The organism is Pseudovibrio sp. M1P-2-3, from assembly GCF_031501865.1.
Taxonomy (GTDB): Bacteria; Pseudomonadota; Alphaproteobacteria; order Rhizobiales; family Stappiaceae; genus Pseudovibrio; species Pseudovibrio corallicola.
In genome coordinates this window covers 539823-597116 of sequence record NZ_JARRCW010000001.1, presented here as the reverse complement: position 1 = coordinate 597116, position 57294 = coordinate 539823, and the positions used below count along the sequence as shown (strand labels likewise).

Sequence of the window (57294 nt, the reverse complement as noted above, 5' to 3'; positions counted from 1 at the left end):
TTTCATTGCAGCCACAAACAACGCTGCCATGCCATTATTGGCCCGTGCTGAAAGCGAATTATAAAGATCTTCCAAAGACTGGCCGGACCAGAACACGCCTTCAAAACGGTTCATTTGCCGCTTTGCACGCGAAAACAGCACGGCCCGATCAAATATGATCGCCCAACTCCAGACGGAAGCAAAGATGAGGCCAAGCATCACCAGCTTGACGACAATATCAGCTTCGAAAAACATGGAAAGATAGGAAAGACTTGCCTCAGGCCCTGCAAGAGCGACTTGAGAAACACTATCAGAGTTCATTGGGTATTGGACCTCTTGCCCGATTCTTCAACGCACAACACAAAACGGCACTGCCCCGCCGCTATTTGGCGCATAACTGGAAAACGATTTAAGCCTTCCTGCCCTGCGAATTTGTCAAAACTTCGACTGTGTGCACTTCACACACACTTATTGAAAAGACCGTGTTAAGGTTACTGAAGAATTAAAAGAGCTCCAACTCCAGATAAATTTATTGAAAAATGCCTATGAATTACGACTTGGAAAATTATGCAAAAACCTGTCCTTGCAGCCGTTTTGCCAGTCCTTCAGGTAAACGCCTTGGGCGACCATCTGGAGAAATAACTGCTATTGTCACACGGGCCCGAAACAACGTATCCCCAAACAGAGTAACACTTTGTGAAAGTACAAAGCGCGCACCTTTTTGAGTTTCAATAGTAGATATCACTTCCAAAAGGTCATCGATTCTGGCGGGTTTTAGAAAGTCGATCTCCATATGGCGTACAGCAAAGGCGAGAGGTTCGCCATGGACACCCTCGCCCAATTCGCGGTGATGAATCCCACAAAGTCTTAAAAAGTTTGTACGGGCCCGTTCAATAAACTTCAAATAGGCAGCGTGGTACACAACACCGGTAAAATCCGTATCTTCATAGTACACGCGCACCGGAAAGCTGTGTCCACCTTCAATAAGACGGCCGGAAATATCAGGCCAGGATTCTTGTCCTGATTGGTTAGTCATAGAGCTTTCTCTTTAATCATCATTGGGGAACAGGCCCATTTGAGGGGCCATGGAAGATGATGGTACAGCCAAGCCAAGATGTTGAAAGGCAACTGGCGTTAAAATACGCCCGCGAGGCGTACGCTGAAGATAACCGTTCTGGATCAAGTATGGTTCAACAATATCTTCAATGGCGTCACGAGGCTCTGAAAGTGCTGCAGCAATGGTTTCAATGCCCACCGGGCCACCACCGAAGTTCAAAGCTATCTGATTTAGATATCTCCGATCGAGACTATCGAAGCCTGCGGAATCCACCTCCAGCTGAACAAGTGAACGATCAGCCAAGGCTGCATCTATCTCTGCCATGCCAGCAACAATTGCAAAGTCCCGTACTCTTCGCAGTAGCCTTCCAGCAATTCGTGGTGTTCCCCGTGAGCGCTTAGCGACTTCCCGAGCCCCTTCATCACTCATACCAATGCCGAGCAAACGTGCTCCACGTTTGACAATCAACTCCAGCTCTTCAGGTGTATAAAACTCCAAACGAACCGGAATACCAAAACGATCCCGTAAAGGAGTTGTTAGCAGACCGAGGCGTGTGGTCGCGGCTACAAGCGTAAATTTAGCAAGATCAATCTTAACGGAGCGGGCCGCTGGCCCCTCCCCTATGATCAAGTCCAGCTGAAAATCTTCCATAGCCGGATACAAGACTTCTTCAACTGCTGGATTTAACCGGTGGATTTCGTCAATGAACAAAACATCCCGATCCTCGAGATTTGTCAGGAGCGCAGCCAAATCACCAGATTTCGCAATCACCGGACCTGAAGTTGCGCGGAAATTAACGCCCAGCTCCCGAGCCATAATCTGCGCAAGAGTTGTCTTACCCAAGCCCGGAGGGCCAACAAACAGGACATGGTCCAGAGCTTCGTTTCTCTGTTTTGCCGCTTCAATGAAAACCTTGAGGTTCTGTCGTGCCAGCTTCTGCCCTGTAAATTCATCAAGTGATTGAGGGCGCATCCCACTATCAATTTCATCACCACGAATTTCAGGGGTTACTAAGCGCTGCTCATTCTCTGTCATACTGCAAGTTCCTTAAGCCCCAAGCGAATGAGCGTTTCAGCTGAGGCATCCTCGCCCGCAGTTTTTAATGCAGCAGCCACAGCGGCACTTGCCTGCGCTTGTTGGTAGCCCAGATTAGACAGGGCAGAAACCGCATCTGAAATTGAATTAGAGGCTGTGTTCTCTTGCAGGCTTGATGAAATGGCAATTGTACCCCCATCCACTGACGCAAAGTTTGGCGCTTTATCCTTCAGCTCGCTCACAATGCGTTCAGCCACACGCTTACCCACACCGGGAGCACGTGTCACAGCTGTTTTATCTCCCAAGGCGATAGCATTGGCAACCTCTGATGCTTTCATAATTCCGAGAATGCCCAGCGCAACCTTGGCTCCAACACCTTGAACAGTCATCAAAAGACGAAACCATTCCCGCTCTGTATCGTCATGGAAACCATAGAGTTTGATCATATCTTCACGGACAAATGTATCGATGGAAAGTACAGCAGCCTCTCCTACCCTTGGCAGGCCCTGCAATGTACGGGACGGGCAGTGTACCTGATAGCAAACCCCCTGAACATCCAGCAGCACGAAGTCATCGCCAAAACTATCAACTATGCCTTTTAATTTCCCAATCATTTAGAACGCGCCTCCGCTACGGCAAGCCTATCGCCCGCACTTCCTCTGTGTTGAGCATGACATACAGCAATGGCCAGAGCATCCGCGGCATCATCACTATTGAAGGTTGCTTTCGGCATTAGAACTTTCACCATCATACGAATCTGCTCTTTATCCGCATGCCCAGAACCCACAACAGTTTTCTTCACCAAATTAGGCGCATACTCTGCAATTTTGAGGTTATGAAGTGCAGGAACAAGCAAAGCAATACCTCGAGCCTGCCCGAGTTTCAAAGTAGCGCTCGCGTCTTTGTTCACAAACGTGTTCTCAACCGCGGCTTCATGCGGAGCATTGCGTTCAATTACCTGATACAGGCCATCATAGAGCTGCTTCAAGCGTGAAGCCAGATCATAGTTGCTATTGGATGTTATTGTACCGCTGCCCACAAAGCCCAGTCGATTACCTTGTGCTTCAATAAGTCCCCAGCCAGTAAAACGTAAACCGGGGTCCACTCCCAAAATTCTAATTGGATGCCTCATGGAACAAAGGGGTAACAAAACTTTTCACTTTAGGCTACTGGCCCTGCCCCTCAATAACCTAAAAACAGCGTTTATTGACCGATATAAATATCCGTTTTATTTACCCAGCTCCGAAAGGCCTTCCCAACCCCTGTTCTATTTTCCGGATTTATTTGCTAATTCTGTTCGCAACTTGTAGATTCGAGCAATAATCTACCCTATATGAACGGATCATTTACAGAATATGCCAAGAGAGCCCCTCGATAAAATCGATTTGGAGATACTTAAAAACCTGCAGGAAGATGGCAGACTGACCAATGTAGAGTTGGCTAATAAGGTTGCCCTCTCTCCCTCCCCATGCCTACGACGAGTAAAAAACCTTGAAGAAACAGGAGTTATCAACGGCTATCAGGCATCGCTTGATCGAAAAGTTGTTGGGCTGGGAATGACGGTGTTTGTGGAGTTACGCGTAGCAAAACAAAGTAGAGACAAAGTGATCGCCATACAAACAAGACTCGTAGAACAAAGCGAAGTCGTTTCATGCCATTTGGTGTCTGGCCAGTCAGATATTCTGGCGGAAGTTGTTGTTCCTTCTTTGGAGGCCTATGACAGTTTCCTCCAAGATTTCTTGATGACACTTGAGGGCGTCGAAGATGTGCGTTCAAACTTTGCAATTCGAACCTTAAAGGCTAATGGCCCCCTCCCCCTGCAACACCTCGAAAAGTCCCGCTAAACAAAAAAGCGGCGATTGGATCAACCGCCGCTTGAATTTCTACTTTAACAGTACAGTTAGCCCAGCTTTGCCAAAGTCTCTTCATCAATATCAAAGTTAGAAAAAACGTTTTGCACGTCATCATCTTCATCGAAGAGATCCATCAACTTCATGATCGAACCAGCTTTATCTTCATTGACGGGAACAAGGTTCTGCGGCTTCCAGATAACCTTGACAGATTCAGCTTCTCCAAGTGTACCTTCCAACGCCTTTGAGACTTCAGACAAGTCTTCAAACGCACACAAGATAGTATGACCATCTTCATCGGAGACTACGTCCTCGGCACCCGCCTCAATGCCAGCTTCTAGAACAGCGTCAGCTTCACCAACTTCCTCCTTATAGACGATCTCACCCAGGCGATCGAACATAAATGAAACGGAACCTGTCTCCCCAAGAGAGCCGCCATACTTCGTGAAGTAAGAGCGAACTGCTGCGGCTGAACGGTTCTTGTTGTCGGTGAGCGCCTCAACAATAATTGCGGTTCCACCAGGGCCGTAACCTTCATAGCGAATCTCGCTATAGTTTGCCCCGTCACTTTGCTGGGATTTCGCAATAGCGCGCTGAATATTGTCCTTGGGCATTGACTGCCCTTTGGCATTTTGTACAGCCAAGCGTAAACGCGGGTTTTTATCCGGATCAGGATCGCCCATCTTGGCTGCTACGGTAATTTCTTTAGAAAGTTTGGAAAACATCTTTGACCGCACAGCGTCCTGCCGCCCTTTGCGGTGCATGATGTTTTTAAATTTTGAATGTCCAGCCATAGGTCTTTCCGGATCAATTGCTTCGTTAACTTTTAAAAAGCAGACGGCTTAATTAGAGGCATATAGCGGCAGATAGAGTGAGCTAGTAACAAGCTCGCCACAGGTCGCCCCTCAAAGCGGATAGCTTTATATATATCCGTAATGCTTATAGTAAGTGCTGCGCGTAAAATAAAGAGGGGCGCAACTTACTCTCCTAACTCACTTAGCTTACTGCCCCTTGGGCCAAAAGTGAGGAATAACCTGTGAAAGCCTGCCACCGATACGAACCGGAGAGACATGGGTTGCAAGACCTGTCCTATCATCTGTCTCTACAGCGACACCACAGATGGTTGCTTCCCCCGAAGCTGGCGTAAAACGCCCCCCAGGTATTTTCCGAAGAAAGCGGCTTACCGGCTCTTCCTTTTCCATTCCCAAGACTGAATCATAGTCCCCGCACATGCCCGCATCAGACATATAGGCTGTTCCACCCACAAGAATCTGGTGGTCTGCAGTAGGCGCATGGGTATGGGTTCCCACAACAAGCGACACCCTACCATCGCAAAAATGCCCCATGGCCTGCTTCTCGCTTGTAGCCTCTGCATGCATATCAATTATGATTGCGTCCGCTACATGCCCAAGAGGGCACTCCTCGAGTATTTTATCCACCGCTGCAAAAGGATCATCCAGCGCATCCATATAAACACGACCCATTACGTTCGCGACTAGAACATTTGCTCCGTTGCGCGCTCTGTAAAGGTTTGCTCCTTTTCCAGGAGACCCTGGGGGATAGTTTGCAGGTCGCAGCAGTTCCGGATGCCGCTCAATATAAACCAGTGTATCCCGTTGATCCCAGATATGGTTTCCAGTTGTCACCACATCCGCACCAGCATCCAGCACATCTTGAAGAATTTGCTCGGTAATCCCGAAACCTGCTGCGGAATTCTCGCCGTTCACAACAACAAAATCCAACTGGTTATCCTCAACCAATTGCGGCAGTTGTTCAATTACAGCAGTGCGCCCTGATCGTCCTACCAAGTCGCCAAGAAAAAGCAGCCTCATTCGGGTTTCCTTTATCAATCCCTTTTAAACGAAAGGAACCCGTCCTCAGTCAAGATACCATCAAGTTTCTGATCATGGGGTTCCACAGGCACCTCTTCTACTTGCTGGCACGAAAATGCAAGCCCAATTCGCAAGCAGACTTTTTCTTTTTCTATCGCTTGAATAGCACGATCATAAAAACCGCCACCATAACCCAAGCGGTTTCCGCCTTTATCAAAGGCTAACAGCGGCAGCAAGAGTAGGTCGGGCAAGGTAACCGGGGCATTTTCTGGGGGGCCATAACTTCCAAAGCCTGCAGGTTGAAGCTCCTCACTTCCATCATAGTGACGAAAGATCAATTTCTCACCATCAACAACCGGTAGGCACAGCTTTGCACCCGCAGTTTTCAGAGCTTCCATTAACGGCCTTGGGTCAATTTCACCATTAATCGGCCAATAACCCGCAACATTCATCCCCTTTGCTAAGGCTAGAGCATGTAAATGTGACACGAGTTTTCTGGAAGCAGTTGCTTTTTGCTCACTTAGCAAGAGAGTACGGCGCTGTTTTACAGTTTTGCGAAGTTTTTCTTTTTGTACAAAACGTACCGGAGGAGTTTCTATCACTTCAACCCTACCTAAGCTGCAACCCCTCAAAACAAACAGTTTTCACTCAGGTAAGGAGCGTGCCACTTCAGCCGTTAACGATTGTGCAATCCCGGAGAACCTACAATGTAGGTGGGTGCCGTGTGTTTAAGCCCACGAGCGAAAACAGGAACAGCTCCCGAAGGAATGCGTAAGGCCCCGGGGATAATGTTTCGCCTGACGAACTGCGCAGCGACGCCTCCCACCCTATACATAAAGACTTTCCAGAATGCCAGCCCTGACCATCAGGAAACTTCCACTTCTTCCTTTGGAACTCCGGCAAGGCTTTCCGCCAATTCTTCGATTTTCACTGCAACTTCGTTCAGCTTGCTGCTCATCAACTCTTCGCGACGTGCCGAGATTTCACCGTGAGCATTATTTTCCCGCTTCAATTGGGCAATTTCTGCATCCAGCTTCTCACTTTGGCGCTTGAGGTCTTCCTCGAACTGCACCTTAGTTTTAGCCAGATCCTCCTCCAGAACCTTCAATTTCCGCTCTTTTTCCGCCATCTGGTCCATAGCCATAATTCCGGCCATAACTGTCAGGCGCAAGTCTCCAATTTCACCAAAGCTTCCTCTTAGCATGTCAATGCTCTCATCAAAGCGCTTGGCTAATCCCAGCAACCTCTCTTCTTCCCCATCATCGCAGGCCATACGAAAACTACGGCCGTTAATTGTGACTGATATTTGTGCCATACGTCAGCGTCCCTGCTTATCAAGTACAGTTCGAATTGACTCCATGGCAGCAACGAGGCGCCTTGAAACTTCTTTATTGATGCTTTCCAACTTATCAGCACGAGCTTCCGCACTATCTAAAGTTGCTGCCAGACGCGAACGGTCTTCTCCCAAGCGCTGGATATCGGTCTCCAAAACATCAACCATTTTGTCAGTAGATAGCCGCTGATGGGCAACGGTTTCCAATTTTCCAACAGCCGCCGTCAAACGCCCAAGTGCATCATTGAGTTTTTGGCTGTTTTCCATACTTGCCTTGCCCTTGTTATCTACCAATTCATGTCAGCAGCATTTAACCTGTCGTATAAGATATTGCTATAACTGACTAAGCTTTACTGTACCTTCTCTAAGGCATGCTTTGCCACCGTTTCTATGAGAGAAACCAGCTTACCCCTTGTTATTCACATCATAATCATCTTCGCGAGCACCATTCATTCTCGCAATCAGGTTCATTTGCGCTACTCAAGCAGCCCCCTCAAACCCAATTACCAAAGGAAGGCCTGTTAAACTTTCACAACTTATCTTGAGTTTTTACCTATATATTTCTGAAATTTCACCGTTAAAACTATCATATTATCAGTTTGTGAGACCAAACGGATCAGTTTGATTGACTTAATATCACTACCTGTTATGTCTCCTTTCGTATGACTTTCAGCAGCCAAAACCTGCATTCTCCGCCTGGGGCAAAGGCGACAGGAATACAGCTGCTCTACGGTAGAAAAATAGTATGTCGGCTGCCCGGCCGAACGAGCAACGGGACGAAGATGACCGATCTCGAAAAACACAACCGGATGGCAAACGCGATCCGCTTTCTCTCAATCGACGCTATTGAAAAAGCGAAGTCTGGACATCCCGGTCTTCCGATGGGAACAGCGGATGTTGCCACAGTTCTTTTCTCTAAGTTTCTGAAGTTTGACCCTAAGGCGCCAAACTGGCCGGACCGGGACCGATTCGTTCTGTCGGCAGGGCACGGCTCCATGCTACTCTATTCTCTTCTACATCTTCTTGGCTACGAAGATTTTCCAATCGAGCAACTTAAGAATTTCCGTCAGCTGGGATATCGCACTTGTGGTCACCCCGAATTTGGCCACGGCGCTGGTATTGAAACAACGACAGGCCCTCTTGGACAAGGATTGGCCAACGCAGTAGGCATGGCGATTGCTGAAAAAATCCAGCAAAACCGCTTTGGTGCTGACCTAGTTGATCACCACACCTATGTTCTAGCTGGCGATGGCTGCCTTATGGAAGGGATTTCACAAGAAGCCCTTTCTCTGGCAGGACACCTGAAGCTGAACAAGCTCATCGTTATCTGGGATGACAATGACATCACCATCGATGGCAGTGTCTCTATGGCCGATAGTACAAATCAGGTCATGCGCTTTCAGGCATCAGGCTGGAACACCATTTCTATTGACGGTCATGATCCAGAAGCGATCACAGCAGCTTTGGAAACCGCTCAGAAAAGTGACCGCCCGACATTAATTGCTGCAAAAACACAGATTGGCTTCGGCTCGCCAACAAAAGCTGGAACCAATAAAGTACATGGCTCACCTTTGGGCGCTGATGAAGTCAAGGCCACTCGCGAAGCACTTAACTGGGCAAGTGAGCCCTTCGACGTGCCAAGTGATGTGATCGACGCATGGCGCATTGCAGGCCTACGTTCCGGGCAAGCGCGCCGTGAGTGGGAAGAGCGCTTTACAAACTCTGAAGCTGACTTGCGCGCAGAGTTTGACCGCCGTGAGCGTGGCGATCTGCCTGCCGATTTTACCAAGGCAATCGACACCTATAAGAAAGAGCTGGCCAAAACTCAGCCAACCATGGCTACCCGTAAGGCTTCCGAGGCTGTTCTGGGCGTCATCAATCAGGTTCTACCAGAGACTATTGGCGGCTCTGCCGACTTAACCGGATCCAACAACACCAAAACCGCTCAAACCGCATCCATCACACCCGACGACTTCTCCGGTCGGTATATGCACTGGGGTATTCGCGAGCATGGCATGGCAGCGGCTATGAACGGCATGGCGTTGCATGGCGGTCTTGTGCCTTATTCCGGCGGATTTTTGATCTTCTCCGACTATTGCCGCCCGTCCCTTCGTCTGGCCGCGCTCATGAAACAGCGCGTTATCCACGTCATGACCCACGATTCAATCGGTCTTGGTGAAGATGGTCCGACCCATCAGCCAGTTGAGCATTTTGCTGCTCTGCGCGCAATTCCGAACCTGCATTTCTTCCGTCCTGCTGACATCACCGAGACACTGGAATGTTGGCAGCTTTCTCTTGAAACCAAGGAAACTCCAAGCGTTTTGGCGCTCACACGTCAGAACCTTCCTTCTCAGCGCCCTGCTTATGAAGCAGAAAACCGCTGTGCAAAGGGGGCCTATGTGATTTCCGAGTGTGACGGCGATGCACAGGTCACGATCTTTGCAACCGGTTCTGAAGTTGAAATTGCAGTAGACGCGCAAAAGCAGCTGAAAGAAAATGGCATTGAGGCTCGGGTTGTTTCCGTTCCTTGCTTTGAACTGTTTGAAGAGCAATCAGACGCTTACAAGCAGTCCATTCTCGGCAATAGCCCTGTCAAAATTGCTATTGAAGCAGGTATCCGTCAGGGTTGGGACCGTTTCATTGGCAACGACGGAGCCTTTGTTGGCATGAGCGGTTTCGGAGCCTCTGGCCCCTACAAAGAACTCTATGAGCATTTCGGTATTACAGCAGCAGCTGTCGTTCAGGAAGCTCAAACTCGCCTAGGCACCGACGCCTAAGGTAAATACTGGGGTGCACGCCTCTTTTAAGCGCGCACCCTCCCTCGCTAAACGGCTGGCGAAGAGCCGGCAAGGCCTACAGCGCGCCACATTACAAGGCGCTGAAAGAAAGAGGTTTTCAAATGGCAGTAAAGGTAGCCATCAACGGCTTCGGTCGTATTGGACGTAACGTTCTTCGTGCAATTATTGAATCGGGCCGTACCGATATTGAAGTTGTAGCAATCAACGATTTAGGTCCTGTTGAAACAAATGCTCACCTGCTGCGCTTCGACTCTGTTCATGGCAAATTCCCAGCAGAGGTTAAAGTAGACGGCGATTCCATTGACGTTGGCCGCGGCCCTATTAAAGTAACCGCAATCCGTGACCCGAAAGATCTTCCTTGGGGTGAGTTGGGCATTGACGTTGCACTGGAATGTACTGGCATTTTCACCGCAAAAGAAAAAGCCTCCCTGCACCTTGAAGCAGGCGCAAAGCGCGTTCTGGTTTCTGCTCCAGCTGCTGGTGCTGACAAGACAATCGTTTACGGTGTCAACCACGACACTTTGACAAAAGACGATCTGGTTGTTTCCAACGCTTCTTGCACAACCAACTGCCTATCCCCTGTTGCAGCTGTTCTTGACAAGGCTGTTGGCATCGAAAAAGGCTTCATGACCACCATTCATTCCTACACAGGTGATCAGCCAACTCTCGACACCATGCACAAAGACCTGTACCGCGCCCGCGCGGCAGCTATGTCCATGATCCCAACATCCACAGGTGCAGCTAAGGCTGTTGGTCTTGTTCTTCCTGAACTGGCTGGCAAGCTGGACGGTGTTGCTATCCGCGTACCAACTCCAAACGTTTCTGTTGTGGACTTGGTATTCGAAGCCAAAAAAGACACCACAGTTGAACAAATCAACGCTGCTATCAAGGAAGCTGCTGAGGGCGAACTCAAGGGCGTTCTAGGCTACACAGAGCTGCCAAACGTTTCCTGCGATTTCAACCATGATCCGCATTCCTCCATCTTCCACATGGACCAGACCAAGGTCATGGAAGGCAAAATGGTTCGTATCCTCACATGGTACGACAACGAATGGGGCTTTTCCAACCGCATGGCAGACACCGCCGTTGCAATGGCAAAGCTAATCTGATCAGTCGGTTAAGTCCGAAAATTTGATAGAAAGGCTGGCTCCTTAAATAAGCCAGCCTTTCTTTTTCGCCTCTCTAGCATTCAAGCGAAAATGATTTGCGTTTTAGGCCTGTAAGGGTTCAAATTCATGACAGAACTATTAACCGTAATTTCTTTGACAATTGTTGTTGCAATAGTACCTGGACCTGACTTTGCTGTCGTCATCCGCAATGCCTTGATCGGTGGAAGACTTGCGGGAATCATGACTGCCCTAGGAATTGGCTTGGCTCTGGCTGTCCATGTCACATATGCTTTGGCGGGTATTGGGTTGCTTGTATCGCAATCTATTTTTCTATTTAATATCCTGAAGCTTGTTGGAGCCGCATATCTTGTATTTCTCGGCGTAACCATGTTCCGCGGAGCGTCAAACTCAGGGCCTGAAAGCTCTGAAGAGACCGTCATCTCGCCTTATAAAGCACTACGCTGGGGATTCCTAACCAACGTCACAAACCCCAAGGCCACAATGTTTGCATTGAGTGTCTTCCTGCAAGTGACTTCCCCAGAAACTACGCTTTTGACCAAGGTCGGTTATGGTGTAATCATGGCAAGCGGTGTTTTTGCATGGTTTGTCATAGTAACTTGCTTCTTCACGCTTCCATCTGTGCGCCAAGGATTTTTACGCATCAAACTTTGGCTCGAACGCTCTTTTGGCGTACTCCTCACTCTCTTTGGGATAGCAGTTGCCGTCACCACCAACTCATCCCGCCCTTGAATTACCAAAGGGACTTACAATGTCTTTTAAAACTCTCAGTGACGCCGAATTATCTGGCAAACGTGTCCTCGTTCGCGTTGATCTCAACGTTCCAATGAAGGATGGCAATGTAACTGACACCACCCGCATCGAACGCGTTCTGCCAACCATCCGCGAAATTTCCGAGGCAGGTGGCAAAGTTATCTTGCTTGCGCATTTTGGCCGTCCAAAGGGGCAGAAGGTTCCTGAAATGAGCCTTGCCCCAGTTGCACCGGCTGTTGAAAAGCTTTTGGGTAAGCCAGTTACCTTCGCTGCTGACTGCATCAACGAACCAGCGAAAACCGCTATCGACGCAATGACAGCCGGTGATGTTCTGCTTCTTGAAAACACACGCTACTATGCTGGTGAAGAAAAGAACGATCCAGAGTTTGCAAAAGCGCTGGCAGCAAACGGCGACATTTATGTAAACGATGCGTTTTCTGCTGCGCACCGCGCCCACGGCTCCACAGAGGGTATTGCAAAGCTTCTGCCTGCCTTTGCAGGTCGCACCATGCAAGCCGAGTTGGAAGCGCTTGGATCCGCCCTTTCCACACCAGAACGTCCAGTTCTGGCAGTTGTTGGGGGCGCGAAGGTTTCCTCCAAAATCGACTTGCTGGAGAATCTTGTCTCTAAAGTGGATATCTTGGTTATCGGCGGCGGCATGGCAAACACCTTCCTCGCCGCAAAAGGCGTAAATGTTGGTAAGTCCTTGTGCGAGCATGATCTTGCTGACACAGCAAAGCGCATCATGGTTGCTGCTGAAAAAGCAAAATGTGAAATCGTTTTGCCGACTGATGCCGTCGTAGCTTGGGAATTTGCAGCAGGTGCGAAAAATGAGACCGTTGGCCTAGACGCTATTCCGAGTGATGCAATGATGCTCGACGTTGGAGCAGCTTCCATTGACGTCGTCAAAGCAAAAATCGATACAGCGAAGACACTCGTTTGGAACGGTCCACTTGGTGCCTTTGAAATCGAGCCCTTCGATAAGGCAACAGTCGCGGCAGCACAGCACGCAGCCGCACGCACCAAGCAAGGCAAACTGAAAACCGTTGCAGGCGGCGGCGATACCGTTGCAGCACTCAACCACGCCAAAGCAAGTGAGGATTTCACTTATATTTCCACTGCAGGTGGTGCATTCCTTGAATGGCTGGAAGGGAAAGAATTGCCCGGCGTTGTTGCTCTGGAAGCATAACACTAGCATTTTTCTTTGATTATTCGTAAGAGAGGGGCCACTGGTCCCTCTTTTTGCCTTTATTACCGTGAATTAATCGCGAAGTATTGCGGGCCTCACTCAAACTCAATCGACTGGAGAAGAATTCGTGCATCCGCGCCTTTATTTGGTAACACCACCACACTTTGACCTTGACGTATTTGAAGGTCAACTGAAAGAAGCCATTGAAGGCGGCGACATTGCATGCCTGCTTATCTCGGCCCCAAAGGTCAACGAACCAGAACTGCAAACCATTGCAAAGCGCCTTGTCCCTATTGCTCAGGCTGCCGGTATCGCGGTCCTTATAGAAAACAACACCCAGATCGCTGGCCGCTCTGGCGCTGATGGTGTTCACATTACCGGTTCGGACAAAGAACTGGAAGAAGTTGTCCGTTCATTCCAGGAGAGCAAGATCATCGGCCATGCGGGTATTAAGACCAAGCATGAAGCCATGACGGTTGCCTCTATGGGAATTGACTATATTTTCTTTGGTCTGCTTGAATTAGAACAAAAAGAACAAGCAAATAGAAAATCTCTGGAATACGGTCGCTGGTGGGCTGAAGTGTTTGAAACGCCATGCGTCGTATTGTCTGGAACCACACTGGAATCAGTAGAAGCTGCCGCAGCAACTGGAGCAGAATTCGTAGCTGTCCGAGAAGCTATTTGGTCTTACCAAACAGGCCCAAAAGCTGCAATTACAGCAGCTAACGCAGTCTTGTCCCAATATGAACTTGCGGAAGCAGAGGAGTAACATTCCATGCTCACTCGATCTTTAACTCTTGGACGTCGTAGCATTGTATACGGGACTTTTGCATCTATTCTCTTGGCGCTCCCGTCTCATGCCGAGAGCCTCCAAAAGTTAAATACGAGTGAGTTGCTCGCTTCCATGCGTGGAATAGACCAGCTGCTGCCAGAAGACCAGAAAGGTCTCCTGGCTCCCGCCATAATTACGCGCCCCACTGAGCCGCAAGGCAAGATGACAACTCAAGACAGCAGCCCTACGCAGGGAGATTTGGCTTATGGCGCCTTCCAACGAGGCTGGTATTTAACAGCCTTGGACAGGGCAACCAAAGCCGTTGAAGCTGGACAAACCAAATCGGCTACATTGATAGGAGTCCTCTATGAGACAGGTCGGGGAGTTCCTCAGGATCTAAAAACAGCAGCCCACTGGTATGAACTGGCCACAAAAAACGACGACCCACAAGCAGCCTTGCGGCTAGGTTTGCTATATCTGAGCGGAAGTGGCGTCGCTCAGGATAAGAAAAAGGCTGCCGATTATCTAGGTGTTGCTGCAAAGGCTCAACTCAATGAAGCCCTATTCAACTTGGCCCTACTCTACCAAGAGGGTGAAGTTTTCCCGCAAAGTACGGCTAAAGCTAAAGAGCTGTATGAGCAGGCGAGCCTTTCAGATGATGTAGACGCTATGTATGCACTAGGTCTTCTTCTTCTGGATTCCGAGCAAGGCCAATATGACGAAATGCGTGGTGCCTACTGGCTTGGCAGAGCGGCCCGGCGGGGAAATATTGAAGCTCAGGTTCAATATGCTGTTTTGTTATTCCATGGCAAAGGCGTGGTGCCAAATCAGAATGAAGCGGCTGACTGGTTCGAACGTGCGGCAAACGCTGGCAATCCGATTGCAATGAACCGGCTTGCACGCATGTACGCATTTGGCGCAGGGCGTCCCAAAAATATTATAGAAGCCTCAGCATGGCAAAGCCTTGCAAGCCGAATGGGTATCTTTGATAGTGAACTTGATGAGCTCACAAAAAGAATATCACTCAATGAGCAAGAGAAAGTTAGTATGCGTGTACAGGAGCTGGAACCGCTTTTACGCTCACACTAATTTCAAGGTTCCCATTGAGTTCCTATTCAAAAGAATTGGTGGGATTAAGCACTACCCCACCAGACAATAATATTTTCTCTTGAAACCTGAGTGAAATTATGGTGCACAGACCGCAGGCTGGCGTTGCTGCTGATACTCTTGTATTCAAGCGCGACCTGCACACTTTTTTATTTAATCAGACAGATCGGTATCTTTTATGAAACTCAACGGCAACGAGATTAAGCCCGGCAACGTTCTGCAGCATCAGGACACTCTTTGGGCAGTGGTAAAAGTCCAGCATGTAAAGCCTGGCAAGGGCGGAGCCTTTGCACAGGTTGAAATGAAAAACCTGCTTGACGGTCGTAAGTTGAATGAGCGTTTCCGTGCAACAGAATCCGTAGAACGCGTTCGCCTCGAACAGAAGGACTATCAGTTCCTTTACGAAGAAGGCGACATGCTTGTTTTTATGGACACAGAAACATATGAGCAGCTTGAACTGCAAAAGGACTTTGTCGGAGACAGAACTGCCTTCCTTCAAGATGGAATGATGGTGACAGTTGAGCTGCATGAAGAAAAGCCAATCGGCATCACGCTCCCTCAATTTGTAACACTGGAAATTACAGAGGCAGACGCAGTCGTCAAAGGGCAAACTCAGTCTTCTTCATACAAGCCTGCGATGCTGGAAAACGGCGTTCGCTGTATGGTACCTCCTTTCATTTCCTCAGGCGAAAAAATCGTAGTAGACACAAGCTCAGTTGAGTACGTGCGCCGCGCCGACTAATAAACGTAACTCTTTTGCGTGAAGCTGGCTTTTTAATCGCTTCACGCAATCAACCACCGGAAAAAAAATATGGCACGTTCGGCCCTCCTCAACGTCATGGTTCAGGCAGCCACCAAAGCAGGCCGCTCCCTCGCTCGTGATTTTGGTGAAATAGAAAATCTACAGGTTTCCCGTAAGGGACCAGGTGACTTTGTTTCTCAGGCAGATCACAGAGCAGAAAAAATTATTCGCGAAGAACTCCAGAAAGCTCGACCATCCTATGGTCTCCTAATGGAAGAGTCCGGCGAAATTGAAAGTAAAGATGGCCAACACCGCTGGATTGTTGATCCACTTGATGGCACAACAAACTTTCTCCATGGTATTCCGATTTTTGCCGTATCCATCGCTCTTGAACGGGCAGGACAAATTATAGCTGCAGTCATTTATAATCCAGTTATGGACGAGCTTTATACAGCAGAACGTGGAAACGGTGCTTTCTGTAATGATCGCAGACTGCGCGTGGCTGCACGTAAAGATATGGCTGATTGTCTCATTGGCACTGGTATTCCGTTCATTGGTGTGGGAGACCATGCCCGCTCTTTGAAAGAAATTCGCTATGTGATGGGCGAAGTGGCCGGAATTCGCCGGTGCGGAGCCGCTGCCATTGATATGGCATGGGTTGCAAACGGGCGCCTCGATGCATTTTGGGAGAATGGCCTCAATGCATGGGATATTGCCGCAGGCATCCTAATGATTCGCGAAGCTGGTGGTTTTGTCTCCGATGCAGAAGGCAAAGATAACATGCTGAAGACCGGTTCAGTCATCACAGGTAACGAATTTACACATATACAACTGCGGGAACTACTCGCTAAAGCGCGATAATAGCCAGTAATTCATGTGGTAAATCATGTAGTAAGCCACTGCATATCCACTCATCGCACAAGATCTGCGATTTCCGGTTTCCCAAAAGCCGGAAATCGCGTTATCAAAAGGGATCTTTAACGGAATACTGCATTCGGGTTCATGACACGCGATTTCGATCCTTATAGTCTATCCAGTCCTCAAGTTTACTTGTGGCGGATGATCATTTTTCTGGTATTGGCTAGCTTTATCGCTTTTGTCCTTCTTCGCCAGATCTCTCTTGCCTTCATGGCCAACCCTGCACTTAACGGATTGATCTTCGGTGTTGCTATTCTCGGCATTATTCTGAGCTTCCGTCAGGTTCTGCGCATTATGCCAGAAGTCTCATGGGTCAACGGTTTTCGCATTGGCGACCCTCGCCTTGAAGTTAAGCGCCCACCTGTATTATTGGCCCCAATGGCTACCCTTCTAGGGAACAAAGCCGGAGATATGGCCATTTCTCCTGTGACAATGCGCTCCCTCCTCGATTCAATAGGCACCAGACTAGATGAATCCCGAGAGATTTCACGCTATCTCACGCGGCTCCTCGTCTTCCTTGGCTTGGTTGGAACATTTTGGGGCCTGATGCAGACAGTCGGTGCGGTTGCCCAGACGGTATCCACTTTGAATGTTAACGGTAGTGATGCAGCTGTTCTCTTCGAGGATTTGATCAGCGGGATTACCGCGCAGATGACCGGCTTGGGAATAGCTTTTTCATCTTCCCTCCTTGGACTGACAGGTTCACTGATCCTTGGCTTTCTTGATCTACAGGCCGGACAAGCCCAAAACCGATTCTACTTGGAACTCGAGGACTGGCTTTCAACCGTTACTGATATCGAGCCATTAAATGGTGAGGACAGCAATAGCGCTTCAAATCAGGAAAGCCTACATTTTTCGATCGAACAACTGCGCCAAACCATTGAAGCCAGCGGCAGCAATGAAAACGCCAACGTAGCTCTCACTCGTCTTGCTGAAGGTATTCAAGGTCTTGTTCAACATGTTCGATCTGAACAAAAGATGATGCGCGAGTGGGCAGAAGGTCAAAATATACAACAGCGTAGAATAGAAAGGCTTCTCAAAACACTTACAGAAGGCCTTGAGCGAGAAACGGAAAAGGACTAGGAAATGGCGGTTGCTCGTAGCAGGCGTGGGGAACGTGGTGCAGAAGACTACTGGCCGGGCTTTGTGGATGCCATGTCCGCTTTGCTTTTAGTATTCATTTTCTTACTCTCGATCTTCATGATCGCACAATTCTTCCTCAGTCAGCAGCTTTCAGGTCGAGACTCTGTCTTGAATCGCCTGAACCAGCAAATCGCTGAACTAACCGAGTTATTGGCTTTGGAAAAAGCCAATGTGGGTGATTTGGAAACTACTGTCTCCTCCTTGCAGTTCAGCTTGGAAACAATGACGAGTCAACGGAATGAGCTGCAAACCAGACTTCAAGCAAGTTCGGGAGAAATTGATGATGCGGACGGCAGGCTTGCGACCCTGCAAAGCCAACTAGAAGGTGAAAAGCAACTCAGCTCTAAAGCGCTTGCCCAAGTTGAACTCCTGAATCAGCAACTTTCCGCATTACGACGTCAAATTGCCGCTCTAGAAGACGCTCTGGACGCCTCAGAGCACCGGGATCAGGAAAGTCAGACAAAGATTGCCGATCTGGGTAAACGGCTCAATGTGGCGTTAGCACAGCGTGTGCAGGAGCTCTCCCGCTATCGATCGGACTTCTTTGGCCGCCTTAGAACAATACTTGCACAACGCTCAGACATACAAGTCGTTGGCGACCGTTTCGTTTTCCAATCAGAAGTTCTGTTTCCTTCCGGATCCGAGGACATCAATCCTCAAGGGCGCCAGCAGCTTGATATTCTAGCAAGCGCAATTAAGGAGTTGGAAAATCAGATTCCCTATGAAATTGAATGGGTCCTACGGGTAGATGGGCATACCGATGCACGCCCGCTTTCAGGCTCGGGCCGACTTCGGAATAACTGGGAGCTTTCAGCTGCGCGCGCAATCTCAGTTGTGAGGTATCTTATCGCACAAGGCGTTTCACCTGAGCACCTTGTTGCAGCTGGATTTGGAGAATATCAACCTCTTGAAAATGGTGATAGTGAATCGGTTTATGCCAAGAACCGGCGCATTGAACTAAAGCTCACGCAACGATAATCATCCCCTGTGACTGTATGGATAAAAAGAAACCCAGCACTAGTGCTGAGTTTCAGAGTTTTATACCTTGAAATGTTGTCTTCGAGCACCTTTACCCGAAAACCTTTATCAATGTCTCAAAGGTATGCTTCAGCTTAACTCTCGTCTTCGTCGGAGCTGGATGAAGAGAAATTTGCAAAGACGGCGTCAGCATCAATCTCTTCTTCCTGAGGCTTCTTCTGAGCCGGTTTCGCAAAGGCGGCAGCAAGAGCATCTTCACTGGTTGTCTCATCAACTGGTAGCAGAGTTTCAGGCTGCTCTTTCAGAACCTTCTGAGGTGCATTCTTCGCACCTTTTTCCACTTCGATATCCAGCTCAGTCTGCGAACACAGTCCCAACGTTACAGGATCTGCAGGGGTCAGGTTCGCAGAATTCCAATGCGTCCGGTCGCGAATAGCTTCAATTGTTGGCTTGGTCGTTCCAACCAATCGCATAATTTGTGCGTCCGCCAACTCTGGATGATGACGAACTAACCATAAAATTGCATTGGGGCGATCCTGCCTACGAGAAACAGGTGTATACCGCGGCCCTTTTCTTTTTGCCTCTGGAACACGCACTTTTGATTCATGAACATGCATTTGGTAGCGCGGATTATTCTGAGCTTTCTCAATTTCATCCCGGGTGAGCTGACCTGTCAGGACTGGATCCAATCCTTTAATCCCCTGAGCGGCTTCCCCATCAGCGATAGCCTTCACTTCAAGGGGATGAAGCTTACAAAATGCAGCAATCTGATCAAAGCTTAGCGCTGTATTATCTACCAACCAAACGGCGGTTGCTTTTGGCATGAGTGGCGCGTTGGCCATAGCGTATAACCCTCCTGTAAGCTTTCGCGACGATTTAACAGGCAAAAGCTAAAAGTATTGTGTGTTTTCGGGAAACTTGGCCCGCAATATACGCTTACCTGAACCGGAAAGCAATTGTCGATGATGAGAAGTTACGAAGAGGCACAGCTCATCATCCCTATGACTTTAGTGATTGGCTAGGCCACATTGAGCAAAATTTTACCAATATGGCTTGAGCTCTCCATCAATTCATGGGCTTTGTCTGCTTCTTCCAGTGGGAAGATTCGATCTACAACAATCTCAATTTGCTTATTCTCTAAAAGGGGCCATACCTTTTGATAGAGCTCCTGTGCTATCTTTCCTTTGAATTCAGTAGAACGTGGCCGTAACGTCGAACCTGTGTGCACTAGCCTTTTCATCATTAAACGTGCAAAATTCACATCCTTACTGATTCCATTCAACGTTGCGAGCTGGCAAATGCGACCATCCATCGCAGCAACTTTCCAGTTGCGCTCTACATAATCTCCACCAACCATATCCAGAATTACATCAATCCCCTGTTTATCAGTGATATTCAAAATTTCCGAAACAAAGTCTTTTTCTTTGTAGTTTATTGAATGGTGAGCACCAAATTTTCTGGCTGCTTCCACTTTCAGTTCCGATCCAGCAGTTGTAAAAACTGTCGCTCCGAAAGCTTTTGCCAACTGAATAGCTGTTGACCCTATTCCAGAAGTTCCCCCATGAACAAGGAAAGTTTCTCCCTGTTGAAGGCCAGCCCGATCAAAAACATTCGTCCAAACTGTAAAAAAGGTTTCCGGAATACCAGCGGCTTCTTCCATGGATAGACCTTTTGGAAGGGGAAGCGCACTTGAAGCGGGAACACTGCAATACTCCGCATATCCACCACCTGGAGCAAGAGCTGTGACGGCATCTCCAATCCTATGCCCTTCGACTCCCTCTCCAATTGCAGCAATGTGCCCACTGACTTCTAATCCCAACAGCTCCGAAGCCCCCTTCGGAGCGGGGTATAAACCCTTGCGCTGCATAATATCTGGCCGGTTCACACCTGCCACTTTTACTGCGATAAGGATTTCTCCAAAACCAGCTTTAGGTGTCGGGCGCTCGGCAAGCTTAAGTACATTCGGCGGGCCGGCTTCAGCTGCAATAATCGCTTTCATTGTTTGAGGTAATTTTGTCATGAGGCCTCCATCTGAACACATCGCCCACAACCTGAGGCGCATAAATCAGAATTACTAAACTATAAGCAAAGCCCAATCAAATATGGCTATCTCATCAAAAAGTTGGAATATGCCATATCAATACTTACTTAAGTACAAATTGCATAATATATTATCAGTAAAATGCTTACATATCAGGTCATAAAATTAGCATAAATTTGTTATATATTTACCATTACTTCACCATTGTATATTAAATATTTAATATCCAGTCATCTGGATCGAAGTATTATAAATACTTCCATTTAAGCCTCCCTGTTTAACTCAGGAGGATCTTATAAGGATCCTCCTTTTTCTTCCAGATTAGACCCTCTTACTCAAGACTATTGCCTCCTACTTTTCAGGAGTGTTTTTTTAGAGTGGCTATAGTAGATCGATGAACGTTAAGTATAACAGATGAAATTGCTCGGATTTATTCTCAATTTTTTCTAGAATTTTAATCAGCGTCTTAATTTAACTGATGCCTTTTTTGAAACTCACTGATAGTATTGAGAAGGTCAGCCCGTCATGAATGATAGCAAGAATAAACAAAGTGCCTTGCCCATCCCATTTACGAGTAGATTGTTTAAATCTCCAAGCTTTACCGGCCTCTATAAAGAAGGCATGAACCTCATAGAAGAGACAGCTTCCTATCTGGATGGTGAAGGGCGAGAAGCTGCACGAAAGCTACAGCCAGCGAACTCCCTCGTTTATGCATCGGAATCCATGCGTTTAACTACCCGTTTGATGCAACTTGCATCTTGGCTCCTTCTGCAAAGAGCCGCAAAGGAAGGAGAGATTACACCTGAACAAGCAACCAAGGAATGCAAGGGCATAAAAATTGACCGTTTCTTTTCTTTCGATCCAAATAATCTAAATGGGAAGCTTCCCGATCCAATGCTGGATTTAATTCAACGCTCCATACGATTACAAGAACGCATTCAGCATATGGATAAAATGATAGCTTTAGAGCTTCAAAGCGACCGAGTGAGTACTGCACAAAACCCTATTGCTGATCAGATATCAAAAATTCGAGAAGCTTTTCATGGGTAGAGGCTATTATGTACCGCTCCTAGATCCCCTTTAATTTGATAGAGGCTCTCTTAAAGAGATTCCTATAGAATCCTGAAGCAAACAAGGACTAGGTTCGTTTTCAGGACAATCACAAATGAACTCGCGAGAGACCCCAGAAAACTCCTGCACGTTTCAAAGAGATGGTTCTCCCATACTTATTGAATCCATCTCAGATGTTCTTGATATTATACAACGTCCCTATGAATATCTTTCGGAAGTTATCAGCCCTGACCCAATCGCCCCTCTCGGGTATACTGATGACCGCTTCCCTCGCCCTATTTCTTCAGGTCTTTGGTTCCTGGGCCGGGCTGACCAAAATTCAATCGCTTGCCCTCCTGTATTCGAAAGTAGAAACGAAGGGGGGCTAGATTATGTAAATGAAAGTAATCTGGTAAATAACTTCACGGGAAAACTAAAAGCCCACCAATTGTCACTGGACCTTCTTGAGGAAATGGCAACAGCGGGACTACCAACCAGACTTTTGAGGTGGAGCAGCAGTATTCTAGAAGCAGTTTCCAATGCTATCGAGGCCAATCAACTTATTCAAAAATTAGACGATAATGGCCTGTCACTAAACACTGGAGAGTTGCTGGAGGCGAACCCCGTTTTTTACATTTTAAACGCATACCGACTTAACCAACAAGCCTGCTCAACACTGAGTCACCCTGAACTTTTCTCTGAAGATGAATTGGAAGTTGTCCTTAGATGTTTTCAGGCTTCCAACCTTTACATAGAAGATGTACTGGCAAGTGCTTTACGCTCCCATACTATTTGCTTGGACCAAAAGTGTCTGCAAGTTATTGATATATTAGAGGGTGAAGATAAAGCTGCAGCAGCAGATTTTATTAGAAGCCTCTCCTCCCCCATTGCCGTACGCTCGAAAAACGGCTCTTTGTATACTCTGCACGGGGGAAAGGTTAAATACTATGATATTTCCAGGAATCCCGAATTACTAAACAAGAACTTTACACGCTCTAAAGACACCAGAACGTCAGGGGGGTGGACTTTTATTAATTCACCTACTGACCTACACCAACTCAACAATCAAATGCAGGCATCTCGTTTTAACCAGTTCATGAAGAAGTTTGTGATTTCAGCTAAAGCCATTCACAGAATCCGGACAGAGTTGGAAAGATTGGGTATTTCCCCCAAGCGGACAAGAATTGGACTGACTGCGCATCAGCCAGCCTATCACAAATGGGCACTTAGAGGGATAGAGCGCTATACGCTCTCATTTCCACACCTTGAAGGCGCATTGGGTGAACGTGAACCCCTGGGCGAATTATATGATGGAGCCGATTACGATGAAATTTCAGATATGGTCAACTCATTAGTTGATAACAAGAGACAATAAAAAAAGCCCCAGATAAACCGAGGCTTTTTGTTCGCAATAGTTTTGAGCTGAATTAACCGCCCAAAAAGCCTGCAAATTTGTTTTTGAACTTAGATACGCGGCCATCACGGTCCATAAGCTGACGATCACCACCAGTCCATGCTGGGTGAGAGCTTGGATCAATGTCCAGCTGCAAAGTTGCACCTTCAGCGCCGTATGTAGAGCGTGTTTTGTATTCAGAACCATCTGTCATCACAACTGTGATGGTGTGGTAGTCTGGATGAATATCCTGTTTCATAGCCAGTCCTTTCAGCGTCGGCCTCGCCACCTCTATATAGGTTGGGCTGGCTCAATCCGCAATTATCCTCTGAAACTGCCAGATTCACAGGCAGCTTAAAATCGTGATCGCGTCTATAACTCATCAAACCGCGTGTTACAAGAGGGCAAGTCCCCCCTGACCCAAGAGAATCTGCTTGAATTTTTAATCGATACGCTTCTACTTCCATTCCTATATCATAATTATAGAATTTTGAAATTAATTGGGATACCCATGTCCATACTTGCTACGCCGAAAATCAAAGATTCATTGCACCCCCTCATAGCGCTTTTTCCATACCTGAAACGCCACCAACGCAAAGTATATTGCGCTATAGCGGCTCTAATTGCAGCAGCCGTACTCACACTTTTGTTGCCGTTAGCCCTGCGCCAATTGATAGATGATGGCTTTTCGAATAGCAGCATATCTATCGTTGACAACGCTTTCCTCGGTTTATTTCTACTAGGCCTTGCCTTGGCCATAGCGAGTGCTCTGCGGTACTATTATGTCATGTGGATCGGAGAACGTGTCGTCGCTGACATCCGCTCTGATGTGTTTGCGCATCTAACGAGCTTAAGTCCCGCATTCTTCGATCGTGCCAAATCTGGTGAAATCATTTCACGGCTAGCTGCAGACACAACGCTCATAAAGGCCGCGTTTGGGGCCAGCGCCTCGATTGCACTTCGCCAAATCCTCCTACTTGGAGGTGGCGCTTTAATGATGGCAGTTACCAGTCCTACACTTTCGATATTTGTTCTGGTCGCTATTCCCCTTATCGTCCTGCCATTAATTGCTTTTGGCCGGTCCGTAAAAAAGCGAAGCCGTACTGCACAAGACTCTTTGGCTGAGACAATTGCTTATGCAACAGAAGCACTCGGATCAATTAGAACGCTTCAGTCCTTTCTAGCTGAAACGCACGTCTCACAGAGGTTTTCACAGGATACGGAAGTAGCTTTTACAGATTCAGTTCATGCGGTTAAGACACGCTCCCTATTAGTATTCACTATTATGTCTGTGACACTAGGAAGCATTACCTCCGTTATTTGGGTTGGAGCACTTTCCGTGATTGAAGGAACAATCACTGCCGGAGAATTGGCTCAGTTTATTGTCTATTCAATTCTTGCTGCCGGAGCATTAAGCCAGCTCGCACAAGTTTGGGGGGAACTTTCACAGGCAGCTGGGGCTGCCGAGCGGCTCGCGGAACTTTTGGCAACCTCAACAGAAGTTTCAGAGCCAATTGAGCCTCAAAAGCTCCTGTACCCTCCAAAGGGCTCAATCACTTTTGATAGAATCAAGTTCTCATATCCAACAACCCCCAAAGGGGTCATTGATGATCTCTCAGTCAATATTAAAAAGGGAGAGACAGTTGCCATTGTTGGGCCAAGCGGATCAGGAAAGTCAACTATATTTCAATTACTTATGAGATTTTACGACCCAACAAAGGGCAAAATCTTACTCGACGATATAGATTTGCAAAATCTCCCGACCAGAGAACTACGTCGACACATGGCACTTGTTCCCCAAGATACGGCCATATTTCATATGAGTGTTGCCGACAACATTTCATATGGCAGCCCCAACGCTTCCCTAAATGCAATTATGAGTGCTTCCAAACAGGCTTTAGCAGAAGAGTTTATTTTAAAGATGGATCATGGCTATGACACCATAATTGGAGAAAGAGGTGTTACATTATCTGGAGGTCAGAGGCAACGGATTGCAATTGCTCGAGCAATCCTAAAGGATGCTCCTATTTTGTTACTAGATGAAGCGACAAGTGCCCTTGATGCAGAGAGTGAGAAAACAGTTCAACAAGCCTTAGACCAGCTCATGCAGGGTAGGACAACGCTTGTGATTGCCCACCGCCTAGCAACTGTTCTTAATGCAGACAGGATTATTGTGTTGGAAAACGGTAGGATTATCGAAACCGGAAAACACCAAGAGTTAATTGCCAAAAATGGTTTGTATTCAAAGCTGGCAAAGCTCCAATTTACGTTGAATTAGTTGTAAATATATTTGTATGCAACTTTACCTATATAGGGCAGCTATTCTCCCTGATGTTGGTAGTTTGTAAAATTCAAAGGCAATCGGCCACCATCAGCGAAGATTACCTGCCCGGTAATATATCCGGCATCCTCTGATGCTAAAAAAGCAGCAACGCTTGCAATTTCTGAGGCTTTCCCCAGCCGCCCTAAAGGTGTTCTCAACATAACTTTTTCTAGAGTTTGTTGATCTTGTATAATATCTGTAAGCAGTTTTGTATCCACAGCACCAGGCCCGATCGCATTAACCCGGATACCATAAGGAGCTAAAGCCACTGCACAGACCCGTGTAAGCTGGTTTAGCCCCCCTTTAGAGACTGAATATGGAGCTTGATCAGCGACAGCCAGAATGGAATTTATGGAAGATATATTGATGATGCATGCACCATTGATTTGCGTCCCTTCAGACAGTCTTTCTACCATATGGCGCGCGACTGCTTGCGAGCACAAAAACGGGCCACGCAAGTTCACTTTTATTATCCGGTCAAAGTCATCAAGTTTAACATCGAGAAAGTCTGATGCTGAAGCTATGCCAGCATTATTTACCAAAATATCTATATGCCCAAAAGTATCGATTGTCGCAGATACCATATTTCGGACACCCAAGCGTTCACCAACGTTGCAGTGAATAAACTCGACATTTCCTTTTTGCTTCAAGCTTTCAGCAGCTTCCTCACCAGCTTTCTCATCAATGTCTGCAAGCATGACATTGCATCCAACGTCGACGAAACGCTTAGCAATGGCATAACCTATGCCATGGGCGGCCCCAGTGATAACGGCAACTTTATTCTCAAGCGTCATGATAAAACCACTCCACTTAGCGAAGGATCAAGTTCGGCCACCCAAAGAACAGTAACATCTACTTATTCCTTGTTGAGGCCTACCAGTCCTCGCTTTTTCAATTGCGCTTCTATTTCGCTTAATATGATAGGATCATCTATAGTTGCGGGAACCTTATACTCTGCTCCCTCTGCAATACTGCGCATGGTCCCGCGTAGTATTTTTCCACTTCTTGTTTTTGGTAAGCGCTCAACAGTTACAGCAATTTTGAATGCAGCAACCGCACCAATTTTTTGCCTCACAGAACTCACCAGTTCTTTCTCAATTTCTGAAGGATCCCGTTCGACCCCAGACTTAAGAACCACAAGACCGCACGGAATTTTCCCCTTAATCGTATCAGAAACCCCAATTACTGCGCACTCAGCAACATCCTTATGTCCTGCGAGAACCTCCTCCATTCCCCCTGTAGAGAGCCTATGTCCAGCAACATTAATTATGTCATCTGTACGAGACATTATGTAGAGATACCCATCTTCATCTTTCCTCCCGGCATCTGCTGTTTTGTAATACCCTGGAAATTCTGAGAGATAACTTTCTTCAAACCGTTGTTCCGCTTGCCATAGCGTTGGGAGGCAACCAGGAGGAAGGGGCAGTTTTATGAGTATATTCCCCAATACGCCAGCAGGTACTTCCTTTCCATGGTCATCCAGAATACGAACATCGTAACCAGGCAGCGGTAGGGTGGAAGCCCCAGCTTTCGCTGGTAGCATTCCCAACCCCAAGGGATTACCGGAGATGCACCACCCTGTTTCCGTTTGCCACCAATGATCAATAACCGGTACATTCAACAGCTGAGAGGCCCACTCTACTGTATCCGGATCAGCGTGCTCTCCCGCCAAAAAAAGAGATTTAAAACTATCCATTTTGTAGTTTTCGAGCAGCTTAGCCTTAGGGTCATCCCTCTTTATAACGCGAATTGCAGTGGGCGCGGTAAAGAGTGATTTTACAGAATATTCGCTAATAATGCGCCAAAAAGCACCTGCATCTGGAGTGCCTACTGGTTTACCTTCATAAAGAACGGTTGTAGCTCCTGCCAGTAACGGCGCGTACACAATATATGAATGTCCAACAACCCAACCCACATCTGAAGCTGCCCAGAAGACGTCTCCAACGCCAACATCGTAAAGATTTTTCATGGACCAAGTCAGTGCGACCATATGGCCACCATTGTCCCGCAATACTCCTTTGGGCTGCCCCGTCGTCCCAGATGTATAGAGAATATATAGTGGATCAGTCGCCAACACCGGCACACATTCGTGAGAAAGGTCATGCGACAAAGCATCAGCCATAAGCTGACCCAAGTCCAGATCTTGGCCTTCTTTAAGCACTGCCGGGCATTCTTCCCTTTGCAAAATGAAGCAAGTATCAGGTTTATGCTTCGAGAGTTCGATAGCCTCATCCAACAATGGCTTATAGGATATGATCTTTTGAGGCTCCAGACCACAGGAAGCTGCAACAACTAGTTTAGGTTGTGCATCCTCAATACGAGCGGCCAGCTCCCGCGCAGCAAAGCCGCCAAAGACCACGGAATGAATCGCACCCACCCTTGCACATGCGAGCATTGCTACAACCACTTCAGGGATCATTGGCATGTATATGAGCACCCGATCACCTTTACCTATCCCTTGACGTGCCATCAGAGCGGCCATAGCAGCAACCTTTTCTAGAAGCTCTGCGTAGGTGAATTTCTGTTTTTTACCAGCCAACGGACTATCGTAAATCAAAGCAATTTGCTCAGCCCTGCCACGTTCCACGTGACGATCCAAACAGTTATAGCAAGTATTCGTCTGACCTTCCGTGAACCAGCGTCCGTAAGGACCACTTTCAGGATCGAACACCTTGTCCCATGCCTTGATCCAATCAATACTATTAGCAGCATTGGCCCAAAACTGCTCAGGGTCCTTCTTCCATGCTTCATAGGTATCGAAATAACGACTTTTCATTGTAGCTCCTCCCAAAGACCACTCGTAACTTTATGAGTTACGTCTTGTTATCCAAGGTGAAGTGAATCTTGCCTGAAGGCAACAGAATGAATCTAATGAAATAGTCGACCAAATACAGCAGTGAAGAGAAGAATTTAGAAAAAGAATGGCATTCTCAAGCCACTGTTTCCGATAGTGTTTGACGAGAATGTTGTAGCAAATCCCTTGAGGTCAATCATAGATGACAGCTCAAGCTTGAAATGCAGTACAGTTAGAATGAGGCAGAACGCGACGAAAAATGTAGTAATCAAAAAAAGCAACCCACCAAAGCTACGTAAACTTTTCAGAGCTTCATGGCGCGAAAGATAAAACTCAACAAGCCCAGCCAAAAGAATCGGAATGACGAGCCAAACCCCATAGCGTTGAGCTCCTCCACTCACCCCTATAGCCTCCATCCCAACAAAAACTGCTACTGCAACAGAAACTACACTGAGGACTATATAAATCACACGATCAAGATCAAACCGGAGCCGAGGCATAGCAAAACCTAGCGATTACATGTTTCAATGAACTGAAACGTAGTCTCTGACAACCCTATGATCCATCAAGTGATCCGGGACACTCGCCTACTCTAGAATATCGGTGGCTTCACTACACTTGCGCACATTGTCGCTGTAGTCTTTTCATGAAACGATATAACTCTGATCAATGAAATTCAGTTAATTCTGCCAAAAACGGACTGAAAGTACTCTAAATACAATCAGTCCGCGGAATTTAAAGCGTCATACACCTGCATGGCGCATTGCTTTTATGAATGAGCTAATGTGGTTGCTGGATTTTAATTTGTGATATCTGTTCCTTTAACAGCAGCTTTCGTCGCTTTAACTCTGCAATCTCGAGAGAATCCACAGAAGGATGCAGCGCGGTTCCTTCAATTTCCTTTTCAAGAGATGCATGACGACGCTCAAGTTCGGACAAACGAGCCTGGATGGACATAGATGAAGATCCTCCTGTCTATTGCTGTTAATGTTTTGCATAGTGGCATTAAAATTATCATCTGTCGAACGACAAAAAAGTGCATTTGACTCTATAATAACAATGCTAGATTGTTTTAAATGAATGATGTTCCCTTTTCTCTCAGGGTTGGGCTATGTTGGTATTTGGCTTCAGTGCAGAGTGGGGTGGCTTAGTTTTTCTAGTTTCACAGCTACAAAATGACTCCCTAACATTTCTTGGGCTAAATTTTGTATTCTCCTATTGGTTTTTCGCCGGAACCCAACACCGGCTCACTGTTAAAACGAGTAAAATTTTGATGACACCCACCGAAAAAAACCAAGAAGAACTCAAGCAAACTTTAACACAACTGCGCCTTGAGCACCGAGACCTTGACGCCGCGATCAGTGCTCTGCTCCAAACTGGCATAAGCGATATGCTTCAGCTGCAAAGGTTGAAAAAAAAGAAGTTATTGCTTCGAGATAAAATAACAGTTCTTGAAGGTAAACTTGTTCCTGATATCATAGCTTAACCCCAACAAAACACTCTCCAATATGCCAATAAATTCCCCTTGCAACCAACACGTTAACGCATATAATTCCGGCCTTCGTTGCAACGCAAACGGTCGAGGACTATAAGCGTGAGTGAACCGAGCACTGCAAAAGTTGCCATCATAATGGGGAGCCAGTCCGATTGGCCAACCATGAAAAATACTGCCGATACACTGGATGCACTTGGCATTAAGTATGAAGCAAAGATTATTTCAGCTCATCGAACAGTAGATCGTCTTTATAACTTTGCCAAAAATGCCCGTGAAAATGGCTATCAGGTCATTATTGCTGGGGCAGGAGGAGCTGCCCACCTTCCAGGTATGACAGCGGCTATGACCCCCCTTCCAGTTTTCGGAGTGCCAATTCAGTCTAAAGCGCTCAGTGGAAAAGATAGTTTACTGTCTATAGTACAAATGCCTGCCGGAGTTCCTGTTGGCACGCTTGCTATTGGCCGGGCAGGAGCTGTAAACGCTGCTCTAATGGCCGCTTCTGTTTTGGCTTTGAATGATAATTTAATCGCCTTGAAGCTTGATGAGTGGAGACAAAAACAAACAGATGCAGTCGCTGAAATACCAGTTGATTATACGGATTAACACCCCCCTCCAGTAAAGGGCAACCAGAGTATGGCCACAACACTTCTTCCCGGATCGGTAATAGGCATCCTTGGCGGAGGGCAACTTGGCAGAATGCTCTCGCAATCCGCCGCTCGCCTAGGCTTTAAGTGTCACATTTACTGCCCCTCCCCCGATAGCCCAGCGTTTGAAACCAGCGCCCTACATACCAAAGCCGCCTATGATGACTGGGAAGCGCTTTCTCAATTTGCGAAGTCTGTTTCAGTTGTTACCTATGAGTTTGAGAATGTTCCTGGAGAAACCGCCGATTTTCTCAATAAAATTGTTCCAGTCAGACCTGGGCCAAAGGCACTGGCAGTATCTCAAGACCGGCTAACAGAAAAGAACTTCCTAAAAAATATTGCCGGTACTGACATTGCTGGCTTTGCTCAGATAGACAGCGAGGAGAATTTAGTCGCAGCACTGAATAACTTTGGTGGTAGTGGTGTTTTGAAAACACGCCGCTTCGGATATGATGGTAAAGGTCAGGTTATGCTCCACTCAGCTGATGCAGCCAAAGATGCTTTGGATCAAATTGGCAGGCAGCCAGCAATTTTTGAAGAGCTGGTCCCCTTTACTAAGGAGATTTCAATTATTGCTGCCCGCAATCCCTCTGGGGAAATTCAGTGTTATGACCCCGCAGAAAACCGTCACTTAAGCCACATCTTAAACACTTCAACCGTTCCTGCATCCATCTCATCAAAAACAGCGGAACGTGCAAAAGACATTGCAGAAAATATTCTGCATGCTCTCGACTATATAGGTGTGATCGGCGTTGAACTCTTTGTAGTCAATAAAAATGGCATTGAAACATTACTGGTGAACGAAATTGCACCTCGTGTTCACAATTCTGGACACTGGACCGAAAGTGCCTGCTTTATATCGCAGTTTGAACAGCATATCCGCGCCATTTGCGGCTGGTCACTTGGCAGCCCTACTCGCCATTCTGATGTCATCATGGAAAACCTCATTGGTGAGGATTTGGATAGATGGCAGGAAATCTTGAAAGAGAAAGACGTTCAACTCACACTGTATGGAAAAGCCGAAGCCCGAAAGGGCCGAAAAATGGGACATGTAAACAAACTGTCCCCGCTCACTTCTAATCATTAGAACTTTTAAAAGAGCGGAGGACTACAATTCTCCGCTCTTTCTTAGTTCTCTAGGGCCTAACCAAACCGAGCTCGTAGCGACGCTTGAAGCGGATCGCGAGTAACAGCGCGGAAGTAGCAAGGCCGAGAGCCAGCCCGACCCAGATACCTTCTGCCCCCCACCCTAATGGGAATGCCAGAACATAGGACATTGGAATACCAATTATCCAATACCCTATAAAAGCAATACCCATTGGCGTGCGGGTATCTGAAAGCCCCCGCAGAACTCCAGCAGCGACAACCTGAATCCCATCAACAACCTGAAAGAGAGCGGCAATAAAGAGCAACGGAACGCCCAAGCGCAAAACTGCTGCCGCATCGGTATTTGTTTCCCTTAAGAAAAGACCGATTAACTCAGCCGGATAACTCCAGAAGATGGCTCCGCTAAAGAGTGCTATAAACGCAGCTAAGGAGATCCCGCACCAACCTGCTCGCGTAATACCGGCTCCTGATTGTCGCCCCAAAGACGTTCCAACACGCACAACGGCAGCATTTGACAACCCAATTGGAATCATAAAAGCAGTGCCTGCTAGTTGAGCTGCAATACCATGAGCAGCTACATGTAACGTTCCGATCCATCCCATCATTATCGCTGCGGCACTAAACATCCCCGCCTCGGCAAGCAACATTAGAGAAATCGGCCACCCAAGGCGTAGAATATCAAAAAATGCGCGCCAATCAGCTCTCCAAAAACGGACAAACACTTCATAGGATCTCACCTTTTCATCTTTCTGGATATAAATGATAAGGATTAACGCGGCGCATAAGTTGCTGCCTACAGAAGCAAAACCTGCACCAACAATTCCTAACTCAGGGGCTCCCCAGTGCCCAAAAATTAACGCATAATCCAGAACTGCATTAATTCCTGCACAAAGTAGCGTTGCCCACAGCACAATCTGGGCCTTTTCCAAACTGGTCAGAAAACTTCTTAGTGCCATTACTACTAGCGAGGGATACAAAGACCACTTCAGAATTTGAATATACTCGTTTGCCAGAGAGGCGACCTTAGGGTCCTGACCTAATCTCAGCAAAATGTCTTCGGAGTACGCCAACAGGGCAACTGCCAACGTTGAATAAGCAATGGCCACCCACAGTCCCATCCTAGAAGCACGGCGAACTCCGCGAACATCTCCCTGCCCTTCCGACCTCGCAGCCAATGGCATAACAGCTTGAAGGAATCCCAACCCCGCAAGCCATGTTAAGAAAAACAACTGTGTCGCGAGAACAGAAGCAGCCAATGGCTCAGCACCCAGCCAACCAATCATTATAGTGTCTGTCAAATTAATAGACATCTGCGCCAGCTGGGCTCCGATTAGTGGAACCCCGAGAAGTAACGTGGCTTTGTACTCTTCAAGCCATAAGCGCGCATTACGCGTGTCATCGCCACGAGCTTTAACAAGCGACGTCATAATATGCTCCTGCTGAGGAATGATAATATGCCCTGCTTAGACAAAAGACATGTTTATCAATATTGCGATAGGTACAAAAAGTTCATTGGTTCTTAGGCAACTTGACCGACAGGTTCAGCCAACTCAAGAAGGTTAAACTTTGGAATAGCTTTTCCATCAAAAACCAGCATTTGTCCAGCAGGAACTTTCTGCCATTCATTTTCCATCGGATCAAGCGGTTCTGATACAACCGTTATACTTCTGTCACTTAAGCGGTAATACAGACTGGGTACAATATGATCACTGGAATAACGAAACACATGGAGCTTCGTCCCGTCGGTAAACGCAGCAGTTACCCGAAGCGCTTCCTGTATAGCGGTTGCTCTCATCATTTCGAGTATCTTTGACAGTACAAACTCAAAGGCTGCCTGAGGGTTGTCTTTCAGTCCATGACTTAAAAGAGCTAGAAAAAGAGCTTCACTATCTGTAGTTCCTTTTCTTTCCATATAATAATGGTCACTGATGAGCTTTTCGACTTGGCGTCTTATTTTCTGATAGCCGCCAATTTGCCCATTATGCATGAATAGGCAGTTATCGGCGGAAAATGGATGGCAATTTGCTCGAGAGGTTGCAGTCCCTGTCGAAGCCCGCACATGAGCAAAAAAAAGATTTGAAGAAATCTGGTGAACCAGATTTGAAAGGTTTTCATCCCCCCAAGCTGGCTGTGTATCCCTATACTGTCCTGGTTCGGTTCTTTGACCATACCAGCCGAAACCAAAGCCGTCGCCATTCGTATCCACTTTAGCTTCACTGCAATGTCTAGACTGGGCAATAAGAGAGTGTTCAGGTTGCCTAATTAAATTTTCGAGGTAGATTTCATCACCCATATAGGCCAACCATCGGCACATTTTGCATTGTCCTTATAGTTATAGTTTTTTCATCACCCATAACCCACAAAAAGCTTCCACCAAGCCAAAGGCGATGCCCTTATAGCTTAATCAGTTACTACCCACTTTATCAACGGCTACACCGAGGCAACAAAGCAATAACTAGTGATTCTTTGGCAACTATTCATTCAGGTTGTCACATTTTTCAATATGCTGCCCCGTCAACAGAATAAATTTCCTTAGAGTGATAGCCATCCAATGACATCATACAAATCCCTATATAGCCACCATCCGTCCACAAGCTGGACTTATTATAAAAAAATCTCAAATCTCCACTAACATCCAATTTCACAAAGTAAAAAATAAGTATTTAAATAAATCTATACTTACAAACACGAGCAGCCACCAAATAAAAACCATACATTGCTCAAGTCCCACGTCCCATCTCTAGGCAACGCATCTCCTTCTTTTAGAAAATTGCGTAAGTTTAAGACCTTTAACTATAGACACAACCGTCTCAGTCTGCTACGAACGCGCAACATTTGGCGACGCACTTGTGGCAGCTAACCGTACATTGGTCAGCTAAAACAGGGGTCGCCCTATTCATCCGGTGTAACCAATCGATGACTGCTATAGTCAGTCTTTGAAATATAAGGATAAACGCGTGCAGGTTCTCGTTCGCGATAATAATGTCGATCAGGCGCTCAAAGCCCTGAAAAAAAAGATGCAGCGTGAAGGCATCTTCCGTGAAATGAAACTCCGTGGCCACTATGAAAAGCCATCGGAAAAGAAGGCTCGTGAAAAAGCTGAAGCTGTTAGACGCTCACGCAAGCTGGCACGCAAGCGCGCGCAGCGTGAAGGTCTGCTGGTCGGCAAAGGCCGTCGTTAATAAACGTCTTATTCATGGATATGCGGCGCTACGGCGCCCTATCAGCATTCAAAACGGACTTATCGGCTTAGGCTGATTGGTCCGTTTGTTTTTTCCAGATAGTTTTTCTCGGTATTTTCTGAGAGACTATGCGGTGTCAGTAGACTGAAATACAAGGAACACAGTATGAGGCTAGAGCAAATCCTCGAAACGCCAAGAAAAATCCGTTTCGCTTTCGGGATTTCTATCCTATCTGCCTCCTTAGTCGCCTGCCAATCAACAGGCGGTGTCTATCAAGATGTTCCTATAAATCGCGCAGTTGGGTCCAATACCAATATCGGTTCTCTTTCCGAGGTCGTGAACGCCAACCCCACTGATGCAAACGCATATAATACCCGCGGCATTGCATATGCTGAGGCAGGCAGGTTGGATCAAGCCCTTGCAGACTTTAACAGGGCAATTGAGTTAAACCCCAACTCCTATCAAGCCTATGCCAACAAAGCGCTCGTCGAACGGAGACGCAAAAACTACAGTGCTGCCATTGACAACTATAGCCGCGCGCTTCAAATCAAGCCAAATTATGCCCAAGCCCTCAATGGTCGCGGCAACACCTATCGTAGTTTAGGGCAAAATACTGCGGCATTAAGAGATTACAACGAGGTCATACGCTTAACTCCCAATGATGCTAAGGCCTATCATAATCGCGGGTTAATCTATCAGGCGCAAGGCTTGGACCAACAGGCCATTAATGACTTCTCACGAGCTATCGGCCTCAATTCACACGCATATTCACCTCTCATAGCCAGAGGGACCATCTATCTGGAATTAAACGACCCAAAGGCTGCACTGCGGGATCTGGGAAATGCTGTCATACTAAACCCCCGCTCCTCTGCAGCTTGGACCTATAAAGGACAGGCAGAAGAAGCCCTCGGAAAAACTGATGATGCACGCAAGTCCTACAGGAAAGCTCTGCTGCTATCTCCGGGCGACGCGACAGCTAAAGCTGGATACGTTCGGCTAGGCGGTCAAACTACATAAGTCGTTAACTGCATTCTTTTCCTCTTCGTATGAGAGCAAAAGTAGGTGCTTTGAAATTAAAACTGCCCAATCCAGTTCAGTGTTTGGCGCCAATCAATCATGCGAATTGGCGTCCCATGCGTTCCCGTCTGAAACAATATAAAGTGAGTTGGGTAGTCAGGGCTGCTGGCTTTTATGGACTTATAAAGACCGTACTGCTGTTCCCACTTATAAACCGTATCTGCACTTCCATGCACAAAGACGACAGGAACATTTCGTTTTCCAGCAGGTGAGTTTATAAAATTATCGTCTCTCGCTCCGCCAAGAATGATATAGCCATCTATAACGGTTGATGCGTAACTGTCCTCTGCAAGCGAATAGCACAGCAAACTTCCCATGGACCCACAAGAGATAATAATGTCAGCATTTGGCGCCCTCTGAGATAAATCTTTGATCAGTAGCGCTATTTGTTTTCGTCCACTGTCTTCAAAACCGTTAAAATCAGGGGACACGTAAACCCCTCTATTTCGTATCATAAGATTCTTTATACGGTTAAAGTTGCCACCGAATGTTAGATCATTAACCCCATCATGGCGATCGGTTCCTTTTCCATGCAGGTACAACACGATAACCTGTGTTTTGGCGGTTGGTTTGCCGACCCTTACATAGTTAATCCGCCCCTCAGTTGACTTGAGCGTAGAGTCTCGCTGGAACCACCTATATTTTGAAGAAAGGTATTCACTGCGAACCTTTTTCACGGGTATGGCGTCCCGCTCATTGATGTCTCTTAGCTCTTGATAATCAATTCGAAGAAATGAACCGTCCGTGTTTTGTTCCAAAACCTTCGGATAGCTAAATAACCCATCCTTATAAGGTGCCAGATGAAATGCGTAGACTGACTCAAAGCCAAAAAGAAAAAAGGTAATCACCAGCAGAAAACCAGAGACTCGCATAAAAAACTTACCTTAAATTTGTAAAACTCAATCCTTATCGATTTTACTCGCAAAGAAAGGGAAAAGGGAAGAGAGCTCCTAGGGCAAAACTAAGAGGATCCCAGATAATCGTAGAGCACTCTTCCAAAGGGAAGCGTTAGGTCACAAATAAAGTGAAGCCCGCCTTGCACTTTAATAACCGGAAGGTCCGTTAAAGGGGCATTGGTGTGTTGAAATAGTTGTAGGGCCGCAGGTCCCGACCACCCGCCTTTTATGGTCACATCGCAGACTTCATAGGCAACCAGCTGCGCAATGGCCATAGTACCGTCCACATCGGGTATCAACTTGAGGTTAACCTGAGTCTTGCTGATCTTTTTCATAAGTGCATCTGGATGGCACTTTGTTCCATGATCTACGTCATATAGAAGGTGCTGGTATTTATAACCCATTGTGGCAATGGCTATCGGAGCATCATCAAAACTCAGCCTTCCCATAAGGGTGGCACCATTTATGGTAAGCTCGGGCTCCCCAATTTTCTTAGGGAATCCCCAAATTTCACGACCGCCAAATGTAGGGGGCGCATCATTCAAATACATCTGTGCAGTGAAGTTAACAGGGTCAGAGCCAAATTTTGCCGGAATTACGATTCCTGATTCCAGATAGCTCCCAAATCCCGCTGAATCAGGCATCCGAATAACTTCGAATAATACAGTATTGGACCCATCGGGTTCCAAGGGCTCAGGTAGCGCTTGCCTAATAGCCTCCGGTTCACTTTCGTAAATGATAGTGAGGTATTCCCGATCAATGAATCTATAGGGACCTTTGGGGTAGGCTGGCGATGCCACAGGCATAGAAGACGCAGATAGTATTTCCCGTATGTTCATGGTGCCTCACACAGCTTCTGTATCGACATAGAACGATAGTGACACTGGCCCCATAAAACCACGCCCAAGCTGAATGTTAGTCAACATATTGACTTTGTAACACTTAAACTAAATTGGTATGTGGTTACACTACCTTTATGATTTATCGGGTATTGCAAAGGCCATAGCGACCAATTTTTCTAAGTGAAGGCACACCCAGTTTAACTGAGTCTGTTGCACGCTCCCTTCCTGCCCTATATCTCGAAAACAATTAGCAGAACACCAAAAATGACCTTCTCTCACTTCAGGTGAGCAGGCGAACAGGGCCGACCCTTCGAGTTACTCCCAAAACTCAATAAGATCGTCCTGTTCACACTGGGTCAGCCTCTAGGCAATTGTGATGACTGCAATCAAGCAGGTCAGAAGAAAAATCGTTATCGGCCACTTAAGTGGGCTTTTATTCGATGCCAAGCCAACACCTGTCGCGACTATATTCAAAATAATCATAATAGTACTGGCGACAGCACCTGCGTTCCCACCAAATGAAAACATAGCAAGAGAAACAACAACTCCCAATAGACTCACTGTCGCAATTTTTGAGAATTTGATGAAACTTTCATAGGTCCGCTCATGCTCCTTATAGTCCATAGCGGATATACTCCCTTCGGCCATACGCCTCCCCCCAACTGGAAAATACCAAGATACAAGTTTACTACGTCAATATTCCTCTTCGATTAGCTATTACCCTCCAGCGCCACCCCATGGGTTTCGTTGAAGGAGCAGCAATCAATCAATAAGCCTATTTCGATCAACTAATCTGGGCAAGTTCCAATGCTTCCGCTTGCCTTTGCTCCAATGCTGAAAGTGTAAACCCATCAATTTGTTCATTGAAAAGACGATAGAAATTCAGATCAGCCTTTAAGTGCAAAAAAACACCACCTAGGCCAATTGCAGCTCTATCCATGAAAACGAAGTACCGTGGAATACGAATCGGGCCGAGTTCTTTCAAGGATTGATGTACGTAAAACGCCTCCTTTCGCCCATAGGCAGCCGGAGAAACCCCATCGACGAGCGAGCGGGTGCGATCCGTTAAAAGTGGTCCATATATGAACCGTGCCCATACGTTCAAAACCTCAATCAATGGTTTCGTCAGTCCCTCAAACCCCCAAAGTTCATAGGCAGAAACAATCTGCTCTTGATCCTCTTCCAAAAGCCCTCTGTAAAGGTCAACGACACCCTGCACGAAAGTGGGAGGAAAGATGCGCAGGCACCCGTAGTCCAGCAGGTTAATACCGAATGAGCTGCCGGATGAATCCTCAAAAACACTATAATTCCCGAGGTGGGGATCTCCATGAATGACACCAAAATGGCTGAAGGGATACCACCAAGCTTTAAACATGACTTTTGAAAGATTATTTCTATCTTCCTGACTATGGCCGCGATAGTCCAGAATAGGCTTGCCCTCAAGCCAAGACATGGTCAGTAACCGCCGCGTTGACAGCTCTTCAAAAAAATTCGGGATACGAACTTGAGGTTCATTAGCAAATATCAACGCATAAAGAGCCATGTGCTTTGCTTCCCGAAAGTAATCAAGCTCTTCTCTTAATCTGGCTCCAATTTCTTTGGCGACTTCCTGTGTATCAATTGCAGGTCTAAAACGCTTATGCAGGGCTAGAAGCGCATTGAACTGGGATAAATCAGCTTCAACTGCACTATCCATCTCTGGATATTGTAGTTTGCATGCAAGTGCCTCTCCCTCAAGTGCAGCGGCTCTATGAACTTGCCCTAGGGAAGCAGCTGCGGAAGGCACGTGTTCAAAGCTTGAAAAACGCTCTTTCCAGCTTGGTCCCAACTCTGCCTGCATTCTTCTTTTAACAAAAGGCCATCCCATCGGAGGAGCGTTACTTTGCAAGTTACCAAGCTCGGCAGCATACTCGGGCGGTACCAAGTCAGGAACCGTAGAGAGCAGTTGCGCCACCTTCATCAGCGGCCCTTTAAGCTCTCCCAGAACCCTGGCAACCTCGGATGCGTTTTTTTCACTGTCTGAGCCAAAGCCCACAAGTCTCAAAGCAGCCATCTTAGCCGCAAGACCACCTACATTCGAACCCACTCTGGCATAACGCCCCATGCGGGCCGTCAATCTGTTAGATTCCCAGTCTTTTTCTACCATCAAGATCACTAAACTCCATGTTGAAGAGTTTTCTGATCTATATCCTACCTCTTAACCTACTCCGGTTAGAAGCCCTAAAGGCAAAGTTTGGCCCCCATAGAAATGCTAAGCAGCTTCAACCCGTAAATCATCCATATGCACTGGTGAGACTTTTACACCCATGGCGATCAATTCGTTTTTGGTCTCCACCCATTTACCATGATCCATGAAAAGCAAGGCGCCTTCTGCTATGTGCACCTCAAATCCCCTGTTGAGAGCTGCAAGTGCTGTGATTTTTATGCAAAAATTTCCATCCAGCCCTGCCAAGATCAGCCGCCCAACTCTTTGCTTTGCCAAAACTCTATCTAACTGAAGCGCAGAAAATGCATCAGCATATGGCTTGATCATATCTGTAGCCGTGGAAATTTTAAGGCGCGGGTCCAGTTGAAGTCCTTTAGAGTTACGGGCTCCTTTTCCTTTACCAAGCAAACCAACTATAAAGTTCGTGTACCACCCCTGATAGGTTTGGCGAATGGTCAAGACAGGAATCTCATTCGTATCGGCTTGCTTTACTAAGTGATTTATACCCTGTAGTTGCTCGTTTAGGAGTTCTTCATCCCAAAGACCCTGCGTAAAATCTTCCTGAACATCAATCACCAGCAGTGCGGTATTAGGCCGACCTTCCCTATCAATAGGATGACCTTTAGACACCCTCTCTATTTTCAGTTTTCCATAAATGGTATAAAATACCAGAGCTATAAATAGCGGAACCAATAGAATGCCAACCCACTCAAAAATACTCATCACATCCCCTCCCTACGAGCGTTACTATGAAAAAACTGGTTTAATTCCCCTTGTAATCGGTAATAGGTACGGATCTCTTTCGCGCTATAATGCCTAAGGAGATTCTTGAGGAGGGTACTTTCGCGCTGCCGAACACCCGAAATAACCTGCTTCCCCTTTTTCGTTAGTCGATACCGCTGCCGACGCATTTTCCTTTCTGAATTTAACGGTTCTATATGACCGCCAAGGACCGCCGAATTAAGTATGCGGGCAATATACTGCCGCTTGAGCTGCAAAGACTCGACCAGTTCTGGCGCGCTGGCTATATCGCATTCGAGCAGACGTTCCATAACGGCTCGTTCACCCACGTTAATTTGAGCACCTAGAAGACCAACTTCAACAGAGGCCGTAATATTGCGCAGCAATGGCCGAGTTAGCTGGATAGCTTCGTATAAAAGGCGTTCAATCTCTTCGTCGTCATCGCTCATGGGGAAATAGGAGGAGATTCGACAATACTTGTCAACTAAAGTGACAATAAATTATATATATCAATATATTTCAATTAGTTATACAAGTAGATCATCTCAAATTTACGTGATGATCTACTGTCGTTTACTCTTCAGCGGAGGGCTTTCATAAAGTGAGCAAAACTGATGAGACCTTCAGGCCATGGCCCCTGACCGCTTTCTTCGTTGATATGACCTGTCTCACCTGCATCCTGTAGGCCAATATTCCATAGCTTGGCCAATTGCTCCGCTCGCTCGAAGCTGCAATAAGGATCATTCCTGCTGGCTGTCAGTTTGGCAGTAAACGGTAGGGGCGAAGTTGGCAAAGGAGCAAAACTTCTCAAGTTTGCAGGTATCCGGCTGCTGTCATCAATGTCAGGACAGGCCACCATATAAGCACCCTTGACCCAATGCTTGATACGAGGGGCTGCATGAGCCACTGTCACGCACCCGAGCGAGTGAGCCAATAGAACAACCGGTTTCGTTGCAGTTTCAACTTCCTGAACCAGCCTACCAACCCATTGATCTTGCTCCGGATTTTCCCAATCATCTTGCTCTACACGCCGTGCGGTGGAAAGTTTATTCTCCCAGCGTGTTTGCCAGTGATCTTTTCCAGATCCCAGCCAGCCGGGAACAACCAGAACTTCAACTTCAGAAATCTTCATAGGGTTCCTCAAATCACTTTTCTTTTTCCTGTCTTGATATTGGCATCAACAAATAAAATCTAGTCTTAAGCGACGCAGACAGCCTCACCGGCTTAGTTTCGTTGCTTCATTTGGCCCTAATTGGCTATAATTCTCTTCAGTCCATTCACCTTAAAAGAAAAGGCCTGACGCAATTGGCATCAGGCCTTGAACTTTTTTCAAAACTATAACGAGTTTACTGCTTAGGCGTCACCAAAGACCCGTTTAAAGATCGCATCTACATTTTTAGTGTGGTAGCCAAGGTCAAAGCGCTCTTTTATCTGCTCTTCAGACAGGTGCTTGCGCACATCATCATCTTTGAGAAGCTCCGTGAGGAAATCCACTTTAGCGTCCCCAGAAACCTGATAACTGTCCCAAACCTTCATGGCATTGCGCTGAACAAGACGGTAGCTGTCCTCTCTAGAACACCCAGCTTGTGTCAGAGCCAGAAGGATACGCTGGGAATGCACCAAACCGCCTAAACGGTCCATGTTGCCCAGCATGCGCTCTGGGTAAACAACGAGATTTTCCATGACATTCGTCAGGCGTGCCAGTGCGAAATCCAGAGTAACCGTCGCATCAGGGCCGATCATACGCTCAACTGATGAGTGTGAAATATCCCTTTCATGCCAAAGTACAACATTTTCCATTGCAGGCATTGCATAGGAACGCACCATGCGGGCTAGTCCTGTCAGATTCTCTGTGAGCACAGGGTTGCGCTTATGCGGCATAGCTGAGGAGCCTTTTTGCCCCTTAGAGAAGAACTCCTCAGCCTCAAGAACCTCGGTACGTTGCAGGTGACGAACTTCCACTGCCAAGCGCTCAACTGAAGAGGCAATGACACCCAAAACAGCAAAGAACATTGCATGACGATCGCGTGGAATAACCTGAGTTGAAACCGGCTCGGCTCCAAGCCCCAGCTTTTCCGCCACGTGCTCTTCAACACGTGGATCAATGTTTGCGAAGGTTCCAACAGCACCGGAAATTGCACAGGTAGCGATTTCTTCACGTGCCAGTTCAAGCCGTTTCTTACAGCGGTCAAACTCCGCATAGGCCTGTGCCATTTTAAGGCCAAAGGTCACTGGTTCCGCATGGATGCCGTGAGAGCGTCCAATTGTTACTGTGTCCTTATGCTCCAAGGCACGGCGCTTTAATGCGGCCAGCAGCTTTTCCATGTCTGCAAGCAGCAGATCAGCAGCACGCACAAGCTGGACATTGAAACAGGTGTCCAGAACATCAGAAGAGGTCATGCCCTGATGGACAAAGCGGGCATCAGGGCCAACGATTTCTGCCAGATGCGTTAGAAACGCAATCACATCGTGTTTTGTCTCACGCTCAATCTCGTCAATGCGGGAGATATCAAACTCTGCTGGGCCACCTTTTTCCCAAATGGTTTTCGCTGCTTCTTTTGGAATAACACCCAGATCAGCCAGCGCATCACAGGCGTGGGCTTCAATATCAAACCAGATACGAAATTTGGATTCTGGAGACCAGATTTTGACCATCTCTGGTCTTGAATAACGCGGGATCATGCCTGTCCTCGTTTCTATAAAGAATCTAGGGAGGATGTATCAGGAAGAACCAGATTTCTCAATGTTGGAATAGCGCGGAAAACCTATTATTTTTATCTTTGCAGGGCCGTCATAAGTACCAGAGATATAATACAAAATTTTGCATGAAACGAAAAATTTTTTAATTACATGTAATACGAAGAAACCTCACACCTGTTTTAGGTGCGAGGTCTCCCATATTAAATCAAAGTTCAGCGTTACTCAGGTTGATCCATCTCTTCCAACTCATCAATGAGCCGTTCGATAACAGAAAGCCCTTTTTGCCAGAAAGACGGGTCTGTCGCATCCAGCTCGAAAGGCGCCAGAAGTTCGCTATGATGTTTCGTACCGCCAGCTTTGAGAAGATTAAAGTACTTCTCCTGAAAACCTTCCTCTGCTCCTTCAAAGACCGCATAAAGCGAGTTCACAAGGCAGTCACCAAAGGCATAGGCATAAACATAGAAGGGAGAGTGAATGAAGTGCGGAATGTAAGTCCAGTAGTTCTCATAGCCTTCATTCAATCGAATTGCTGGGCCGAGGCTCTCTTCCTGCACACTTAACCACAACTCTCCAAGCACCTCCGAGGTTAACTCACCTTCTTTGCGCAGTTCATGCACTTTGCGCTCAAATGTGTAGAAGGCTATCTGGCGTACCACCGTGTTGATCATATCCTCAACTTTGGAGGCAAGCATAATCTTGCGCTTCTCTTTTGTCTCTGCCTTATCCAACAAATCACGGAAGGTCAGCATTTCACCAAAGACACTGGCTGTTTCTGCAAGTGTGAGCGGTGTGGGTGCCATTAACGCACCATTGGGGCCAGCCAGAACCTGATGAACACCATGCCCAAGTTCGTGGGCGAGTGTCATAACGTCCCGTATCTTTCCTTGGTAGTTAATCAGGACATACGGATGGGCGGAAGGAACAGTTGGATGCGCGAAGGCTCCCGGTGACTTACCCGGACGAATTTGCCCATCAATCCAGTTCTTATCGAAGAAGGTTCTGGCAATCTCCGCAAGTTCTGGCGAGAAACGACCATAAGCGTTCAGAACAATCTCTTTTGCCTCATCCCAAGGGATATTTTTAGTATCCGCCTGTGGGAGTGGTGCATTACGATCCCAGAAGTTCATCTGCTCAACACCAAGCCACTTCGCTTTCATGGCATAATACCGGTGAGACAAGCGTGGATAGGCCTCACGCACAGCTTCCACGAGAGCATCGACAACCTCCCGCTCAACCCTATTGGATAGGTGACGGCTGTCCGCTATATCCTCGAATTTGTGCCAGCGGTCGTAGGTTTCCTTATCTTTGGCAAGCGTATTGGTTATAAGCGTGAAGGTGCTTAAGTTTTTCTCAAAAGTCTTCGTGAGAGCTTTCGCTGCTTTCTGCCGGTTTAACGGATCAGAATCTTGCAACAGACTCAGCGCCTGTTCCATTTGCAGCTCCTGCCCATCTATTTCATAGCGAGAAGAAGAAATAGTCTCATCAAATAACCGGTTCCACGCACCAGCTCCTGAGACATGCTTTTCATGGAACAGCTGCTCAATCTGGTCATCAAGCTGATGGGGAAGCTCTTTGCGAATATCGTCCAGCCAAGGCTTGTAGTGGGCTAACGTTTTGGCTTCTGTAGCCTTTTCAAGCACGTCGGCTTCAATTCTATTGAGCTCCAATGGGAAGAAAAGTAGATGGACACTGGCAGATGTCAACTTATCCTGCATGTCCCCATAGAATTTTTGCCTCACAGGATCCGTTGTGTCTTCTGTATAGGAAAGAACCGCAAATGCCCCCAAGCGGCCCATCAAATCCTCTAACTCTTCATATTGGGAGATGACACTCGCCAACTGCTCCCCCGATTGAGCAGCGTAAACTGACAGTTTACCTTTGTGATTCTCTTCAAAATCACACGCCCGATCATAAATTACGCCCAAATCACGCTCTACTTCAGGAGCATCCAAAGATGGATAAAGTGCGGTGAGATCCCACTGTGGTAGGTTAGCGAGCTCAGTCTGTTCTACAACTGTTTCATAAGAGCTCTTAACGAGCCCTATAGATTCTCTTAATTTGAAATTCATGGGAACCCCTAGGTTATAACCTATGCTAGATGATGCGGTATTTTCCCCGCAACCTAATGTTTTTTCAATATAGTTGCAGCCCATGTTTATTCAATAATCAGCTTATCTCACCTGTATTTTCAAGCCTGCCCTCATCCACGCATCCATATCGGTCAGTACGGCCCACTTTCCTATTCAATAATATTAGGGGCTGGAAAGCTAATTACACGGCTAGACAAAAACCCCCAGTAGCACTAGTAAAAAAACGTAGGGGTACCATAAGTTTTATTCTTAAATAGTAAGTCAATTTGGCTATAGCTCATGTAGTTAGCAGCCGGACTTTGGTAGGTGGGTAAGTAACTTGATGTCTGGTCATAAATTTACAAGAGCAATTATCAGTTTCACATGCCTGTTGTTTCTAGGCCAAGGGCAAAAAGTTCAGGCAGCTATTCCTGAAAAAACTCCGCAAATTTACAAAGAACAGCACGTTTTATTGCGTTATTCGATTGCCCATGAAATTAAAAGGGCCCTTCTAAATAACTCCAAATCAATCAGCTTTCGCGCAAAACGAGATCGCGCGGCTCTGGAGTTGTTCTATGAAGAACGAGGCTTTCAGCCGATTTGGGTTAGGAACGGAAAACTGAACAAAGTCGCACTTACTGTGATTTCAAAGTTGCTCGCAGCGGCCGAAGAAGGGCTAAGCCCCTCAGACTATCCCACTCCCGAAAAATCGCTCAATAGCATGGGGCAACTTTCCTCCAAAGAACTAGCACATGCTGAGATTTCTCTCACACTGTCAGTTCTTCGATATGCGGAGGATGCGCAGGCTGGCCGCATATCCCCCCGCCGTATTTCGAAGAACATTGCCCAGAAGCCACACCGACCTGACCCTGTGGACGCCCTGCAGAAACTCTCACGCTCTCCTCAGCCAGATATCATTCTTGGCGCATTCAATCCTCCGCACCAAGGATATAAGGACTTAAAAATTCAACTTGAGAAGTTGCGGAGCGGGTCTCATAAACCAAAACGTACTATTGAAGTCCCTACGGGTCCCCTATTGAAATTAGGAATGAGTGGTCTGCGTGTTTCATTACTCAAAAAGCGCCTGAACGTCCCCAGTCTCCCTGATACTCAAGAAATGTTCGATGCCGACCTCAAGAAGGCCGTACAGTCATTTCAGCGCGAAAACGGTTTGCATGAAGACGGCGTTGTCGGAGCCCGCACTCTGCTAAGCTTGAACAAACATACAGTTGGAAACCCTATTTACGATATCATTGCAAACATGGAACGCTGGCGGTGGTTGCCAAGGGAATTGGGGGATCTCCATCTAACAGTCAACATTCCGGAGTTCATGGTGCGCCTCAAGCAGGAGAACAAGGTTCTTTATAAGGAAAGAGTTGTTGTTGGAAAACGTAGTCACCAGACTCCAGTCTTTTCCGACAATATGCGCCACATTATTGTGAACCCCTACTGGAATGTACCTTACTCCATTGCATCCAAAGAACTTCTTCCCGAGATCGCTGTAAATCCTCGCACCTATTTTGCCAAGGGAAACTATGAGGTTTTGTCCAAAGGGCGCGTGATTGACCCCAAACGCGTAAACTGGACCAAAAACCCTTTTAAAAAATTACGAATCCGTCAACGCCCTGGCCGAGGCAACGCCCTTGGGAAAATCAAATTTATGTTCCCCAATAAACATAATGTTTACTTGCATGATACGCCTTCCAAATCTCTGTTTAACCGCTCTGAGCGAGCTTTCTCCCACGGGTGTGTACGTGTCAGAAATCCGCTGGAGTTCGCTGATGCCTTGATGGAGTTTCAGTCAAACAGATCGGGAAAGTACCTAAGAAACCTTATTGGAAAAAAGGAAACTCAGGTAAACTTAGAGACTAAATTTCCAATTCACCTAACGTATTTCACATCTTTTGTTGATGAAAAGGGCAAATTGCAGAGACGGCCAGACATATATGGCCATAATGAAAAAACGATCCGAATTCTAGGCTTGAATTAACCCACAGAATTTGAACTTATCCACAGTTTGGACCCGCTAATTCCCTAGGGGAATATATATAAATACTAGAATCTACTCTCTTTAACCATGATTTTTATTAAAGATTTTTACCAAGGCCACGACTTGGCCTGATTTGAAGACAATGTAAAACCTCATTAACCTAATCACATCTAAATGAACTGTGGGGCATGAGTTCAGTTTAGAACAATGAAAGAGAGCGAGAATTGCGTAACCGTTCAATCTTCGGGTGCAAAAATAAATTTGTCAGGATGGGTATTCAGCCAGTTGTAGCGGGCCTCATGGCTTTTGGCATGCTCTTGACATTTTCTGCTTCAGTCAGCGCTGAAACTCGATCCCTCAAGCTTTATAATACGCATACTAAAGAACGGGCGGCCATTGTTTTTAAGAAAAATGGCCGATATGTGAGCTCTGGACTGCGTAAGCTCAATACATTTCTTCGAGACTGGCGACGTAATGAGCCAACGAAAATGGATCCCGAACTTTTTGATCTGGTTTGGGAAGTCTATCAGACTGCACGTACTAGTGAACATATTCACGTTGTATCTGGCTATCGATCCTTAAAGACCAACAATATGCTCCGTAATCGCTCTCGCGGCGTCGCAAAAAATAGCCAGCATACTAAAGGCAGAGCGATGGACTTTTATATTCCTGGTGTCAAAACCAGTAAGTTGCGGGCAATTGGGCTGCGCCAGCATGTTGGTGGTGTTGGATATTATCCACGTTCCAATTCTCCATTTGTTCATCTTGATACCGGTTCGATAAGACACTGGCCGCGGATGTCACGCCATGAACTGGCAAAGGTTTTCCCAAGAGGACGTACTATTCATGTTCCCACTGACGGGAAAAAAATGGCCGGTTACAATAGGATTATGGCAGAGGTTAAGCGTAAAGGCTCGACCATGTCAGGAACCTCCGCCCTTGCATCAAGTAGATCAAATAACTCTCGCGATTCCGGTTCCAGAACTGGCAACACCTCCAGTAACAACGGCGGCGGTTTCTTTAATACGCTGTTTAGCAATAAGAATTCTGGGACAAAACCCCAGACTTCCAGAGAAAGTGATCCAGGTCAGCGTGTGGATCTAACAACTCCAACGCTCACAGTGCCTCGTGCAAAGACTGCCTATGCAGACGTACCAACCCAAAGTGATTTTACGCTGCCTCCAGCAACTACCACGGGTTTAACAGCGAAAGTATCCACGCCGGATACACAACTTCCGCATACAGCGGCTGTAAACCTTACGCCGCCATCCAAGCCAACTACCACTGGTACTATTGAAGCTTTACCAGCTACAACGCAATTGGCTGCACTTATCAGTACCTGGCCAAGAACCAAGCCGGCAAGCATACCTCAACTGGCTGCATATCAGGATCCAAGCGCTCCCCCTTTAGCCAGAAATGCGCATGAAGGTATTGCGGCCATTGATAGCGCGACTACCAACCAGCCTCAAACGAGTACCAAGCCTCTTCAAACTGCTGAATTGACAGATCAGGCGTACAACCCTGTAAACGAACCCAGTTCAACACCCAAGGCCAGAGAAAGCTCACAGGCACTAGGTGCAGTTAGTACACTACAAGATCCACTTGCATACTTTACTGCTAAGCCTGTCGCTTCCAGCCTAGTTATGCATTCCAATGAAGATATATCTAGAAACAAGCGCCTTGCCTATTTGTACCACCCAAACCAGAATTTCTTGGAACAACTTGTTACCTCAGTAAATTCCGTGGTTCAGAATGACTTTTCTTCAAGGCCATTTTCAGGAGTTTCAAGCACCAACTTCACTGGAGCAGCTATTGAATGGTTAGAAACAGCGCGATCCGGGAGTTAAACGGGCAGGCAATAGCAAGGCCCATTCTGAACGAATAGGCCTTCTATATCAATTAGTTAGCTTCTGCAGAACCTGCCATACCAAGGGCATGTAGGTACAGGTCCATTACAGCTTCCTCTTCCTCACGCTCGTGAGGCTGGCGCTTGCGTAGTGATATAATTTTACGCATTACTTTTGCATCAAATCCAGTGCCTTTTGCCTCGGCATAAACGTCTTTGATGTCGTCGGCGATGACCTTCTTTTCTTCTTCCAAACGCTCAATACGCTCAATGAATGCCCGCAGCTGGTCAGCTGCTACACCACCTGGTTCTGACATGGATAAAGTCCTCAAATTGTGCACACATGTTAAATGAATAGCCCTGCCTGCCAGATGTTTTTGAAGAGGTCAACCAAACATTCCTGTTTATAAGCAGGCTTCACAGGGCAATGCTGTTCAAAAGAACGGAAGCCAGCACTTTGTTTGAACTTGAAGCTCAACACCTCTTAGATAAAAGAGGGCTCTTCAATAACTGCTTACCCTCTTCAGATCTCTGGCAAAACCGTTACAGCGCTGGTTATTTTGACAACCCAGAACCGAATCAGAAAAACCGTCGGCCATACCCGCGCCCCTTTTTAAGCACAGAAATCGCTTTCAAATTTGGGAAAGCAAGGTTTTAGCGTAGAAAGTTACAGGCCAGCAGACGCCATCATGAGCTTCGCATTGACAAGCGATCCAACACGTCCCATTAGACTATACCTTGGTAGTAGATAAAAGAATGCAATGATACGATCCGATTATAGAAAAAATTTAAGACTCAGAGGTTTCACTAATAAAAAAAGTGCCTTACTCGGAGTAGGAATTCTTGGATTGGCTTGGATAGGCTTTCCTATGCAAGCGAGTGCTGATCTTCGCCTTTGCAATAAAACAGAGGGAACAGTTAGCGCCGCAATTGGCTATCGCGAGGATGGCCAGTGGATCACAGAGGGTTGGTGGAACCTGTCTAAGGCCAGCTGCGATACTGTGCGATCAGGCGACCTACAGTCGCGCTACTTTTATATTTATGCCGTAGAAAATGAAAAATCCGGAGAGTGGAGCGGCCCCGCACACATGTGCGTAAGTCAAAAAGAATTCACAATCCAGGGAATAGAAAACTGCGTTGCTCGCGGATACGAACGCGTCGGTTTTTTTGAAATTGATACCAATGAGCAGGACAGCTGGACAGTCCAGTTGACTGAGCCTACAGCACAAGGAACAAGTGAACAATGAAGCGCAATAGACGGGTCAAAATTCTTGCAACTCTAGGCCCGTCCTCCTCCAGCAAGGACATGATCAAGAAGCTGTGGCAGGCCGGAGCTGATGTTTTCCGCATCAACATGAGCCACTCCAGCCACGAAGTTCTGAACTCACTCGTCAACACAATACGTTCTGTAGAGCAGGAAATGGGACGTCCGATTGGTATCCTAGCCGATCTGCAAGGCCCGAAACTCAGAGTTGGAACATTTCAAGGCGACCAAAAAGTTACTTTGGAGAACGGGGCAACCTTCACTCTGGATAATGACGTCACTCCTGGTGACAGCAGCCGAGTTTACCTCCCACACCCTGAAATCCTTGGCAGCTTGCAAGCTGGACACCGCCTACTGCTGGACGATGGAAAAATAGGTCTACGCGTTACCAAAGCATCTCCAGAGCGCTGTGAGACAACTGTGGAAGTTGGCGGAGTTCTTTCCAACCGCAAAGGTGTTAGCGTTCCTGACACGGAAATTCCTGTCGGCGCCTTAACAGAAAAAGACCACAAGGATCTGATTGCCGCCCTTGATGCAAAAGTGGACTGGATCGCCCTTTCATTTGTTCAGCGCCCTGAAGACCTTATTGAAGTTCGCAAAATTGCACAGGGACGCGTTGGTATTCTTGCCAAAATCGAAAAGCCTCAGGCCATCGATCGTCTGGCGGAGATTATCGAGCTTTCAGATGCCATCATGGTTGCACGTGGTGACTTGGGCGTGGAAATGCCGCTCGAGAAAGTCCCTGGCCTGCAAAAGCAAATGATTCGCTCTTGCCGCAAAGCCGGTAAGCCTGTCATTGTAGCAACCCAGATGCTTGAAAGCATGATCACATCTCCTGTCCCAACACGTGCGGAAGTCTCTGATGTGGCAACTGCAGTCTTTGAAGGCGCAGACGCTGTCATGCTCTCAGCTGAATCAGCTGCTGGACGGTTCCCTGTCGAAGCTGTTTCAACCATGGATAAAATTGCTATTGAGGTTGAGCAGGACGTACACTTCAGAAGCATTATTCACGCACAACGCACTGAACCGGAAGCAACCGGCGCCGATGCGATCACAGCGGCCGCAGGACAAGTTGCTGAAACTCTGGATCTCGCAGCCATTGTGACCTACACTGCCTCTGGTGCAACAGCGCTTAGAGCTTCAAGAGAGCGGCCTTCTACGCCGATTATCGCCTTCTCACCAGAGATCACGACTGTACGGCGCTTAACCCTTGGCTGGGGCTTGCACTGTGTCGCGAATGTCGATGCTGCAAACGAACAGGATATGGTTGAAAGAGCCTGTGAACTTGCGAATAAAGAAGGCTATGCAAAGCCCGGACAACGTATAATTGTGAGTGCAGGCGTTCCCTTTGACACTCCAGGATCCACAAATATGCTACGTATTGCCTTTGTGAGTGAATAAGCATAATTTTTTAGCTTAATTCAAATCGATTTAAGGGCCCATTCCAGATATGGGCCCTTATCATTTTCCAGCGACACAGATTGATTGATTGCATACTCATTTTAGTGAATAGTTTAGGTGAAAACATTTATATAGTTTCTTCCCTTACTTCCTTTTTGAGAGCCTCTACCGCCTCCTGAGCGCTCTCCTGCATAGGGTTAATTTTCAAGACGTATAGAAACACCTCAAGTGCTTTCTCCGCCTTTCCCATACGCCTTAAAATCATTCCTAAACCTGAAAGAGCAGGGAAATGCCGGGGTTCCAGCAATAAAGCCCGCTCGATATCTGCAACAGACTTTCCAAAGTCCTCTCTCAGATAATGGACTGTCGCTCGGCGGTTCCACCCTTCAACATAATTCGGGGCCAGTCGCAGGACAGCATCAAGCAAATCAAGAGCTATCTCATAATTTTCCGCCTTGATTGCCTTCCCCGCCCTACTCATAAGCAAATCAACTGTTTCGCTTCCCGATATAGCGAAGAGTTTTTGAAGCCTACCCGATATTTTTCGAGCCTGCTCATCATCCTCACAGTTTCCAAGCTCCAGAAATAACCGATCAATCTCAGTTGAGTGAGAACTAGAAGTAGGCAGGCCAATGTTTTTTAAGAGAAAGTCATCCGATTTCAGCTGTGGGTACACGGTTGCAAATACACTTGCAGATTCGTCGGAAACGGTCCTGAATTGAGCGCTGTAAGGAGGGAACACTGCACCAGCATACCCTTTACCGCTTATTGCGAACAGCAGCAGGCATACAAATAGCCCCAGAAGAGAATATCTAAAATTAAACAAGAAAAGCCGCATTGGAAGAATATTTCACTTCCAAATGCGGCTATCAATTCTTAGAAAACTAGGGTTTATTTCTGATCCTGTAAAGAATCAGGATTACCCTTGCCTTGCTTTAAAGCGAGGAGCTTTCTTATTGATGATATATACGCGACCACGACGGCGAACCATGCGGTTGTCACGGTGACGGCCCATGAGAGCCTTAAGAGAGTTCTTAATCTTCATTTTACTGTCCCCTTGGTCGGGATTGTTTTCGATGGATCCTGACCAAGCATGATCCGACAACAAAATAGCGCAAAGCGCTGATGACTATTATAAACCAAGTCCGCGCCCAACTTTTTACAAAAGCAAATGCAGGCGCTGGTACTTAGTTATAACACCTTTGGTAAGGCCCGTATCCCGGATACCGTGTCTTACCAAAAAAATGGTGGGCGTGACAAGGATCGAACTTGTGACCCCTACGATGTCAACGTAGTGCTCTCCCGCTGAGCTACACGCCCGAAATCTTATTTCAGGAAGAATATCTTCCCCCGCAACTCGGCGGTGGAGAGCCGTATAAGAGGTATTTAGCTTTCGTGCAAGACCTAATTTTAGATTCTGCGGATGCTTTCCACATTCGCAAAGCCCTTTGCCATTAATTAGGCGGCCAACATTCTCTCCACCTGCAATACAAGCTCCCTCAAATGGAAAGGTTTCGATAAAACCTTGGCGCCTTTAGGAGCATTCGATTCAGGGTTGAGGGCAACAGCTGCAAAGCCTGTAATAAACATGACTTTCAAGTCGGGATCCAGTTGCGTTGCTTTGCGCGCAAGCTCGATACCGTCCATTTCCGGCATCACAATATCCGTAAGGAGCAGTGTAAACGGCTCCTCCTGCAGCCTTTCGTAGGCATTTTTCCCATTATCAAACGACAGGACATCGTAACCAGCCCGTTTCAGGGCTTTTTCAAGGAATAGACGCATATCATTATCGTCTTCCGCAAGCAGAATTCGGGACATTGATGGCAACCAGTTTGCTCCGCAGTGTACAGCTGCAATCCTTTTGCAGCTATGTTATCACCTAGTACCATACTAGGCTCGACATGCTATTGGGAATCACTAGTATTTCAGATTGATGCTGAATATTGATGAGTACAGTAGTGCGTCCACAAGCAATTTGAAATTTCAGCGGGAGCAAATGAGTTGGATCATGCCAAGCCAGCCTTTCAAATGCAGACAATTGAAAGTTACAATCAGCGCGAAGGTGCTTTAACCTCCTGCCCGGCCTATGAAATATTACGCCCAGCTACACGCACAACACCCTTCATATTCAATTCTCCCCATTCTGGACGCGCTTATAAACGCTCTTTTCTCGAAAACTCCCGTCTGGATCAAGATCTGATCCGCTACTCTGAGGATGCTTACGTGGACGAGATAATCGCATCCTACAGTGATTTTGGTGGATCGGTCCTCAAGGTTAACTTCCCAAGAGCCTATCTGGACGTGAATAGAGAACCCTACGAGCTGGATCCTAGGATATTTAGCGGGAAACTGCCAAGCTACGCGAACGCTCGCTCACCGCGCGTTGGAGCGGGTTTAGGCACGATTGCCAGAATTGTCAGTGAGAATATGGAGATTTACCGCCATAGGCTCCCCGTATCAGAAGGCCTCGAGCGCATAGATAAACTCTATAAGCCCTACCACACAGCGCTGAACACGGAAATTTCCAAGGCTCGCAAAATGTTTGGTAAAGCGTACCTTTTGGATTTCCACTCCATGCCCTCAAACAGGCATGCAAAGAACAAAACTCAAAATGCCGATATCGTTTTAGGGGACCGCTTTGGAGGCAGTTGTGATTCTGAACTCACATTCTTAGCCATGCAGTTTCTACAGGATAAAGGCTTCTACGTGGTTCGAAATACACCATATGCAGGTGGATTTATAACCGACCACTATGGCAAACCGTCCCGAGGCGTTCACGCTCTTCAAATTGAAATAAACCGCCATCTCTATATGAATGAGGCAACTAAGAAAGTTCACGACGGTTTTGATGATCTAGCCGCTGCTCTTTATGAGTTTACATCTTCACTCATAACAGCCGTCTGGGGCAGACCAGAGACACTACGTGATGCTGCGGAATAAAAAAGGGCCGCTTCACGAAAGAGGCGGCCAAAAGTCTAGGGAGGAAACGCCCAAGGAGGGCGATGCGGATAAATACCGCACTGCAGTATATACACGCCGCAACGCACAATTGTCAAGCATGTATATTTTTTAAGTATGGAATTATACTCAATTCTCTATTCCTGACGGCACTGATTCTTGGCCCTCTATCAACAATTAGTGCTTGTATATTAAGTGACATTTTGCTTATTTCCATATGTCCTTCATCTACCAAAGTAAGAAACAAATAAACAAGAGGTTAGGTTGCAATGCAAAAATGTTCTGTAAATTTCGACTTTGTGCACAAACTAGCCGATGCAGCGGATGTAGAGACACTGAAACACTTCCGCAGTGGCTTTGCCGTGGAAAACAAGCTGAGCGCCGGATTTGACCCTGTTACTGTTGCAGATAAGTCTGCGGAGAAAGCAATCAGAGCTGTGATAGAAAAACACTATCCAGAACACGGGATTATTGGCGAAGAATACGGAAGGCAGAACGAGAGGGCAGACCATCAGTGGGTTTTAGATCCGATTGATGGAACCCGTTCTTATATTTCCGGCACCCCTCTTTGGGGAACCTTGATTGGGTTGAGCGTAGACGGGGCGGCCTCATTGGGCATGCTGAGCCAGCCCTATATCAGAGAGCGCTATTGGGGAGACCGCACTTCAGCCTACTATCGCGGACCGATTGGGGATAGGCAGCTAAAGACCCGCAACTGTACTGGCCTTGAAGAGGCTATTATCATGACAACGGATCCCAGCCTTTTTGAGGAGCAAGAGCGCCCCCTTTATGACACCATTGAGAATAGGGCACGCCTTGCCCGCTATAGCGCCGATTGCTATGGCTATGCGATGGTTGCTGCAGGTTGTTGCGATTGCGTTATTGAAAGCGGGTTAAACACCTATGATATTCTCCCTCTCATTCCAATTGTTGAAGGCGCTGGTGGTGCCATAACAGACTGGGCCGGAGCGCCCGCTGAAAATGGAGGCCAAATCCTTGCTTGTGGCGACAAGCGGCTTCATGAGCAACTCCTCAGAATATTAGCGGGATAAACCAGTCGCGTTTTTACCGGTTAATCAGAGCTCCCAGGTACAAACGCGTCGAAGGCCGCCCAGTACTGATCTCGGTACCTATCTGCTTCGACCATAAGATCATGCTTTGCGCCTTGAATTTCCAAATATCCTAGTACTGGGCTTCGCCTACACAACTCTTCGATAGCAGAAGTGGAGATAACCTGATCCGATCCTGCTGCTATAACAAGTGTCGGTATAGTAAGGCTTTGCCCAAACACTTCTTTTTTGAAATGGAGCAGAGATTCTGATGCGGCATGAATCCAACCTACAGTTGGCGCTTTCACACACAAGGATGATTTTTCCTTCAACGTCCTTTCCAAAATGGAAAATCGATCTACGCTAGAGGTCAATTTATTGCTCTGAAACGGTTTGAATGCGTCAGTAGACACACCCGGAACATAGGCTCCACCTAACCCTATCAAAGACAGCCAGCGGGAGAGGAAACGAGCTGCAATAATAACTGGCTGCGGCTCGGCTGCTTGTATAAGTGGGGAAGTCATCACTATACGGTCAATTTTGGTTCTTAACCGCTCATGCGCAAGCAATGTCACCGCGCCGCCAAGGGAGTGAGAGAGGATGTAGTGCGGACCAGGAAAATTGGGGAGCGATACTTCATCCAGAACAGCTGTCAAATCCGCGACAAAATCATCAAGACTATCCACATGCCCTTTCAGTGGGTCTTTCAAGAGGCGATCAGACCCTCCCTGCCCGCGAAAATCAAAGGCAACAACGTGAAACCCCCGTTGACGAAGATCCTCAATAACCTCGAAGTATTTCTCGATATATTCAGAAAACCCCTGCACAATGGTTATGGTGCCCTTGATGAGAGGTACAGCAGGCTTCCAATACGCGCAGCGAATTTTCACCCCGTCATAACTTGTCACATAAGTCTCGGACCCGCCTTCAGGTGCTGGGTTAAAAGCTGTCGAGAATAATGCCATATATACCCTGCCCTTACGCCCAATTAAAACCCAAGAGTGCCATGCTGCAATTGACAACCAAACAGGCATAACATAGCACAAAGCCTATAGAAACCAAAGGTTCCAAAGGAGCAAAACTATGCCTTCAGATCGTTACACTTTAAAAACACTGAATGCCCTGAAGGAGCACTATGAAACCCCAAACCCGAACGCTCTTATCAAAGAAGTAAACTATATTACTGATCATTATAGAGCCTATATTGAAAAATCACCCTTCTTTGCTCTTGCTACTGCATCTGAAGAAGGGTTGGATTGCTCACCACGCGGCGACCCAGCAGGCTTTGTTCAAGTTATCGATACGAAAACAATAGAGTTCCCAGATCGGCCCGGTAACAACAGACTTGACAGCTTGACGAATATTATTCGCAATCCCGCTGTTGCGCTTCTCTTTCTGATTCCAGGTCAGGGAAACACGCTTCGTATCAATGGAACAGCTTGCATTTCTATCGACCCAGAGCTTCTGAAAGCCCATGCATATAAAGGGAAATTGCCAAAGTCTGTTATCCAGATCAAAGTGGATGCGGTATATTTCCAATGCCAGAAAGCGATCACCCGTTCCGGACTCTGGAAGCCGGAATTACAGCTTGATAGTTCCCAGCTTCCCACTGC

The 57294-nt window shown here is 47.0% G+C and carries 59 protein-coding genes, 1 tRNA gene and 1 other RNA gene (2 of these 61 running past the window's edge); 26 read left to right on the top strand and 35 right to left on the bottom strand.

Going from position 1 to position 57294, the window contains the following annotated elements; genetic code table 11:
* From tolQ to ruvC, 5 genes are all read right to left on the bottom strand, one after another.
* A protein-coding gene (gene tolQ, locus P6574_RS02865) for a protein TolQ (protein ID WP_310618885.1) crosses the window boundary here: on the bottom strand, window positions 1-300 show its 5' end (the start). It extends 414 nt beyond the left edge of the window; the window shows 300 of its 714 coding nt (coding positions 1-300); its start codon is at window positions 298-300; the stop codon falls past the left edge of the window.
* Between the two features lie 244 nt (window positions 301-544).
* Entirely contained in the window at window positions 545-1015 is a 471-nt protein-coding gene (gene ybgC, locus P6574_RS02860) for a tol-pal system-associated acyl-CoA thioesterase (RefSeq protein ID WP_310618884.1), read from the bottom strand.
* 12 nt (window positions 1016-1027) lie between these two features.
* Entirely contained in the window at window positions 1028-2071 is a 1044-nt protein-coding gene (gene ruvB, locus P6574_RS02855; protein ID WP_310618883.1) for a Holliday junction branch migration DNA helicase RuvB, read from the bottom strand.
* The gene (gene ruvA, locus P6574_RS02850) at window positions 2068-2685 is read right to left on the bottom strand and encodes a Holliday junction branch migration protein RuvA (protein WP_310618882.1); all 618 of its coding nucleotides are present in this window, start codon (window positions 2683-2685) and stop codon (window positions 2068-2070) included. The genes ruvB and ruvA overlap by 4 nt, the downstream gene beginning before the upstream one ends.
* Window positions 2682-3203: a crossover junction endodeoxyribonuclease RuvC gene (gene ruvC / locus P6574_RS02845; protein ID WP_310618881.1), complete on the bottom strand. Its 522-nt coding sequence runs from the start codon at window positions 3201-3203 to the stop codon at window positions 2682-2684. The genes ruvA and ruvC overlap by 4 nt, the downstream gene beginning before the upstream one ends.
* Before the next feature lie 223 nt (window positions 3204-3426).
* Between ruvC and P6574_RS02840 the strand changes: the two genes are divergently transcribed.
* Entirely contained in the window at window positions 3427-3915 is a 489-nt protein-coding gene (locus P6574_RS02840; protein WP_310618880.1) for an Lrp/AsnC family transcriptional regulator, read from the top strand.
* 56 nt (window positions 3916-3971) lie between these two features.
* Here P6574_RS02840 and P6574_RS02835 read toward each other — a convergent pair whose 3' ends face one another.
* From P6574_RS02835 to P6574_RS02810, 6 genes are all read right to left on the bottom strand, one after another.
* On the bottom strand, window positions 3972-4715 hold the full coding sequence (locus tag P6574_RS02835; RefSeq protein ID WP_310618879.1) for a YebC/PmpR family DNA-binding transcriptional regulator: 744 nt from the start codon (window positions 4713-4715) through the stop codon (window positions 3972-3974).
* A gap of 207 nt (window positions 4716-4922) precedes the next feature.
* Window positions 4923-5753, bottom strand: coding sequence for a TIGR00282 family metallophosphoesterase (locus tag P6574_RS02830; RefSeq protein ID WP_310618878.1), 831 nt, complete (start codon window positions 5751-5753; stop codon window positions 4923-4925).
* A gap of 14 nt (window positions 5754-5767) precedes the next feature.
* Complete coding sequence (locus tag P6574_RS02825) at window positions 5768-6355, bottom strand: 5-formyltetrahydrofolate cyclo-ligase (RefSeq protein WP_310618877.1); 588 nt, start codon at window positions 6353-6355, stop codon at window positions 5768-5770.
* 56 nt (window positions 6356-6411) lie between these two features.
* A non-coding RNA gene (ssrS, locus tag P6574_RS02820) (6S RNA) lies at window positions 6412-6572 on the bottom strand.
* Window positions 6573-6618: 46 nt separating this feature from the next.
* Window positions 6619-7068, bottom strand: coding sequence for a cell division protein ZapA (locus P6574_RS02815; RefSeq protein ID WP_310618876.1), 450 nt, complete (start codon window positions 7066-7068; stop codon window positions 6619-6621).
* 3 nt (window positions 7069-7071) lie between these two features.
* Complete coding sequence (locus tag P6574_RS02810) at window positions 7072-7353, bottom strand: DUF4164 domain-containing protein (protein WP_310618875.1); 282 nt, start codon at window positions 7351-7353, stop codon at window positions 7072-7074.
* Window positions 7354-7868: 515 nt separating this feature from the next.
* On the opposite strand from P6574_RS02810, the gene tkt reads away from it, so the two are divergent.
* From tkt to P6574_RS02760, 10 genes are all read left to right on the top strand, one after another.
* On the top strand, window positions 7869-9863 hold the full coding sequence (gene tkt, locus P6574_RS02805) for a transketolase (RefSeq protein ID WP_310618874.1): 1995 nt from the start codon (window positions 7869-7871) through the stop codon (window positions 9861-9863).
* Window positions 9864-9985: 122 nt separating this feature from the next.
* Window positions 9986-10993, top strand: a complete 1008-nt coding sequence (gap, locus tag P6574_RS02800; RefSeq protein WP_310618873.1) for a type I glyceraldehyde-3-phosphate dehydrogenase — start codon at window positions 9986-9988, stop codon at window positions 10991-10993.
* A 126-nt stretch (window positions 10994-11119) separates the two neighbouring features.
* The gene (locus P6574_RS02795; protein ID WP_310618872.1) at window positions 11120-11743 is read left to right on the top strand and encodes a LysE family translocator; all 624 of its coding nucleotides are present in this window, start codon (window positions 11120-11122) and stop codon (window positions 11741-11743) included.
* Between the two features lie 19 nt (window positions 11744-11762).
* Window positions 11763-12953 (top strand): phosphoglycerate kinase, encoded by a 1191-nt coding sequence (locus P6574_RS02790; RefSeq protein WP_310618871.1) that lies wholly within the window; start codon window positions 11763-11765, stop codon window positions 12951-12953.
* Between the two features lie 127 nt (window positions 12954-13080).
* Entirely contained in the window at window positions 13081-13722 is a 642-nt protein-coding gene (locus tag P6574_RS02785; RefSeq protein WP_310618870.1) for a thiamine phosphate synthase, read from the top strand.
* 6 nt (window positions 13723-13728) lie between these two features.
* Window positions 13729-14814, top strand: coding sequence for a tetratricopeptide repeat protein (locus P6574_RS02780; RefSeq protein WP_310618869.1), 1086 nt, complete (start codon window positions 13729-13731; stop codon window positions 14812-14814).
* Window positions 14815-15010: 196 nt separating this feature from the next.
* Window positions 15011-15574, top strand: coding sequence for an elongation factor P (gene efp, locus P6574_RS02775; RefSeq protein WP_310618868.1), 564 nt, complete (start codon window positions 15011-15013; stop codon window positions 15572-15574).
* A 69-nt stretch (window positions 15575-15643) separates the two neighbouring features.
* Window positions 15644-16435 carry an inositol monophosphatase family protein gene (locus P6574_RS02770; RefSeq protein ID WP_310618867.1) on the top strand — a complete coding sequence of 264 codons (792 nt, stop codon included), beginning with the start codon at window positions 15644-15646 and terminating at the stop codon, window positions 16433-16435.
* Window positions 16436-16576: 141 nt separating this feature from the next.
* Window positions 16577-17575, top strand: coding sequence for a flagellar motor protein MotA (locus tag P6574_RS02765; RefSeq protein WP_310618866.1), 999 nt, complete (start codon window positions 16577-16579; stop codon window positions 17573-17575).
* Between the two features lie 3 nt (window positions 17576-17578).
* The gene (locus P6574_RS02760) at window positions 17579-18613 is read left to right on the top strand and encodes a peptidoglycan -binding protein (RefSeq protein WP_310618865.1); all 1035 of its coding nucleotides are present in this window, start codon (window positions 17579-17581) and stop codon (window positions 18611-18613) included.
* A gap of 134 nt (window positions 18614-18747) precedes the next feature.
* Here the strand turns inward: P6574_RS02760 and P6574_RS02755 are convergent, their stop codons facing one another.
* Entirely contained in the window at window positions 18748-19455 is a 708-nt protein-coding gene (locus tag P6574_RS02755; RefSeq protein ID WP_310618864.1) for a DUF1013 domain-containing protein, read from the bottom strand.
* A 176-nt stretch (window positions 19456-19631) separates the two neighbouring features.
* Window positions 19632-20633 carry an NAD(P)H-quinone oxidoreductase gene (locus P6574_RS02750; RefSeq protein WP_310618863.1) on the bottom strand — a complete coding sequence of 334 codons (1002 nt, stop codon included), beginning with the start codon at window positions 20631-20633 and terminating at the stop codon, window positions 19632-19634.
* A 546-nt stretch (window positions 20634-21179) separates the two neighbouring features.
* Between P6574_RS02750 and rcdA the strand changes: the two genes are divergently transcribed.
* Complete coding sequence (gene rcdA / locus P6574_RS02745) at window positions 21180-21704, top strand: protease adaptor protein RcdA (RefSeq protein ID WP_310618862.1); 525 nt, start codon at window positions 21180-21182, stop codon at window positions 21702-21704.
* Window positions 21705-22176: 472 nt separating this feature from the next.
* On the top strand, window positions 22177-23079 hold the full coding sequence (locus P6574_RS02740; protein ID WP_310618861.1) for a hypothetical protein: 903 nt from the start codon (window positions 22177-22179) through the stop codon (window positions 23077-23079).
* Window positions 23080-23131: 52 nt separating this feature from the next.
* Here P6574_RS02740 and rpmE read toward each other — a convergent pair whose 3' ends face one another.
* Window positions 23132-23356 (bottom strand): 50S ribosomal protein L31, encoded by a 225-nt coding sequence (rpmE, locus tag P6574_RS02735; protein WP_310618860.1) that lies wholly within the window; start codon window positions 23354-23356, stop codon window positions 23132-23134.
* Between the two features lie 252 nt (window positions 23357-23608).
* Here rpmE and P6574_RS02730 point away from each other — a divergent pair, with 252 nt between their 5' ends.
* Complete coding sequence (locus tag P6574_RS02730; RefSeq protein ID WP_310618859.1) at window positions 23609-25375, top strand: ABC transporter transmembrane domain-containing protein; 1767 nt, start codon at window positions 23609-23611, stop codon at window positions 25373-25375.
* Between the two features lie 41 nt (window positions 25376-25416).
* Here P6574_RS02730 and P6574_RS02725 read toward each other — a convergent pair whose 3' ends face one another.
* The 4 genes from P6574_RS02725 to P6574_RS02710 all read right to left on the bottom strand — a co-directional run bounded on the left by P6574_RS02725 (window position 25417) and on the right by P6574_RS02710 (window position 29171).
* Window positions 25417-26214: an SDR family NAD(P)-dependent oxidoreductase gene (locus tag P6574_RS02725; protein ID WP_310618858.1), complete on the bottom strand. Its 798-nt coding sequence runs from the start codon at window positions 26212-26214 to the stop codon at window positions 25417-25419.
* Between the two features lie 62 nt (window positions 26215-26276).
* Complete coding sequence (locus P6574_RS02720; protein WP_310618857.1) at window positions 26277-28196, bottom strand: propionyl-CoA synthetase; 1920 nt, start codon at window positions 28194-28196, stop codon at window positions 26277-26279.
* A 134-nt stretch (window positions 28197-28330) separates the two neighbouring features.
* Window positions 28331-28684: a hypothetical protein gene (locus tag P6574_RS02715; RefSeq protein WP_310618856.1), complete on the bottom strand. Its 354-nt coding sequence runs from the start codon at window positions 28682-28684 to the stop codon at window positions 28331-28333.
* A 310-nt stretch (window positions 28685-28994) separates the two neighbouring features.
* Window positions 28995-29171 carry a YdcH family protein gene (locus tag P6574_RS02710; protein WP_310618855.1) on the bottom strand — a complete coding sequence of 59 codons (177 nt, stop codon included), beginning with the start codon at window positions 29169-29171 and terminating at the stop codon, window positions 28995-28997.
* A 316-nt stretch (window positions 29172-29487) separates the two neighbouring features.
* Here P6574_RS02710 and P6574_RS02705 point away from each other — a divergent pair, with 316 nt between their 5' ends.
* The 3 genes from P6574_RS02705 to P6574_RS02695 all read left to right on the top strand — a co-directional run bounded on the left by P6574_RS02705 (window position 29488) and on the right by P6574_RS02695 (window position 31440).
* Window positions 29488-29700: a YdcH family protein gene (locus P6574_RS02705; protein WP_310622091.1), complete on the top strand. Its 213-nt coding sequence runs from the start codon at window positions 29488-29490 to the stop codon at window positions 29698-29700.
* A gap of 108 nt (window positions 29701-29808) precedes the next feature.
* A complete protein-coding gene (purE, locus tag P6574_RS02700; protein ID WP_310618854.1) occupies window positions 29809-30312 on the top strand; it encodes a 5-(carboxyamino)imidazole ribonucleotide mutase in 504 nt (167 codons plus the stop codon).
* 30 nt (window positions 30313-30342) lie between these two features.
* Window positions 30343-31440, top strand: a complete 1098-nt coding sequence (locus P6574_RS02695; RefSeq protein ID WP_310618853.1) for a 5-(carboxyamino)imidazole ribonucleotide synthase — start codon at window positions 30343-30345, stop codon at window positions 31438-31440.
* Between the two features lie 49 nt (window positions 31441-31489).
* On the opposite strand, the gene P6574_RS02690 is transcribed toward P6574_RS02695, so the two are convergent.
* Both P6574_RS02690 and P6574_RS02685 read right to left on the bottom strand, forming a co-directional pair.
* Window positions 31490-32887, bottom strand: coding sequence for an MATE family efflux transporter (locus P6574_RS02690; RefSeq protein ID WP_310618852.1), 1398 nt, complete (start codon window positions 32885-32887; stop codon window positions 31490-31492).
* 92 nt (window positions 32888-32979) lie between these two features.
* On the bottom strand, window positions 32980-33753 hold the full coding sequence (locus P6574_RS02685; protein ID WP_310618851.1) for a class II glutamine amidotransferase: 774 nt from the start codon (window positions 33751-33753) through the stop codon (window positions 32980-32982).
* Between the two features lie 664 nt (window positions 33754-34417).
* Here P6574_RS02685 and rpsU point away from each other — a divergent pair.
* Window positions 34418-34642 (top strand): 30S ribosomal protein S21, encoded by a 225-nt coding sequence (gene rpsU, locus P6574_RS02680; protein ID WP_310618850.1) that lies wholly within the window; start codon window positions 34418-34420, stop codon window positions 34640-34642.
* A gap of 165 nt (window positions 34643-34807) precedes the next feature.
* Entirely contained in the window at window positions 34808-35659 is an 852-nt protein-coding gene (locus P6574_RS02675; protein WP_310618849.1) for a tetratricopeptide repeat protein, read from the top strand.
* A gap of 56 nt (window positions 35660-35715) precedes the next feature.
* On the opposite strand, the gene P6574_RS02670 is transcribed toward P6574_RS02675, so the two are convergent.
* The 9 genes from P6574_RS02670 to P6574_RS02630 form a co-directional block, all read right to left on the bottom strand.
* Window positions 35716-36591, bottom strand: coding sequence for an alpha/beta fold hydrolase (locus tag P6574_RS02670; RefSeq protein WP_310618848.1), 876 nt, complete (start codon window positions 36589-36591; stop codon window positions 35716-35718).
* 89 nt (window positions 36592-36680) lie between these two features.
* Window positions 36681-37454 (bottom strand): acetoacetate decarboxylase, encoded by a 774-nt coding sequence (locus tag P6574_RS02665; RefSeq protein ID WP_310618847.1) that lies wholly within the window; start codon window positions 37452-37454, stop codon window positions 36681-36683.
* A 366-nt stretch (window positions 37455-37820) separates the two neighbouring features.
* A complete protein-coding gene (locus P6574_RS02660; RefSeq protein WP_310618846.1) occupies window positions 37821-38105 on the bottom strand; it encodes an aa3-type cytochrome c oxidase subunit IV in 285 nt (94 codons plus the stop codon).
* A 136-nt stretch (window positions 38106-38241) separates the two neighbouring features.
* Window positions 38242-39603, bottom strand: coding sequence for an ABC1 kinase family protein (locus P6574_RS02655; protein ID WP_310618845.1), 1362 nt, complete (start codon window positions 39601-39603; stop codon window positions 38242-38244).
* Between the two features lie 105 nt (window positions 39604-39708).
* Window positions 39709-40386, bottom strand: coding sequence for a cysteine hydrolase family protein (locus P6574_RS02650; protein ID WP_310618844.1), 678 nt, complete (start codon window positions 40384-40386; stop codon window positions 39709-39711).
* Complete coding sequence (locus P6574_RS02645) at window positions 40386-40853, bottom strand: MarR family winged helix-turn-helix transcriptional regulator (protein ID WP_310618843.1); 468 nt, start codon at window positions 40851-40853, stop codon at window positions 40386-40388. Before P6574_RS02645 ends, P6574_RS02650 begins: the two co-directional genes overlap by 1 nt.
* A 131-nt stretch (window positions 40854-40984) precedes the next feature.
* Window positions 40985-41536 (bottom strand): RBBP9/YdeN family alpha/beta hydrolase, encoded by a 552-nt coding sequence (locus tag P6574_RS02640; RefSeq protein ID WP_310618842.1) that lies wholly within the window; start codon window positions 41534-41536, stop codon window positions 40985-40987.
* A gap of 221 nt (window positions 41537-41757) precedes the next feature.
* Window positions 41758-43086 carry an adenylosuccinate lyase gene (gene purB, locus P6574_RS02635; RefSeq protein WP_310618841.1) on the bottom strand — a complete coding sequence of 443 codons (1329 nt, stop codon included), beginning with the start codon at window positions 43084-43086 and terminating at the stop codon, window positions 41758-41760.
* 236 nt (window positions 43087-43322) lie between these two features.
* Entirely contained in the window at window positions 43323-45173 is a 1851-nt protein-coding gene (locus tag P6574_RS02630; RefSeq protein ID WP_310618840.1) for a M3 family oligoendopeptidase, read from the bottom strand.
* A 343-nt stretch (window positions 45174-45516) separates the two neighbouring features.
* Here P6574_RS02630 and P6574_RS02625 point away from each other — a divergent pair, with 343 nt between their 5' ends.
* Both P6574_RS02625 and P6574_RS02620 read left to right on the top strand, forming a co-directional pair.
* A complete protein-coding gene (locus P6574_RS02625; RefSeq protein WP_310618839.1) occupies window positions 45517-47163 on the top strand; it encodes a L,D-transpeptidase family protein in 1647 nt (548 codons plus the stop codon).
* Window positions 47164-47387: 224 nt separating this feature from the next.
* Entirely contained in the window at window positions 47388-49010 is a 1623-nt protein-coding gene (locus P6574_RS02620) for a DUF882 domain-containing protein (protein ID WP_310618838.1), read from the top strand.
* A 52-nt stretch (window positions 49011-49062) separates the two neighbouring features.
* On the opposite strand, the gene P6574_RS02615 is transcribed toward P6574_RS02620, so the two are convergent.
* Entirely contained in the window at window positions 49063-49326 is a 264-nt protein-coding gene (locus P6574_RS02615) for a DUF2312 domain-containing protein (RefSeq protein WP_310618837.1), read from the bottom strand.
* A gap of 552 nt (window positions 49327-49878) precedes the next feature.
* Between P6574_RS02615 and P6574_RS02610 the strand changes: the two genes are divergently transcribed.
* On the top strand, window positions 49879-50256 hold the full coding sequence (locus tag P6574_RS02610; RefSeq protein WP_310618836.1) for a DUF1036 domain-containing protein: 378 nt from the start codon (window positions 49879-49881) through the stop codon (window positions 50254-50256).
* The gene (gene pyk, locus P6574_RS02605; protein WP_310618835.1) at window positions 50253-51674 is read left to right on the top strand and encodes a pyruvate kinase; all 1422 of its coding nucleotides are present in this window, start codon (window positions 50253-50255) and stop codon (window positions 51672-51674) included. The genes P6574_RS02610 and pyk overlap by 4 nt, the downstream gene beginning before the upstream one ends.
* A gap of 127 nt (window positions 51675-51801) precedes the next feature.
* Here pyk and P6574_RS02600 read toward each other — a convergent pair whose 3' ends face one another.
* From P6574_RS02600 to cpdR, 4 genes are all read right to left on the bottom strand, one after another.
* Entirely contained in the window at window positions 51802-52500 is a 699-nt protein-coding gene (locus P6574_RS02600) for a tetratricopeptide repeat protein (protein WP_310618834.1), read from the bottom strand.
* Between the two features lie 93 nt (window positions 52501-52593).
* Entirely contained in the window at window positions 52594-52719 is a 126-nt protein-coding gene (ykgO, locus tag P6574_RS02595) for a type B 50S ribosomal protein L36 (RefSeq protein WP_310618833.1), read from the bottom strand.
* A 200-nt stretch (window positions 52720-52919) separates the two neighbouring features.
* Window positions 52920-52994: transfer RNA gene (locus P6574_RS02590), tRNA-Val, on the bottom strand.
* Window positions 52995-53132: 138 nt separating this feature from the next.
* Window positions 53133-53492: a cell cycle two-component system response regulator CpdR gene (gene cpdR, locus P6574_RS02585; RefSeq protein ID WP_310618832.1), complete on the bottom strand. Its 360-nt coding sequence runs from the start codon at window positions 53490-53492 to the stop codon at window positions 53133-53135.
* 210 nt (window positions 53493-53702) lie between these two features.
* Between cpdR and P6574_RS02580 the strand changes: the two genes are divergently transcribed.
* Window positions 53703-54614: an N-formylglutamate amidohydrolase gene (locus P6574_RS02580; protein ID WP_310618831.1), complete on the top strand. Its 912-nt coding sequence runs from the start codon at window positions 53703-53705 to the stop codon at window positions 54612-54614.
* A gap of 287 nt (window positions 54615-54901) precedes the next feature.
* On the top strand, window positions 54902-55684 hold the full coding sequence (hisN, locus tag P6574_RS02575) for a histidinol-phosphatase (protein ID WP_310618830.1): 783 nt from the start codon (window positions 54902-54904) through the stop codon (window positions 55682-55684).
* Window positions 55685-55704: 20 nt separating this feature from the next.
* Here hisN and P6574_RS02570 read toward each other — a convergent pair whose 3' ends face one another.
* Window positions 55705-56646: an alpha/beta hydrolase gene (locus P6574_RS02570; RefSeq protein ID WP_310618829.1), complete on the bottom strand. Its 942-nt coding sequence runs from the start codon at window positions 56644-56646 to the stop codon at window positions 55705-55707.
* Window positions 56647-56764: 118 nt separating this feature from the next.
* Here P6574_RS02570 and P6574_RS02565 point away from each other — a divergent pair, with 118 nt between their 5' ends.
* A protein-coding gene (locus tag P6574_RS02565) for a pyridoxamine 5'-phosphate oxidase family protein (protein WP_310618828.1) crosses the window boundary here: on the top strand, window positions 56765-57294 show its 5' portion. The gene runs 91 nt beyond the window's last position; the window shows 530 of its 621 coding nt (coding positions 1-530); its start codon is at window positions 56765-56767; its stop codon lies off the right edge, out of view.

What these genes read in the sequence shown, in the direction of transcription:
- ybgC (WP_310618884.1), bottom strand. Translation starts at nt 1,015, where the DNA reads ATGACTAACCAATCAGGACAAGAATCCTGGCCTGATATTTCCGGCCGT.
- ruvB (WP_310618883.1), bottom strand. Translation starts at nt 2,071, where the DNA reads ATGACAGAGAATGAGCAGCGCTTAGTAACCCCTGAAATTCGTGGTGAT.
- ruvA (WP_310618882.1), bottom strand. Translation starts at nt 2,685, where the DNA reads ATGATTGGGAAATTAAAAGGCATAGTTGATAGTTTTGGCGATGACTTC.
- ruvC (WP_310618881.1), bottom strand. Translation starts at nt 3,203, where the DNA reads ATGAGGCATCCAATTAGAATTTTGGGAGTGGACCCCGGTTTACGTTTT.
- P6574_RS02840 (WP_310618880.1), top strand. Translation starts at nt 3,427, where the DNA reads ATGCCAAGAGAGCCCCTCGATAAAATCGATTTGGAGATACTTAAAAAC.
- P6574_RS02835 (WP_310618879.1), bottom strand. Translation starts at nt 4,715, where the DNA reads ATGGCTGGACATTCAAAATTTAAAAACATCATGCACCGCAAAGGGCGG.
- P6574_RS02830 (WP_310618878.1), bottom strand. Translation starts at nt 5,753, where the DNA reads ATGAGGCTGCTTTTTCTTGGCGACTTGGTAGGACGATCAGGGCGCACT.
- P6574_RS02815 (WP_310618876.1), bottom strand. Translation starts at nt 7,068, where the DNA reads ATGGCACAAATATCAGTCACAATTAACGGCCGTAGTTTTCGTATGGCC.
- P6574_RS02810 (WP_310618875.1), bottom strand. Translation starts at nt 7,353, where the DNA reads ATGGAAAACAGCCAAAAACTCAATGATGCACTTGGGCGTTTGACGGCG.
- tkt (WP_310618874.1), top strand. Translation starts at nt 7,869, where the DNA reads ATGACCGATCTCGAAAAACACAACCGGATGGCAAACGCGATCCGCTTT.
- gap (WP_310618873.1), top strand. Translation starts at nt 9,986, where the DNA reads ATGGCAGTAAAGGTAGCCATCAACGGCTTCGGTCGTATTGGACGTAAC.
- P6574_RS02795 (WP_310618872.1), top strand. Translation starts at nt 11,120, where the DNA reads ATGACAGAACTATTAACCGTAATTTCTTTGACAATTGTTGTTGCAATA.
- P6574_RS02790 (WP_310618871.1), top strand. Translation starts at nt 11,763, where the DNA reads ATGTCTTTTAAAACTCTCAGTGACGCCGAATTATCTGGCAAACGTGTC.
- P6574_RS02780 (WP_310618869.1), top strand. Translation starts at nt 13,729, where the DNA reads ATGCTCACTCGATCTTTAACTCTTGGACGTCGTAGCATTGTATACGGG.
- efp (WP_310618868.1), top strand. Translation starts at nt 15,011, where the DNA reads ATGAAACTCAACGGCAACGAGATTAAGCCCGGCAACGTTCTGCAGCAT.
- P6574_RS02770 (WP_310618867.1), top strand. Translation starts at nt 15,644, where the DNA reads ATGGCACGTTCGGCCCTCCTCAACGTCATGGTTCAGGCAGCCACCAAA.
- P6574_RS02765 (WP_310618866.1), top strand. Translation starts at nt 16,577, where the DNA reads ATGACACGCGATTTCGATCCTTATAGTCTATCCAGTCCTCAAGTTTAC.
- P6574_RS02760 (WP_310618865.1), top strand. Translation starts at nt 17,579, where the DNA reads ATGGCGGTTGCTCGTAGCAGGCGTGGGGAACGTGGTGCAGAAGACTAC.
- P6574_RS02755 (WP_310618864.1), bottom strand. Translation starts at nt 19,455, where the DNA reads ATGGCCAACGCGCCACTCATGCCAAAAGCAACCGCCGTTTGGTTGGTA.
- P6574_RS02750 (WP_310618863.1), bottom strand. Translation starts at nt 20,633, where the DNA reads ATGACAAAATTACCTCAAACAATGAAAGCGATTATTGCAGCTGAAGCC.
- rcdA (WP_310618862.1), top strand. Translation starts at nt 21,180, where the DNA reads ATGAATGATAGCAAGAATAAACAAAGTGCCTTGCCCATCCCATTTACG.
- P6574_RS02740 (WP_310618861.1), top strand. Translation starts at nt 22,177, where the DNA reads ATGGCAACAGCGGGACTACCAACCAGACTTTTGAGGTGGAGCAGCAGT.
- rpmE (WP_310618860.1), bottom strand. Translation starts at nt 23,356, where the DNA reads ATGAAACAGGATATTCATCCAGACTACCACACCATCACAGTTGTGATG.
- P6574_RS02730 (WP_310618859.1), top strand. Translation starts at nt 23,609, where the DNA reads ATGTCCATACTTGCTACGCCGAAAATCAAAGATTCATTGCACCCCCTC.
- P6574_RS02725 (WP_310618858.1), bottom strand. Translation starts at nt 26,214, where the DNA reads ATGACGCTTGAGAATAAAGTTGCCGTTATCACTGGGGCCGCCCATGGC.
- P6574_RS02720 (WP_310618857.1), bottom strand. Translation starts at nt 28,196, where the DNA reads ATGAAAAGTCGTTATTTCGATACCTATGAAGCATGGAAGAAGGACCCT.
- P6574_RS02710 (WP_310618855.1), bottom strand. Translation starts at nt 29,171, where the DNA reads ATGTCCATCCAGGCTCGTTTGTCCGAACTTGAGCGTCGTCATGCATCT.
- P6574_RS02705 (WP_310622091.1), top strand. Translation starts at nt 29,488, where the DNA reads ATGACACCCACCGAAAAAAACCAAGAAGAACTCAAGCAAACTTTAACA.
- P6574_RS02695 (WP_310618853.1), top strand. Translation starts at nt 30,343, where the DNA reads ATGGCCACAACACTTCTTCCCGGATCGGTAATAGGCATCCTTGGCGGA.
- P6574_RS02690 (WP_310618852.1), bottom strand. Translation starts at nt 32,887, where the DNA reads ATGACGTCGCTTGTTAAAGCTCGTGGCGATGACACGCGTAATGCGCGC.
- P6574_RS02685 (WP_310618851.1), bottom strand. Translation starts at nt 33,753, where the DNA reads ATGGGTGATGAAATCTACCTCGAAAATTTAATTAGGCAACCTGAACAC.
- P6574_RS02675 (WP_310618849.1), top strand. Translation starts at nt 34,808, where the DNA reads ATGAGGCTAGAGCAAATCCTCGAAACGCCAAGAAAAATCCGTTTCGCT.
- P6574_RS02670 (WP_310618848.1), bottom strand. Translation starts at nt 36,591, where the DNA reads ATGCGAGTCTCTGGTTTTCTGCTGGTGATTACCTTTTTTCTTTTTGGC.
- P6574_RS02665 (WP_310618847.1), bottom strand. Translation starts at nt 37,454, where the DNA reads ATGAACATACGGGAAATACTATCTGCGTCTTCTATGCCTGTGGCATCG.
- P6574_RS02660 (WP_310618846.1), bottom strand. Translation starts at nt 38,105, where the DNA reads ATGGCCGAAGGGAGTATATCCGCTATGGACTATAAGGAGCATGAGCGG.
- P6574_RS02655 (WP_310618845.1), bottom strand. Translation starts at nt 39,603, where the DNA reads ATGGTAGAAAAAGACTGGGAATCTAACAGATTGACGGCCCGCATGGGG.
- P6574_RS02650 (WP_310618844.1), bottom strand. Translation starts at nt 40,386, where the DNA reads ATGAGTATTTTTGAGTGGGTTGGCATTCTATTGGTTCCGCTATTTATA.
- P6574_RS02645 (WP_310618843.1), bottom strand. Translation starts at nt 40,853, where the DNA reads ATGAGCGATGACGACGAAGAGATTGAACGCCTTTTATACGAAGCTATC.
- P6574_RS02640 (WP_310618842.1), bottom strand. Translation starts at nt 41,536, where the DNA reads ATGAAGATTTCTGAAGTTGAAGTTCTGGTTGTTCCCGGCTGGCTGGGA.
- purB (WP_310618841.1), bottom strand. Translation starts at nt 43,086, where the DNA reads ATGATCCCGCGTTATTCAAGACCAGAGATGGTCAAAATCTGGTCTCCA.
- P6574_RS02630 (WP_310618840.1), bottom strand. Translation starts at nt 45,173, where the DNA reads ATGAATTTCAAATTAAGAGAATCTATAGGGCTCGTTAAGAGCTCTTAT.
- P6574_RS02625 (WP_310618839.1), top strand. Translation starts at nt 45,517, where the DNA reads ATGTCTGGTCATAAATTTACAAGAGCAATTATCAGTTTCACATGCCTG.
- P6574_RS02615 (WP_310618837.1), bottom strand. Translation starts at nt 49,326, where the DNA reads ATGTCAGAACCAGGTGGTGTAGCAGCTGACCAGCTGCGGGCATTCATT.
- P6574_RS02610 (WP_310618836.1), top strand. Translation starts at nt 49,879, where the DNA reads ATGCAAGCGAGTGCTGATCTTCGCCTTTGCAATAAAACAGAGGGAACA.
- pyk (WP_310618835.1), top strand. Translation starts at nt 50,253, where the DNA reads ATGAAGCGCAATAGACGGGTCAAAATTCTTGCAACTCTAGGCCCGTCC.
- ykgO (WP_310618833.1), bottom strand. Translation starts at nt 52,719, where the DNA reads ATGAAGATTAAGAACTCTCTTAAGGCTCTCATGGGCCGTCACCGTGAC.
- cpdR (WP_310618832.1), bottom strand. Translation starts at nt 53,492, where the DNA reads ATGTCCCGAATTCTGCTTGCGGAAGACGATAATGATATGCGTCTATTC.
- P6574_RS02580 (WP_310618831.1), top strand. Translation starts at nt 53,703, where the DNA reads ATGCAGACAATTGAAAGTTACAATCAGCGCGAAGGTGCTTTAACCTCC.
- hisN (WP_310618830.1), top strand. Translation starts at nt 54,902, where the DNA reads ATGCAAAAATGTTCTGTAAATTTCGACTTTGTGCACAAACTAGCCGAT.
- P6574_RS02570 (WP_310618829.1), bottom strand. Translation starts at nt 56,646, where the DNA reads ATGGCATTATTCTCGACAGCTTTTAACCCAGCACCTGAAGGCGGGTCC.